57 protein-coding genes and 1 riboswitch (2 of these 58 cut by a window edge) are annotated in these 57,671 nt (G+C 29.4%); of the genes, 47 read left to right on the forward strand and 10 right to left on the reverse strand.

What is annotated here, in order from left to right; all coding sequences use genetic code 11:
* Nucleotides 1–647, forward strand: partial view of a metallophosphoesterase gene (locus tag CLFE_RS05930; protein WP_077893488.1) — the 3' portion only. Its footprint begins 211 nt before the window's first position; 647 of the gene's 858 nt are visible here — the last part of the coding sequence; its start codon lies beyond the left edge, outside the window; its stop codon occupies nt 645–647.
* A 40-nt stretch (nt 648–687) separates the two neighbouring features.
* Here CLFE_RS05930 and CLFE_RS05935 read toward each other — a convergent pair whose 3' ends face one another.
* A complete protein-coding gene (locus tag CLFE_RS05935) occupies nt 688–2,457 on the reverse strand; it encodes a methyl-accepting chemotaxis protein (RefSeq protein WP_077893487.1) in 1,770 nt (589 codons plus the stop codon).
* Nucleotides 2,458–2,625: 168 nt separating this feature from the next.
* Nucleotides 2,626–3,240 carry a TetR/AcrR family transcriptional regulator gene (locus CLFE_RS05940; RefSeq protein WP_077832254.1) on the reverse strand — a complete coding sequence of 205 codons (615 nt, stop codon included), beginning with the start codon at nt 3,238–3,240 and terminating at the stop codon, nt 2,626–2,628.
* Nucleotides 3,241–3,670: 430 nt separating this feature from the next.
* Nucleotides 3,671–3,772: riboswitch (purine riboswitch) on the forward strand.
* A gap of 343 nt (nt 3,773–4,115) precedes the next feature.
* Here CLFE_RS05940 and CLFE_RS05945 point away from each other — a divergent pair.
* The 7 genes from CLFE_RS05945 to CLFE_RS05975 all read left to right on the forward strand — a co-directional run bounded on the left by CLFE_RS05945 (nt 4,116) and on the right by CLFE_RS05975 (nt 11,791).
* A complete protein-coding gene (locus tag CLFE_RS05945) occupies nt 4,116–5,408 on the forward strand; it encodes an NCS2 family permease (RefSeq protein ID WP_077832256.1) in 1,293 nt (430 codons plus the stop codon).
* Nucleotides 5,409–5,777: 369 nt separating this feature from the next.
* On the forward strand, nt 5,778–7,169 hold the full coding sequence (locus CLFE_RS05950; protein ID WP_077832257.1) for an amino acid permease: 1,392 nt from the start codon (nt 5,778–5,780) through the stop codon (nt 7,167–7,169).
* Between the two features lie 71 nt (nt 7,170–7,240).
* On the forward strand, nt 7,241–7,765 hold the full coding sequence (locus CLFE_RS05955) for a peptidylprolyl isomerase (protein WP_077832258.1): 525 nt from the start codon (nt 7,241–7,243) through the stop codon (nt 7,763–7,765).
* 151 nt (nt 7,766–7,916) lie between these two features.
* Complete coding sequence (locus tag CLFE_RS05960) at nt 7,917–8,558, forward strand: TetR/AcrR family transcriptional regulator (protein WP_077893486.1); 642 nt, start codon at nt 7,917–7,919, stop codon at nt 8,556–8,558.
* A 6-nt stretch (nt 8,559–8,564) separates the two neighbouring features.
* Nucleotides 8,565–8,966 (forward strand): FMN-binding protein, encoded by a 402-nt coding sequence (locus tag CLFE_RS05965; RefSeq protein WP_077893485.1) that lies wholly within the window; start codon nt 8,565–8,567, stop codon nt 8,964–8,966.
* Nucleotides 8,963–9,922 carry an FAD:protein FMN transferase gene (locus tag CLFE_RS05970; protein WP_077893484.1) on the forward strand — a complete coding sequence of 320 codons (960 nt, stop codon included), beginning with the start codon at nt 8,963–8,965 and terminating at the stop codon, nt 9,920–9,922. The genes CLFE_RS05965 and CLFE_RS05970 overlap by 4 nt, the downstream gene beginning before the upstream one ends.
* A 153-nt stretch (nt 9,923–10,075) precedes the next feature.
* Nucleotides 10,076–11,791, forward strand: coding sequence for a methyl-accepting chemotaxis protein (locus CLFE_RS05975; RefSeq protein ID WP_077893483.1), 1,716 nt, complete (start codon nt 10,076–10,078; stop codon nt 11,789–11,791).
* A gap of 47 nt (nt 11,792–11,838) precedes the next feature.
* Here CLFE_RS05975 and CLFE_RS05980 read toward each other — a convergent pair whose 3' ends face one another.
* From CLFE_RS05980 to CLFE_RS06000, 5 genes are all read right to left on the reverse strand, one after another.
* Nucleotides 11,839–13,398, reverse strand: coding sequence for an FMN-binding protein (locus CLFE_RS05980; RefSeq protein ID WP_077893482.1), 1,560 nt, complete (start codon nt 13,396–13,398; stop codon nt 11,839–11,841).
* Nucleotides 13,399–14,385 carry an FAD:protein FMN transferase gene (locus tag CLFE_RS05985; RefSeq protein ID WP_077832264.1) on the reverse strand — a complete coding sequence of 329 codons (987 nt, stop codon included), beginning with the start codon at nt 14,383–14,385 and terminating at the stop codon, nt 13,399–13,401. It lies immediately after the preceding gene.
* Nucleotides 14,386–14,597: 212 nt separating this feature from the next.
* Nucleotides 14,598–15,317, reverse strand: coding sequence for a sulfite exporter TauE/SafE family protein (locus tag CLFE_RS05990; RefSeq protein ID WP_077893481.1), 720 nt, complete (start codon nt 15,315–15,317; stop codon nt 14,598–14,600).
* 151 nt (nt 15,318–15,468) lie between these two features.
* Nucleotides 15,469–16,950, reverse strand: a complete 1,482-nt coding sequence (locus CLFE_RS05995; RefSeq protein WP_077893480.1) for a sensor histidine kinase — start codon at nt 16,948–16,950, stop codon at nt 15,469–15,471.
* The gene (locus tag CLFE_RS06000) at nt 16,947–17,636 is read right to left on the reverse strand and encodes a response regulator transcription factor (RefSeq protein ID WP_077893479.1); all 690 of its coding nucleotides are present in this window, start codon (nt 17,634–17,636) and stop codon (nt 16,947–16,949) included. The genes CLFE_RS05995 and CLFE_RS06000 overlap by 4 nt, the downstream gene beginning before the upstream one ends.
* A 154-nt stretch (nt 17,637–17,790) precedes the next feature.
* On the opposite strand from CLFE_RS06000, the gene CLFE_RS06005 reads away from it, so the two are divergent.
* Both CLFE_RS06005 and CLFE_RS06010 read left to right on the forward strand, forming a co-directional pair.
* Nucleotides 17,791–18,657, forward strand: coding sequence for a DUF1002 domain-containing protein (locus CLFE_RS06005; RefSeq protein ID WP_077893478.1), 867 nt, complete (start codon nt 17,791–17,793; stop codon nt 18,655–18,657).
* 19 nt (nt 18,658–18,676) lie between these two features.
* The gene (locus tag CLFE_RS06010; protein WP_250944734.1) at nt 18,677–19,552 is read left to right on the forward strand and encodes a hypothetical protein; all 876 of its coding nucleotides are present in this window, start codon (nt 18,677–18,679) and stop codon (nt 19,550–19,552) included.
* A gap of 38 nt (nt 19,553–19,590) precedes the next feature.
* Here the strand turns inward: CLFE_RS06010 and CLFE_RS06015 are convergent, their stop codons facing one another.
* On the reverse strand, nt 19,591–21,357 hold the full coding sequence (locus CLFE_RS06015; RefSeq protein ID WP_077893477.1) for an ABC transporter ATP-binding protein: 1,767 nt from the start codon (nt 21,355–21,357) through the stop codon (nt 19,591–19,593).
* On the reverse strand, nt 21,320–23,050 hold the full coding sequence (locus tag CLFE_RS06020; RefSeq protein ID WP_077893476.1) for an ABC transporter ATP-binding protein: 1,731 nt from the start codon (nt 23,048–23,050) through the stop codon (nt 21,320–21,322). Before CLFE_RS06020 ends, CLFE_RS06015 begins: the two co-directional genes overlap by 38 nt.
* 259 nt (nt 23,051–23,309) lie before the next feature.
* On the opposite strand from CLFE_RS06020, the gene CLFE_RS06025 reads away from it, so the two are divergent.
* The 37 genes from CLFE_RS06025 to CLFE_RS06205 all read left to right on the forward strand — a co-directional run bounded on the left by CLFE_RS06025 (nt 23,310) and on the right by CLFE_RS06205 (nt 57,320).
* Nucleotides 23,310–24,644 (forward strand): jacalin-like lectin, encoded by a 1,335-nt coding sequence (locus CLFE_RS06025; protein WP_242951618.1) that lies wholly within the window; start codon nt 23,310–23,312, stop codon nt 24,642–24,644.
* 89 nt (nt 24,645–24,733) lie between these two features.
* Entirely contained in the window at nt 24,734–25,972 is a 1,239-nt protein-coding gene (locus CLFE_RS06030; RefSeq protein WP_077893475.1) for an MDR family MFS transporter, read from the forward strand.
* A gap of 54 nt (nt 25,973–26,026) precedes the next feature.
* On the forward strand, nt 26,027–26,608 hold the full coding sequence (locus CLFE_RS06035) for an ECF transporter S component (RefSeq protein ID WP_077832273.1): 582 nt from the start codon (nt 26,027–26,029) through the stop codon (nt 26,606–26,608).
* A gap of 160 nt (nt 26,609–26,768) precedes the next feature.
* Complete coding sequence (locus CLFE_RS06040) at nt 26,769–27,302, forward strand: sigma-70 family RNA polymerase sigma factor (protein WP_077832274.1); 534 nt, start codon at nt 26,769–26,771, stop codon at nt 27,300–27,302.
* A complete protein-coding gene (locus CLFE_RS06045) occupies nt 27,302–27,598 on the forward strand; it encodes a hypothetical protein (protein ID WP_077893474.1) in 297 nt (98 codons plus the stop codon). Before CLFE_RS06040 ends, CLFE_RS06045 begins: the two co-directional genes overlap by 1 nt.
* A complete protein-coding gene (locus CLFE_RS06050) occupies nt 27,595–27,888 on the forward strand; it encodes a zinc ribbon domain-containing protein (protein WP_077893473.1) in 294 nt (97 codons plus the stop codon). The genes CLFE_RS06045 and CLFE_RS06050 overlap by 4 nt, the downstream gene beginning before the upstream one ends.
* Nucleotides 27,875–28,309 (forward strand): hypothetical protein, encoded by a 435-nt coding sequence (locus CLFE_RS06055; RefSeq protein WP_077893472.1) that lies wholly within the window; start codon nt 27,875–27,877, stop codon nt 28,307–28,309. The genes CLFE_RS06050 and CLFE_RS06055 overlap by 14 nt, the downstream gene beginning before the upstream one ends.
* A 630-nt stretch (nt 28,310–28,939) precedes the next feature.
* Nucleotides 28,940–31,171, forward strand: a complete 2,232-nt coding sequence (locus tag CLFE_RS06060) for a glycoside hydrolase family 3 C-terminal domain-containing protein (protein ID WP_139356158.1) — start codon at nt 28,940–28,942, stop codon at nt 31,169–31,171.
* A gap of 98 nt (nt 31,172–31,269) precedes the next feature.
* Entirely contained in the window at nt 31,270–32,862 is a 1,593-nt protein-coding gene (gene hcp / locus CLFE_RS06065) for a hydroxylamine reductase (protein WP_077893469.1), read from the forward strand.
* A 259-nt stretch (nt 32,863–33,121) separates the two neighbouring features.
* Nucleotides 33,122–33,934, forward strand: a complete 813-nt coding sequence (locus CLFE_RS06070) for a PP2C family protein-serine/threonine phosphatase (RefSeq protein WP_077832280.1) — start codon at nt 33,122–33,124, stop codon at nt 33,932–33,934.
* Between the two features lie 27 nt (nt 33,935–33,961).
* Nucleotides 33,962–35,377 (forward strand): DUF6382 domain-containing protein, encoded by a 1,416-nt coding sequence (locus CLFE_RS06075; protein WP_077893468.1) that lies wholly within the window; start codon nt 33,962–33,964, stop codon nt 35,375–35,377.
* A 33-nt stretch (nt 35,378–35,410) separates the two neighbouring features.
* Nucleotides 35,411–36,493, forward strand: coding sequence for an AAA family ATPase (locus tag CLFE_RS06080; protein ID WP_077893467.1), 1,083 nt, complete (start codon nt 35,411–35,413; stop codon nt 36,491–36,493).
* Nucleotides 36,494–36,511: 18 nt separating this feature from the next.
* Entirely contained in the window at nt 36,512–36,757 is a 246-nt protein-coding gene (locus tag CLFE_RS06085; protein ID WP_077832283.1) for an EsaB/YukD family protein, read from the forward strand.
* 30 nt (nt 36,758–36,787) lie between these two features.
* Nucleotides 36,788–41,428 carry a type VII secretion protein EssC gene (essC, locus tag CLFE_RS06090; protein ID WP_077893466.1) on the forward strand — a complete coding sequence of 1,547 codons (4,641 nt, stop codon included), beginning with the start codon at nt 36,788–36,790 and terminating at the stop codon, nt 41,426–41,428.
* Between the two features lie 163 nt (nt 41,429–41,591).
* Nucleotides 41,592–42,941 carry a hypothetical protein gene (locus tag CLFE_RS06095; RefSeq protein WP_077893465.1) on the forward strand — a complete coding sequence of 450 codons (1,350 nt, stop codon included), beginning with the start codon at nt 41,592–41,594 and terminating at the stop codon, nt 42,939–42,941.
* Nucleotides 42,938–43,540 carry a hypothetical protein gene (locus CLFE_RS06100; protein WP_077893464.1) on the forward strand — a complete coding sequence of 201 codons (603 nt, stop codon included), beginning with the start codon at nt 42,938–42,940 and terminating at the stop codon, nt 43,538–43,540. Before CLFE_RS06095 ends, CLFE_RS06100 begins: the two co-directional genes overlap by 4 nt.
* A gap of 165 nt (nt 43,541–43,705) precedes the next feature.
* Complete coding sequence (locus tag CLFE_RS06105) at nt 43,706–43,996, forward strand: hypothetical protein (RefSeq protein ID WP_077893463.1); 291 nt, start codon at nt 43,706–43,708, stop codon at nt 43,994–43,996.
* A gap of 36 nt (nt 43,997–44,032) precedes the next feature.
* Nucleotides 44,033–44,395 (forward strand): hypothetical protein, encoded by a 363-nt coding sequence (locus CLFE_RS06110; protein WP_077893462.1) that lies wholly within the window; start codon nt 44,033–44,035, stop codon nt 44,393–44,395.
* A 138-nt stretch (nt 44,396–44,533) separates the two neighbouring features.
* Nucleotides 44,534–45,052: a hypothetical protein gene (locus CLFE_RS06115; RefSeq protein WP_077893461.1), complete on the forward strand. Its 519-nt coding sequence runs from the start codon at nt 44,534–44,536 to the stop codon at nt 45,050–45,052.
* 168 nt (nt 45,053–45,220) lie between these two features.
* A complete protein-coding gene (locus CLFE_RS06120; protein ID WP_077893460.1) occupies nt 45,221–45,817 on the forward strand; it encodes a hypothetical protein in 597 nt (198 codons plus the stop codon).
* Nucleotides 45,818–45,955: 138 nt separating this feature from the next.
* Entirely contained in the window at nt 45,956–46,474 is a 519-nt protein-coding gene (locus CLFE_RS06125; RefSeq protein ID WP_077893459.1) for a hypothetical protein, read from the forward strand.
* Nucleotides 46,475–46,583: 109 nt separating this feature from the next.
* Nucleotides 46,584–47,261, forward strand: a complete 678-nt coding sequence (locus tag CLFE_RS06130; RefSeq protein WP_077893458.1) for a hypothetical protein — start codon at nt 46,584–46,586, stop codon at nt 47,259–47,261.
* Between the two features lie 127 nt (nt 47,262–47,388).
* Nucleotides 47,389–47,904, forward strand: coding sequence for a hypothetical protein (locus tag CLFE_RS06135; protein ID WP_077893457.1), 516 nt, complete (start codon nt 47,389–47,391; stop codon nt 47,902–47,904).
* Between the two features lie 196 nt (nt 47,905–48,100).
* A complete protein-coding gene (locus CLFE_RS06140; protein ID WP_077893456.1) occupies nt 48,101–48,535 on the forward strand; it encodes a WXG100 family type VII secretion target in 435 nt (144 codons plus the stop codon).
* A gap of 130 nt (nt 48,536–48,665) precedes the next feature.
* Nucleotides 48,666–50,018, forward strand: coding sequence for a tetratricopeptide repeat protein (locus CLFE_RS06145; RefSeq protein ID WP_077893455.1), 1,353 nt, complete (start codon nt 48,666–48,668; stop codon nt 50,016–50,018).
* Nucleotides 50,019–50,045: 27 nt separating this feature from the next.
* Complete coding sequence (locus tag CLFE_RS06150; RefSeq protein ID WP_077832291.1) at nt 50,046–50,345, forward strand: hypothetical protein; 300 nt, start codon at nt 50,046–50,048, stop codon at nt 50,343–50,345.
* A gap of 117 nt (nt 50,346–50,462) precedes the next feature.
* Entirely contained in the window at nt 50,463–50,771 is a 309-nt protein-coding gene (locus tag CLFE_RS06155) for a WXG100 family type VII secretion target (RefSeq protein WP_077832292.1), read from the forward strand.
* Between the two features lie 163 nt (nt 50,772–50,934).
* Nucleotides 50,935–51,228, forward strand: coding sequence for a WXG100 family type VII secretion target (locus tag CLFE_RS06160; protein WP_077832293.1), 294 nt, complete (start codon nt 50,935–50,937; stop codon nt 51,226–51,228).
* Nucleotides 51,229–51,385: 157 nt separating this feature from the next.
* A complete protein-coding gene (locus tag CLFE_RS06165) occupies nt 51,386–51,823 on the forward strand; it encodes a WXG100 family type VII secretion target (protein ID WP_077832294.1) in 438 nt (145 codons plus the stop codon).
* A 28-nt stretch (nt 51,824–51,851) separates the two neighbouring features.
* Nucleotides 51,852–53,096 (forward strand): hypothetical protein, encoded by a 1,245-nt coding sequence (locus CLFE_RS06170; RefSeq protein WP_077893454.1) that lies wholly within the window; start codon nt 51,852–51,854, stop codon nt 53,094–53,096.
* 27 nt (nt 53,097–53,123) lie between these two features.
* Nucleotides 53,124–53,645, forward strand: a complete 522-nt coding sequence (locus CLFE_RS06175) for a hypothetical protein (RefSeq protein WP_077893453.1) — start codon at nt 53,124–53,126, stop codon at nt 53,643–53,645.
* Between the two features lie 9 nt (nt 53,646–53,654).
* Entirely contained in the window at nt 53,655–53,921 is a 267-nt protein-coding gene (locus tag CLFE_RS06180; protein ID WP_077893452.1) for a hypothetical protein, read from the forward strand.
* 146 nt (nt 53,922–54,067) lie between these two features.
* Nucleotides 54,068–55,399: a tetratricopeptide repeat protein gene (locus CLFE_RS06185; RefSeq protein WP_077893451.1), complete on the forward strand. Its 1,332-nt coding sequence runs from the start codon at nt 54,068–54,070 to the stop codon at nt 55,397–55,399.
* Between the two features lie 36 nt (nt 55,400–55,435).
* Nucleotides 55,436–55,759, forward strand: coding sequence for a hypothetical protein (locus CLFE_RS06190; RefSeq protein ID WP_077893450.1), 324 nt, complete (start codon nt 55,436–55,438; stop codon nt 55,757–55,759).
* A 23-nt stretch (nt 55,760–55,782) separates the two neighbouring features.
* Nucleotides 55,783–56,094, forward strand: a complete 312-nt coding sequence (locus CLFE_RS06195) for a WXG100 family type VII secretion target (protein WP_077832300.1) — start codon at nt 55,783–55,785, stop codon at nt 56,092–56,094.
* A gap of 29 nt (nt 56,095–56,123) precedes the next feature.
* Complete coding sequence (locus CLFE_RS06200) at nt 56,124–56,666, forward strand: hypothetical protein (RefSeq protein ID WP_242951617.1); 543 nt, start codon at nt 56,124–56,126, stop codon at nt 56,664–56,666.
* Nucleotides 56,667–56,798: 132 nt separating this feature from the next.
* Nucleotides 56,799–57,320 (forward strand): hypothetical protein, encoded by a 522-nt coding sequence (locus tag CLFE_RS06205; RefSeq protein WP_077893449.1) that lies wholly within the window; start codon nt 56,799–56,801, stop codon nt 57,318–57,320.
* Between the two features lie 237 nt (nt 57,321–57,557).
* Here the strand turns inward: CLFE_RS06205 and CLFE_RS06210 are convergent, their stop codons facing one another.
* Nucleotides 57,558–57,671, reverse strand: the 3' portion of a protein-coding gene (locus tag CLFE_RS06210) for a LysR family transcriptional regulator (protein ID WP_077893448.1). The gene runs 798 nt beyond the window's last position; only the last 114 of its 912 coding nucleotides appear in the window; the start codon falls outside the window, past its right edge; its stop codon occupies nt 57,558–57,560.

Here is a 57,671-nt window from a genome sequence, read left to right on the forward strand (position 1 = left end):
CTAATGTAATTATGGTTACAGGTGATATGATAAATGATGATGGAAATTACAGTGTTTGTATAAAGCTACTTGAAAATTTGAGCTCAAAATATAAGGTTTATTTTATAGTTGGAAATCATGAACAAAATTTAAGAATACTTAATCCACATAAATATAATAATATGATGGCAGAACTTATGAAGATAAAAGTGGACGTTTTATTAAATGAAAAAAGAGAGATTTTATTGAATGGGAAAATAATAAATTTATATGGTGCATTTATGGAGTCAAGATATTATAGAAATATGCTTGATAAAAAATCAAAAAGTATAGAGTTTACACTAGAGGATCTTGAAGAAAATATAGGTCAAGCAAATAGTGAATTGTATAATATTTTGATGATACATAATCCTATTTTTTTTGAAACATACAGTGACTGGGGAGCGGATCTTGTATTATGTGGACATATGCATGGGGGGATGGTAAGATTTCCACTTATAGGGGGAGTATTTTCACCAGAAAATAATTTGTTTCCCAAGTTTTGCAGTGGTATATTTCAACAGAATAATGCAAGTATGATAGTAAGTAGAGGTATTGGAATAGGAAGTTTTGGTTTTAGATTCTTTAATAGGCCGGAATTAACTGTTATTACTTTGAAAAATAAATAGAAGGTAGTATGCTATCTTCTATTTATTTTTTATAGTTAAACTAAATTTCAAAATTGTTTACTGTATTTAAAAGATTACTTGCTATAACATTAAGATTTTGTGCATTAATGGCAACTTCTTGAGAAGCACTAGCAAGATTATTTGAAGAAACAGCAACGGAATCAGAGGTTTTAGAGTTCTTTATTGCAACAGAATTTAAAGTATCTAGTTTTGAAAGTAATGTGTTTTTTGAGGAGGATATTTCACTCATTGAAGTATACGAATTTTCAATAAGAGGAAATATATTATTAATAGATTCAAATATATTTTTAAATTGTATAGCAGTATTTTTTATAGAAGAAGATTGAGCCTCAAAGTATGTTTCCATATTTTTGGTGGTAGATATTACTTCACTGGTGTTATCATTTAAGGAAGCCGTTAAGGAAGTAATTTTATTTGTTAAACTCTGAGTTTGTTCGGCTAATTCTCTGATTTTTTCTGAAACAACTGAAAATCCACGTCCAGCCTCACCAGCTCTAGCAGCTTCAATTGCAGCGTTTAAAGCTAAAAGATTTGTATCTTCAGATATTTCATTTATAAATTTTGTTGTATCTACTATTTCTGTTATGGATGCATTAAGGGTTCTTATTTTGGTAACAACCGCTTGAAAGGAAGTTTTTATAGTATCCATAGAAGTAAGTAAATTTGTAATTTCACTCTCACCTAAGTCAATTTTTGAATTGGCAGTGTCACCTTCAGTTTTTACAGCCCCTAATTTTGTGGATATTAACTGCATATTATGGTTTAAACTATTTAGAAGTTCAGAGACTTTGGCTAAATCTGAAACTTGTAAATTAGCACCAGTTGAAACAGTTGATATTATTTTTTCAACTTCTTCGGTGGAAGATGATAGTTCTTCAGAGGTTGAGGTTAAGTTTTGCGATTTATCTTGAATTTCATTTGAAGAATCTTTGATTTTAACTACTATTTCTTGAATTTTATCCATCATAGTATTAAAAGCAGAAGATATGTTACCTATTTCGTCATTATATTTTATATCAGCTCGTACAGTAAGTTTTCCAGAAGCAGCTTTTGTCATAGCATACTTTATATTTTTAAGCGGATCTATTTTTTTTGATATAATTATATAAATTAGTAATGAACCGATAAGTAAGTTAAGTATAGCTACAAGTAGTGTGAAATAGAGTATGGTATTGGCTGGTTTGTAAAAATCGCTGTCGTATGCACCAACATTAATATACCAATCCCAAGGTTTAAAGTATCCAACTGCATTTGTTTTAGGTTTCATAGAAGTTTCGCCTGGGTTTTTCCAATAAAAATGGATAATACCTTTGTTTTTAGGTGAATTTCCTTCATTAATTATAAGATTTGTTACATTGTTGCCTTTTGGATCAACCATATTGGAAATGTTTTCACCCTCTTTTTTAGGATGCATTTTTTCAATTCCCTTACTATCAATTGCATACATATACGCACTAATATTAAGTTCTAAATTTTTATTAAAAGGACGTGTTTTATTATTTGAATTTTTAGGACCAAGCATTTTTTGACGGAAAATTTCTTGAGCATTTTTTAAAGTTAATTTTTTATTATCCACTTGGTTTTGAAGTATTTCCATTTCTGTAATTGCCATATTAATTCTATTTCTTAATGCATCTTCACCTAAATTGGTAAGTGCCTTTTTTGATTTTGTGTAAACTACAAAGCTTAATATGGACATAGTAATAAAAATAATAATTGAAAAAGATAGAATTAGACAAGATTTTATACCTAATGATTTTTTTGACTTTAGTTTTTTTCCCCTTAACATAAGTTATCACCCTCTCAAATGTATAAAATATTATGTACAAAAGTTTTGTTATTAGAAAAATTTGTAATATAATAATTATACAATTTAAGAAAGGAATTTTCAATAATAGATATAAAAGGTATATATGGTTAAAATATACCTTTTACTTTTATTAGGTTAGTATAAAAATTATAATAAATTCAGTACAATACTTAAGTTTTTACTAATAATACTATCGGCTAACTCAAGATAGTCACCTGAATATATTATTGCTTTATTTGTTAAAAGAGCAGCTAGTCCATGAATAGTACTCCAAATTAATAAAATACTTAAATTTAAATCTTTATCGCTATAGTTTAAGTTTAAAGAATTTAAATAATTTGAAGCAGTTTCTTTAAATGGAACAAAAGCATCTCCCCTAACAAAAGCTAGGCTTTCATCTTGAATTACCAATTTAGTGTTTAAATCATTTATAAAAAGTACTTTGAAATAGTCGGGGTTTTCAACCATGAATTTTATGTAACGTTTGCCAACTTCGACTATTTGTTTTTGAAAATCATTTTGGTATCTAAGTGATGTTTCTTCAAGAGATCTTTTGAATTTTTGTGTTGCCTCAAAAATTATTGCTGAAATCAGTTCATCTTTATTTCTAAAATGCTTGTATGGAGCAGTGTGACTAACTCCACACATCTTTGCCACTTTTCTTAGAGAAAATTCCTCATAGCCTTCAGTAGTTAAAAGTTGTAGTCCGTTTTTTATCATATCTTCTTTTAAATTACCATGATGATACTTGCTTTTTTCCATATTATCAACCTTTCTTAAAATATAGCTAAGATTAAATGTTTCTATTTTTGTTTAGGATAACTGAGTATAGCGGCAACAATAAAAAATCCAGTAGAAATAATATATAGTTTAGTACCTATGAAATGATTTTTTTTAGAAACCATTGATGCAAGTAAAAAGGTTAAACCAGCTAAGCATAAGCATGCTGAAATATAGTAGGTTTTATTTTTTTTCAAAGCTAATCACTTCCGATAATGTTAAATGTGATTTAGTAAAGTTAACTAATCTAACTTAGGGTCTTACTAAATTTAGTTTTACTTTATTAACGTATAAAAAAATAAAAAATTTATATAAAAATTAAAAAAAATAAATAAAATTTTATAAAAAGATTAAAGAAATGTTGCATTTGCTAGAAAAATGGTGTAATATAAGGTTATAATAATTAAATAGTGAAAATGAATAGCATATTACCCGTATATACTTAGAAATAAGGTCTAAGCGTTTCTACCAGACTACCGTAAATTGTCTGACTATGGGTGTTTATAAGTATTTTAGATATTTATAAGCTCCATAATTTTTTATGGAGCTTTTTATATTTTTTAATACTTTAAGTCGGTTTTTTATATAAAACATGTATGATTTATATAATGGATAATTAAGTAATATATTCAATATAATGCTTAATTAAGTATATTTATTATTAAATTAGATATCATATGTTTTATATAATATTTTAGTTAGTCAATGAATCATTACTTAATTAAAGAAAAACACAGTTGAAATATTAATTTACATATTCACTAAAATCTACTATTACTGGTGATCTTGTTTGTGTGTAGATTAGTTTTGACTTGGAATTTTCTGTATTTTTTAAAGTTAAATTTTAGGAGGTAATCATGTTAGATAAGATTTTTCACTTATCCGAAAACAAAACTAATGTTAAGACAGAAATTTTAGCAGGTATTACAACTTTTTTGACAATGGCTTACATACTTGTGGTTAATCCGGATATACTAGGCAAAACTGGAATGCCAGTTAAGGCAATATTTGTAGCAACAGCATTATCATCTTTTGTAGGAACCTTGATAATGGCATTTGTAGCTAATTATCCTTTTGGAATGGCTCCTGGTATGGGACTTAACGCATTATTTACGTATACTATATGTATTAAATTACATTTTTCATGGAAAACAGCTCTTGCAGCATCATTAATTGAAGGTATTATATTTTTAGTATTAAATGTATTTAAAATTAGACAAATTATTTTAAATAGTGTACCTCAGACTTTAAAGTATGCTATAAGTATAGGAATAGGATTCTTTATAACCTTTATAGGACTTCAAGATGCAGGTATTATAGTTGGAAGTAGCGGAACCTTAGTTACACTTGCAAGTCTTAAATCGCCTACAGTATTATTAGCGGTTATAGGAGTGCTACTAATAGCTGTTCTTTACAATAAGAATATAAAAGGCTCATTTGTAATAGGAATGTTAATTATATATGTACTTGGTATAATTTTTGGAGTTGCAAAAGCACCTTCTGGAATAGTATCATTACCACCATCAGTTGAACCAGTATTTTTAAAATTTGACTTTAAAAGTGCAGCAGTTATTGGAATTGTTCCAGTAATACTTACAATGTTATTTATTGATATATTTGATAGTATAGGTACTCTTATAGGGTTAGCTTCAAAGGCAAATTTGCTTGATAAAGAAGGAAACATTAAAAATGCAGATAAAGTTTTAACTGCAGATGCTATCGGGTCAACTTTAGGAGCATGTCTTGGTACTTCAACACCAGTTGCATTTGTTGAGTCAGCTTCAGGTATAGCAGAAGGCGGAAGAACAGGCCTTACAGGACTTACAGTTGCATTACTATTTTTGTTGTCATTATTCTTCTCACCAATACTTACAGTAATACCTTCTTTTGCAACAGGACCAGTACTTATTGTATTAGGAGCTGTAATGATGGAACCTATATCAAAAGTTGATTTTTCAGATTTTACAGAGTGCTTCCCTGTATTTATAACACTAATATTGATACTTTTAACGTATTCAATTACAGATGGACTTGCATTCGGATTTTTATCATATGTTGTAATAAAGGTATTTGGTGGAAAAGCAAAGGAAATTCCAATCCCACTATATGTTATATCAATACTATTTGTTGGAATGTTTGCTTTGTATTAGGAAATAAACTTATTTCATATAGACTGTACCAAAAAATGGTGCAGTCCTTTTTTATTATAAAACTTAAAAAGTTGGTAATACTAACCTTAAAAAAGTATATAATAAATAGTTAAAAAAAAAGCCTATAATTTAATGAAAACGCGTATAAATTAGTTAAAATAATTAAATTCAAAATAAAAGATGATAAAAAATGTGAAATTGAGAATTTGCAAACATAGATTAAAGAATTAACAAAAAAGCAAAGATAGACGACTTTTTTCAACATAATGCAATAATTTAGATAAAAATAAAGCAAAAATTGAAGTTTCATATACATTTAATTAATTATATAATAAAATGACGTTTGTAATACATATTAGGAGGACTTTTATGAAAATCTTCAGAAAAAAATCATTAGATAAGATGATGTTAAGTGCACAAAAAACACATCTTAAGAAAACACTTAAGACAAAAGACATAGCAGCATTAGGAATAGGTGCAGTTGTAGGAGTTGGAATATTTGTAGCAACAGGTGCAGGAGCTCATAAGGCTGGTCCCGGTATTATTATTTCATTTTTATTAGCTGGTTTGGTAGCTTGTCTTTGCGGACTATGTTATTCAGAACTAGCAACAATGTTTCCTGTATCAGGAAGTACTTATTCATATGCGTACATAACCTTTGGAGAGATTGTGGCTATGATAGTAGGTTGGTGTTTAACCTCTGAGTATCTTGTAGCATGTAGTGCCGTTGCATCAGGATGGTCAGGAACTTTTATTGGAATACTAAAAAATGCTGGTATAGTGCTCCCTAAAATTATTACAGCCTCGCCTAGTAAAGGTGGAATTGTAGATTTACCAGCGATTCTTATTACATTGATATTGACGTACATATTATATTATGGAATGAAAGAAAGCTCACGAGTAAATAACTTAATAGTTATTATAAAAATAGCAATTATATTACTTTTTTTAATACTTGGTGCAACTCATATACATGTTTCAAACTATAAACCATTTGCACCTTTTGGGTTTAAAGGAATTTTTGCTGGTGCATCTGTAATATTCTTCTCATATATAGGATTTGATGCTATCGCTACTACAGCTGAAGAAGCTGAAGATCCAGGAAGAGATGTTTCAAGAGGCCTTATAATTTGCCTTGCAGTAGTAAGTTTGCTTTACATTTCAGTGGCTTTTGTTTTAACAGGAATGGTTCCCTATAATAAAATAGTCACAGAGGATGCTGTTCCAGCGGCTCTTGCAAGTGTAGGAATAAACTGGGGTTCTGCGTTAGTTGGAGTTGGTGCAATTTTAGGAATGATATCAACTATGATAGCAGTTCTTTATGGACAAATAAGAGTATTCATGGTTATGTCTAGAGATGGACTTCTTCCAAAAGCACTTTCTAAAGTACACCCTAAACATAATACACCATATATAGCTACTGTTTTAACTGGAGCTACAGCAGCAATAATAGCAGGATTTTTACCACTAGACATTATAACTAACTTTTTAAGTATAGGAACATTGCTAAGCTTTTCAGTAGTCGCATTAGCAGTTTTAGTACTTAGATATAAAATGCCAAATGCAGAAAGAAAATTCAGATGTCCGGCAGTTCCTGTTACGCCTATAGTAACAATAATATGTTGTATAATTTTAATGACTACACTTAAGCCAATAACATGGGTAGCGTTTTTAGTTTGGCTTGCTATAGGAATATTAATGTACATTTTCTATGGTTCAAAACATAGCTCTCTTGAAAATGAAGAAGATAAAGCTAGTTAAAATTGTGGATATAATATCCTCCTTTTGGTATAATAATCTAATGTAAAATATATTGTATGGAGGAATAAAATATGAAAAATCCAATAGCAACAATTGAAATGGAAAATGGAAGTAAGATAAAAATAGAATTATATCCACATATAGCACCAAATACTGTGAATAATTTCATTTCTCTTATAAACCACAATTTTTATGATGGAGTAATATTCCATAGAGTAATACCAGGATTTATGATTCAAGGAGGAGATCCTGATGGAAACGGAATGGGTGGTCCTGGTTATTCTATAAAAGGAGAATTTTCATCAAATGGTTTTCCTAATAATTTAAAACATGAAAAGGGAGTAATTTCTATGGCTAGAACTGGTTTCCCTGATTCAGCAGGTTCTCAGTTCTTTATAATGACAGAAACTTCACCTCATCTTGATGGAGATTATGCTGCATTTGGAAAGGTTATAGAAGGAATTGAGGAAGTTGATAGAATAGTTTCAGTTAAAAGAGATTATTCAGATAAGCCTTTAGAAGATCAAAGAATGAAGACAGTATCAATAGAAACTTTTGGAGAAGAGTATCCAGAAGCGGAAATAATTGAAGAATAGAAAAGCTTAAGTTTAAAGCGGTGAGTTTAAGGAATTTAGTACATAATATCCTTAACTTACCGCTTTTTATTTAGTGTTGACTTTTTTATATAATAAAGTATACTTATAGTATAGAAAGTAAACTTATAGTATACAAGAAAGGAAGAAATAAATGCTAAATCGTAAAGCAATGGAAAAGTTAAATAGAAAAATGAGTATAATAGATGCAGCTGAAAGAGTTTTCTTTGATAAGGGTTTTTATAATGCTACAATGGATGATGTTTCAAAAGAAGCAGAGTTCACTAAAAAAACTATATATTCTTATTTTAAAAGTAAGGAAGAAATATATTATGAAATAATGCTTAGGGGATATAAGATACTAAATGCAATGAATGATAAATTACTAAAGGAAAATAGCAATGATAATGAGATTGAGAATATAAGAAAGATGGGAGAGGTGTATTTAGAGTTTAGCATTAAGTATGAGGGATATTTTAAAGCAATTTTAGAATACAAAAATGATGAGATTTCAAAAAATGAAAGTGTGAATTTAGAACTTTTCAATGAATGCTATAAACAAGGAGAGTATTCCATTAGTTTATTAAAGCAAATTGTTGAAAGAGGAATAAGTAAAAAACAGATCATTAATGATTATGAGCCTGTAGATATAAGTCTTACTTTATGGTCATGTATTTTGGGATTTTCAAGTATGGCTATAAATAAAAATGAGTATACAAAGAAATTTTATAATAGAAATTCAGAGGAAATACTTAGAAATGCACTTGATATTATCCTAAGGTCTATAAGGAGGTAGTTAAGATTGGTAAGAAAAATTGTATTATCTGTAATTGGAGTTGTAATTTCAATAGGAATAATAGTTTTAGCTAGATACTTTATGTCAGTAAATAATTATCAAAGTAAGGTAAAGGATACTAAGATAGAAAATGTTAATTTGCAGAAGGTTGCAGATGGTGATTATATTGGGAGTTATGATGTGAATTTTATAGAGGCAAAAGTAAGTGTTAAGGTTAGAAGTCATAGGATTATTTCTATAAAATTATTAAAGCACAAAACTGAAAGAGGAAAAAAAGCAGAGGTTATAACAGATGAAGTAGTTAAAGCTCAAAGTCTTAAGGTTGATACCATAACAGGGGCTACAAATAGCAGTAAGGTTATACTGAAAGCTATAGAAACGGCACTTAAAAGTGGTGAAAAAGTATGAATGAAGAATATATTCAAAGTGAAATGTTTTGTATGGGAACAATAATAACACAAAGAATATATGGTGAAAATGGAAAGGAAGTAATGCTTGAAGTTGAAAGGGAGATGAGGGCTTTAGAGAAGGCTATGAATTTTTATGATACTTCAAGTGAAATAGGAGTTCTAAATGAATGTGGCTTTGAAAAGGAAATTGAGCTTAGCAAGGAGGTTTATGATGTAATTAGAAGTGCAAAATATTTTTCTGAAATTTCAAGCGGAGCTTTTGATATATGCTTAGCTCCCATTATAAAGTTATGGGGAGTTTTTTCAGATAAAGAAAAGATACCTAGTAGACGGGAAATTGATACTGCACTTAGGTTGGTTAATTGTAGAGACTTAATACTAGATGATAAAAGTCGTACTGTTAGATTATCTAAAAAAAATATGATGGTAGATTTAGGTGGAATAGCTAAAGGATTTGCAGCAGATAAGGCAATTGAAATTTACAAAACTAGAGACATTAAAGCAGCATTTATAAATCTTGGAGGTAATGTAGCTGTGTTTGGTAAAAGGCCAGAAGGTGATGCTTGGTGTATAGGAATACAGAATCCACTAAAGGAAAGAGGGGAAATAATAGCTGCACTTAATATTAATAATAAATCTGTGGTCACTTCAGGAAATTATGTAAGATACTTTCAAAAAAATAATATTAAATATCATCATATAATGGATGGAAGAACAGGCTATCCAGCAAGGTCAAGCCTTTTAAGTGTAACAGTAATTGCAGAAAATTCAATGTTGTGTGATGCTCTTTCTACAGCTGCTTTTGTGCTAGGGATTAATAGGGGAATTGAATTAATTAAAAGGTTTATAGATGTAGATGCAATATTTGTTACAGAAGACAAGAAAATAAAAGTTACACAAAATATAACTGAAAACTTTTATTTAATAGATCGAAATAAATTTAGCTACATATAATTTTGAATTATTAAGTGTTGAGTGCTTTATTTGAGCACTTATTCTTTTATTGAAATTAAGTGATTGCTTTTTCGACAAAATATTTAAGAAAAGAACATATATAACGATAATATCTTTAATAAGAATATAAAAATATTTATGATGGAGGGGAAAATGAAAAAAATAGCGGATTTAAATATTTTTCTTAAGTTAATTTTGTCATTTATTATTATAGCAATTTTATCAGCTATTTCTGGAGCAGTTGCCATTTGGAAAATTTCAAGTGTTAATAGCAGCTTGGAAAGCATATATAATGTTGATATGAAGGGCACTAACATTCTATATGAGTTAAAGGGCAATGTTACAGAAATAAGGGCAGATATTCTTTTGATAATGGATCCAATAAATAAAGGAAGGGTAGATAGTATAGTTAGTGATATTGATAAAATTGCAAATCAAAACGCAACATTGATGAAAGCTTATGAATCTACAATAGTTACTGAAGAAGATAGAAAATTATTCTCTTCTTATCAGGAGAATTTAGAAAAGTGGAAGGATTCAAGAAGTAAGGTTATCAGTTATATTAAAGCTGGTGATTATCCTAGTGCAAATACGGAATTTAATTCAAATACTAAAAAATACAGAACGCTTATGTTTAAGTATTTAAATGCTGATATAGATTTAAATGGAAAGCTAGCGAAAGCTGACTACAATCAAAGTAAAGTACAATATAGAAGCTCAATAATGCTTTCAATTATTTTTGTAGTATCTTCTGTAGTGCTTTCATTGCTGCTAGGATTAGTTTTAGCAAAGCATATAAATACACCATTAATTAAAATAAAAAAATTATCAGAGAGACTTGCTGAATTTGATTTTTCAACATCGCTTGAAAATAATAGAAAGGATGAATTTGGTCAATCTGCTGAAGCACTTAATAAAGCTCAAGAAAATATAAGAGAACTTATAAAGACTATAATGGTAAACTCAGAAGAATTAAGTGCATCTAGTGAGGAACTTTCAGCTACAAGTGAAGAACTATCTTCAAAAACCTCAACTATAGATAATGAAATTAATAAAATAGCTACAAGTATAGAAGATAATGTAGCTGCTTCAGAGGAAATAACTGCTTCAGTTCAAGAGGTTGATTCAAGCATTAATAGTCTTTCATCTAAGGCACTTGAAGGAAGTAATAATGCAAGTCAATCAAAAGCTAGGTCATCAAAGGCAAGTAATGAAGGTAAAATGGCATCTAAACATATGATAGAGTTATATAGTGAAAAAGAAAAGAGTATACTTGCAGCTATAGAAGAAGGAAAGGTACTTGAAGATATAAGAATAATGGCTGAGTCTATTGCTGAAATAGCCAACCAGACTAATTTGTTATCACTTAATGCATCCATAGAAGCAGCAAGAGCAGGGGAAATGGGAAAAGGTTTTGCTGTGGTTGCAAATGAAGTTAAAGGTTTAGCAGAGCAGTCTTCAGAAGCAGTAGAAGGAATTAATATGACTATTGAAAAGGTTAATAAAGCCTTTGAACACTTATCTAAAACTAGTAGTGAGATATTAAAGTTTATGGATGGTAATATTAAAGCTCAATTTTCCAAGTTTGTTGATATGGGAGATCAATATGAAAAAGATTCAGAGTTTGTAAGTGATATGTCTAGTGAAATAGCATCTATGTCAGAAGAACTAGAAGCCACTATTGGTCAAGTAAATGAAGCAATGCAAAATATGAGTAAAAATCATCAGAATGAAGCAGAGAGCTCAGAAGATGTAAAGAATACGATAGGTGATTTAGTTGGAGCTGCTAATCAAGTTGCAGAAATGGCACAAAGTCAAGCAGAAATATCAATGAAATTAAATGATCTGATTACCAGGTTTAAAATATAAGGGTATAAGGTGGAGTGAATATGGTTATAAATATTCACTCCACCTTATTATTTGGCTTTATTTAAAGCATTTTGAACAGCTTCCATAATTCCATTACTACTTCTAGTAGCGCCAGATACAGCATCTACATTTGTAGCTTGAGCTTTAATAATTTCGTCAGGTACGGTGTTAGAGGCCCTATCAAAAAATCTAGGAGTTTCATCATTAGATAGAAGTTCTATATTAGATATTTTACCACTTTTAATAGTTACAGAAACATTCAAATTAGGGTTGAAACCAGTACCAGTTCCAGTATATGTACCATCTTTGTATGAAGCTAAAGAAGCAGTGTTTGATGAAGTATTGTCTTGAGCAGAAGGAGCTTCTGTGGTACTATTTTGAGTTTCTGAGTTGGTTTTATTATTATCATTTGTTGCAGTGTTAGTTGTGCTTGAAGCACTTGCTTTATCTAAAGCATTTTGAACAGCTTCCATAATACCATTACTACTTCTAGTAGCACCAGATACAGTATCTACATTTGTAGCTTGAACTTTAATAATTTCGTTAGGTACGGTGCTAGAGGCTCTATCAAAAAATCTAGGAGTTTCATCATTAGACAAAAGTTCTATGTTAGATATTTTACCGTTTTTAATAGTTACAGAAACATTTAAATTAGGATTAAAACCAGTACCGGTACCCGTATATGTACCATCCTTATATTTAACGCTAGGAGTAGCGGTAGTACCACTAGTTGAACTTAGAGTACTATTAGAATTGCTATTAGGTAAAGCAGAAGAAACAACATTTGACATAGCATATACTCCTGCAAAAGTAGCAATTGCAATAGAACTAGCTAATGTTGGATTTATGTTTTCTCCAGCTATATTTAAATTGGTATTTTTTCTTGGGCATACATCAAGACATTTTAAACAATCAATGCACTCTCCACTTTTAACCTTAGGATACTTATAAAGATCAATACCCATAGCACATTTATTAGTGCATAGTCTACACTTACCACATTTATCGTTTGGCTTATTTATCTTAAATAGTCTAAATTTAGATGTAAGAGTAAAAATTGCTCCAAGAGGACAAAGGTATCTACAAAAAAATCTTTCTACAAAAGCAGCACCGACAATAATTATCCCAAGTATTAAAAATCCTAGAGAATATTGAAAAATAGAAGTTTTGAAATTTGGTATTTGGGCAAAGGCATTCCAAGGGCTTAAATTGTCTAAACTTTTATTAGCAGTTGTCCAAATAAAGAGTAATATAAAAATTAATAGTATATATTTTAGTGTTTTTAAAAATTTATCCGTTTTTTCACTTACTTTAAACTTTGTTTTAAATATCTTACTTGATAACATATATATAACATCATTCATAAAGCCAAAGGAACACATCCAGCCGCAAAAAAACCTTCCTAGTAATATTGTTGTTATTAAAGTTACTAGTGTAGTTGATATAGAAGGAAATAAGGCTATGAAATTAAAATTGCCTTTTATGATATTGGAATATAATATTCCTATTTGACTAAAGCTTAAGACAAATAAGCCTGGAAGTAAAAAAAGAAATATAGTTTGTGAAATAAAACGTGCTATTTGGAGTATAGAAATTTTTTTATTCATTTATATCACCTCTTGAAAATTAAATTCTTCATTTGTTAGTTTGAAATTATTCTTTATCCCATTTGTTGAATACACATTTTTGTTTCTTGTTATGAAAATACAATCTATGCCTTTAAGTGAATTTATTAAATTTATACTATTAAGGACACCCATAATATAAAGACCTGTAGATAAGCCATCTCCATCTATTGATTTATCCGAAATTACAGTTACACTAACAACATCAGTGTCTTCTGGGTATCCAGTTTTTGGATTTATTATATGATGATAGTGTTTTCCATTAACTACTGAATATCTTTCGTAATTTCCAGAAGTTACTACTGATTTATCTTTTAGATTTAGTATTCCAATATATTCACCTCTTGTAGAGAAAGGATTCTGAACACCTATATTCCAGTTTTGTTTAGGAGCTTTTTGCCCAATTACAACAATATTTCCACCCAAATCTATAATTCCCCGTTTTATCTTATGTTTATAGAAAACTTCCTTTATTTTGTCAGCAGCATATCCCTTTGCTATACCTCCTAAATCTATGCTTTGTCCATTATTTTTTAACATTATGGAAGAGTTTTTTTTATCAAGTATGAGGTCATTATAGTTTACAAGTTTTAGTACATTAGAGATTTCAGTTTTATTTGGAATTTTAAAATTTTCTTTTCCAATACTCCATAAGTTTACAAGTGGTTTTATGGTAGGATCAAAGTTTCCATTTGTTAATTTGCTATAGTATATTGAACTTTCAATTAGAAAAAAGGTTTCAGCACTTAATTTTACAAAATTACTGTGGGCGTTTTTATTTATGTTTGAAACTTCACTAAAATCTTTAAAAGCTGAAAAAGTGTTATCTATTTTCTCTAAGGCTTCAATAGCTTCACTTATGGCAACTTCGCAGTTTTTGCCAAATGCAGTTAAATTTATTACAGTACCAAGACAATAGAAAATTTTATTATAAGAAATATTAGGGGAAAATATATTTGTTAAAAACATATTAGAACCTCCTGTAGAAATATATTAAATTACTGTAATTAGAATAATATTAAAGTCTCCTTAGAATTAACTGAGAAAAGTATGAAAATATTATAAAAAGAAAGGGAATAAAAAATAAAAAAATATAAATAATCAAATTGAAGTAAGCTAATAAGGATAGATGCTGCTAGGTGATAGAAGGTATATTAGCAGCATTATAATATGGTAAGATATTATTTAAATATACTTGATATGGAGGTGTACAAGCCTAATAAGATTATTAAATAAATAGTAATATTTCTAAATAGACGTTCATTAATTTTTGTTGATACTACTATGCCGATTAATACTCCAATTATGAGTGCTGGAAAATACAGTAATGTAAAGTGTATAACTGGAGTATTAATAATACCCTCTAAATAAAAGAGTATAATAGCAAAAATATTAGTAGCTAATCCAAAAAAAGTGAGATTTGCTCTAAACACATTTTTGTCTACATTTTGATTTGTTAAGAATAAAACTATAGGTGGTCCGCTAAGTCCAGCACTTCCATTTAAAATACCACTTAAAATGCCAACTATTCCGTAAGATATTTTTTCATTTTTAAGTTTAATTTTGAAGTTTTTTAGCATAGCAAAGGCGGTAATAGCAATAACTAGACCTATAATAATTTTTAAAACTGTAACATTCACATAGATAAGCATATATGTTCCTATAGGTGTTGCTATTATTGCAAAAATAACTAGATATATAACCTTTTTTAAGTCGATATATCTTCTTGATTTGTACAGAATAATAATATTTGTTAAAAGACTATAGATAACGATAATAGGGGTAATATTTCTAAGCTCAGGTATAAAAAAGGAAAGTAGAGGAACTGCGATTAATGCAAAACCAAAACCTGTAATACCTTGTGTAAATGAAGCAAGTAAAATTGAGAAAAAACTTAACATATAGAACACCATCCTAAACAATATACAGAAAACGTTTTCTATATATAGAATATAACTTACAAAATGATGTGTCAATATATAATGGTTCAATGATAGAAAGCCTTTTCTAATTTAATAAAAACTATACATTTAAAATGTATAGTTTTTATTATTAGAGCATTTTTAATTTTATATAGAAGGAAGTTCCATGACGAAGGGTACTTTTTGCAGAGATTTCACCGCTATGACCTTCGATAATTGATTTTGCAATGGATAGTCCAAGTCCACAGCCTCCAGATGCCCTTGAGCGATGAACTTCACTTCTAAAAAATCTATCAAATATGTGAGCTAAATCTTCCTCTGATATGCCAACACCATTGTCTGATAACTTAAGGACAAGAAAATTATTTTCTGTATACAATGATATGGTTATAATTCCGTTTTCTGGATCAGTGTAATTTATTGAATTTTGGACTATATTAAATATTACTTGTTTAATTTGATTTTTATTGCCCAAGAAATAAGTATTATTATCATGTATATTAAGAATTAATTGTCTATTTGAAGCAAGAATTTTAAGTTGAGGATATATTTCTTCAATTATATTTTTCATATTTTGTTTAACCATTTCAGTGTATATACCTTTGTCTAATCTAGTCAGTGTTAAAAGATTATTAACTAATTCTGTTAACCTATTATTTTCTGTTAATATGGTGTTTAGAGCAAATTTTAATTTCTCTTCATCCTTATAAGAACCCATAAGGAGAACTTCAACAAAACCACGTATAGATGTAAGAGGCGTTCTAAGTTCATGAGAAGCATCTGAAACGAATTGTTGCATTTGCTTTTTTAATTGCTTCTCGCGATTGAAGGAACTTTCTATACCTGAAAACATAGTATTAAAAGCATTTGATAGCTGATTTATCTCAATTTGATTATTGTTTTCAGGAAGTCTTTTATTTAAATCGCCAATGGTAATATCTTTTAAAGTATCAGTTATATTAAATAGTGGTGTTAAAGTATGCTTAATTAGGCTGCCTCCGATTATGATACTTAAAATTAATATAAGAGTACAGGCTAATATATATATATAAAGCTGTTTGTACAATAAGGGTGATACAGAAGAAAAAGGTGTACTTAGTTGAATTAAGCCAGAGGGTGAATTAAGTTTTCCTATTTTACGCCATATAGTTATTTGTAAATCACCGTGTTTATTTTTTATTAAAGAATATCCATCCAAGTTTCCTTGCCTTTTTAAAATAAGCTTATATTCATGAGATGAAAGTTTGGGACCGTCAGGAGAAATTTTAGATGGAGGAGTGTCTGGAATGGAGTTTTTGTTATTAGTAAAGGCTAAGAGGGTATTTCCATCCTTATCGATAACTGATGCAGAGGTATTAAAATATATTGAATTCTTTAAAATAAAAAATAAGTTCTTTTTTAGGGTGCTTTCAGAATTTGTAGTATCTACTATATGGCATACATTACTTATTCGAGATTCTAAAAGCTGTTCTCTTGTTCTTATTAGGTATTGCTTTAGGAAAAAATATTGAAATATTTCCAAAATCACAAGAAAGCATACAAGAAGTAAAAACATTCTTCTTAAAAGCTGCCATTTTAAGCTTTTTTCTTTAAATATATGTGGTTTGTTCATTTTACTACCACCTTATAGCCTATACCTCTTATAGTACGAATTATTTTGTGGTCCTTATCTGAAATTTTATCCCTTAAGTACCTTATATAGACTTCTATTATGTTTTTTTCTCCTGAAAAGTCGTAGCCCCATATTTTTTCTAATATTTGATCTTTACTTAAAGCTATATTGTTATTTAGAAGAAGATATTTCAGTAAATTATATTCTGTTGGAGATAAGGATAAAAGATTATTTAAATATTTAATTTCATGAGCCTTGTCATCTACAGAAAAAGGGCCAATAATTGTCTTACTTGAAGTATTAGATAAGCTGCTTCTAAGCCTTGCGTTTATTCTAGCTAAAAGTTCTTTGAAGCTGAAAGGTTTTACCATATAATCATCAGCACCAAGATCAAGTCCTAAAACTCTATCGTCAATTTCATCTTTAGCAGTAAGCATAATAATTGGAATATCTAAATCTTTTTTAATGAGAGAGCATACTTCATAGCCGTTCATTAAAGGTAGCATTACATCTAAAATTATTAAGCTTGGATTTAAATTTTTTGTATTTTTTACAGCATCAAGTCCATTATAGGCAGTATATACTTTAAAACCTTCTGCTTCTAGTCCCATTTTTAAAAATTCAACTATATGTTCCTCATCGTCTACCACCATTATAGAAAAGTTATGGTTATCAATTAAAGGCATAATTAAGCCTCCTTATATACAAATCAAAATTTTAATTATATATTATAATATATCATAAAAAACATAGAATCAAATAACATTTATAGTTTGTAATTTTGTATTTTATTATGTAATATATATAATAAGTCAAAAAATATATAAGGAGAGTTAGGAAATGAAACTTAAGAGTATTAAGAATCTAATGATTATGTTTATGGTTGCATCATTAATGATTGCTCTTCCTCTCAAAGCTAAGGCTGATGCTTTTACTAGTGTTACCTTAGGCGGAGATTTAACAGAAGAACAAAAACAAAGTATGTTAAAATATTTTGGAGTTACAAAGGATCAAGTTAATTTGGTACAAGTAAACATAGATGATGAGAAAAAATATTTAGGTAAAGTAGCTACAAAGGAACAGATAGGTACAAAATCTATATCTTGTTCTTATGTTGAGCCAACAGAAAGTGGCGGTATAAATGTAACTACATATAATTTGTATTGGGTTACTTCAGATATGATAAAAAATTCACTTATTACAGCAGGAATAACAAATGCAAAGGTTAAGGCAGCTGCACCATTTAATGTATCTGGAACAGCAGCACTTACAGGAATTATGGAAGGTTTTGAAGCTAGTAAAGGTGGAAATCAAATAAGTGAAGCAAATAAAGAAGCTGCAAACCAAGAATTAGTTACAACAGGAAATCTAGGACAAAAGATTGGTAAAGATAAAGCAGCAGGACTTATGAATGAGGTGAAAAAAGAGGTAGTAGAACAAAAACCTGAAAGTAAAGATGCAACTGAAAAAATAGTAAAGAATGTAGTAAATAATTATAATTATAATTTAAATGATAATGATGTGAAGAATATAACAAATGTAATGTATAAAATAAGTAATCTTAATTTGGATTATAGCAAAATAAAGGGACAACTTAACCAAGTAACTAATAAGTTAAAAAGTACATTAGAGAGTGATGAAACTAAAGGATTTTTGGCTAAAACATGGACTTCAATAAAAAATTTCTTTGGAGGACTTTTCAAATAAAACTATTATAAAATAACAAATGAAAAAGGATTGGAAGAAAAAAATGGAAAAAGAATATTTGTACAGAAAGCATTTAAGAAAACCAGGTTTATTTTTTGGAACTATAATTGGATTTTTTGCAGTAGTGTATATTGGAATGTTAGTAACAGCAGTATTAGTAGCAGGAGATGAGATGAATGCTACAGCTATGGGAGCGCTTATTGGAATAGGTGTATTTATAATAGTGCTTTTGGGACTTGAATTTTTGTTACTTTATTTTATATTGTTTAGAAGATTTAAAAATATAAATATTAAAGTAAAAGATGATGAGATTATATATAAAAACCTTAAAGGTACAGCTACAATAAAATATGATGAAATAACAAAAATCAAGTTTCCTTCATTACCGTACATTGGTGGATGGGTTAAAATTATTTATGGAAATAAACAAAATATAAGGTTAACTGTAGTTGTAGAGAATATTGGTCATTTTATCTTAGATTTAAAAAATAAAATGGATTCAATAGGAAAACAAGACGTGTATATAAGAAGAAGGATGTTTAGTTTCTATAAGACAGCAAAATATAGTGATTACAGTTGGGAAAGATTGTATAAATACACTAAAAGAATAGGTCTTTTTATTCTTTTAAATCTTTTAGTATCAGTATTAATAGGAAAGCTTACAAGTAATACGTCAGCTACGATTGCCACTAGTTTTTTGGCAGTATTTTGTCCTATTATTGTATACTTAATATGCGAAATAATTTTGGCAATAAAAGCAGCAGGAAAGTCAAAGGGAGAAGAGTTCTATGTTCCAGACAGAGATGAAGTCCTTGAAGGAAAGATATACAAATATGCTTTTGCCATATATTCAGTTTTATATATTATAATAGCCTTTTTAATTGGAAGAATGTAATGTAAAATACTGGCGTACTAAAATTGTACGCCAGTATTTTAATTTTTACCCTCTTCAACTAGAGTTTTATAGTAACCTCCTTTCTTCATTAATTCATCGTGAGTACCAATTTCTGAAAGTTCGCCATTTTTTATAAATAGTATTTTGTCTGCGTTTCTTATAGTTGAAAGTCTGTGAGCAATTATAAAAGTTGTCTTATCTCTTGTAATATTTTCGATTGCTTTTTGAATAAGCTTTTCAGTATGGGTATCAATATTTGCTGTGGCTTCATCTAATACAAATATTGAGGGATCATGGGCAATAGCTCTTGCAAAGGATAAAAGCTGTTTTTGACCAGCTGAGAAAGTTTTACCTCGTTCCATAACAGGCTCCTCAAGCTTTCTAGGCATCTTTTCTATAAAATTCTTAGCCATAGAAGATTCTATAGCTGAATTTATAAGGGTATCACTAATTTTATCATTAAGGGTTATATTATCTTTTATATTTCCAGAAAATAAAAATACATCTTGAAGTACTACAGCTACATTTTTTCTAAGATCAGAAGGTCTTATGGAATTTATGTTAATGCCATCTATTAAAATTTCACCTTTTTGAACCTTATAGAAACCACTTATAAGACTTATTATAGTAGTTTTACCAGCTCCAGTTTCTCCAACAAAAGCAGCAGTTTCGCCCTTATCAATTTTAAAGTTTAAATCCTTTAGTATAAAATTTTTATTATCGTATGAAAACCAAACATTTTTAAATTCAACAGTTCCGTTAAGTTTTTTTATTGGGATTCCAGCATCTAAATTTTCAAGTATATTTTTTTTATCTAAAAGTTCAAATATTCTATCTGCCGAAACAAGAGCAGATTGAATAGTAGTATAGTTATCAGCCAGGTCTGAAATAGGATCGAAAAATTGCCTTATATAACTTGTAAAGGCATATAAAACTCCTATTTGAAGTGTATGGTTTGCAATTTTATCTACTGAATACCAAAGGAGTAGAGCAATAGATAGATTTTGAAATATGTTTGAAGCAGGACGAAGTATGCTGTTTAAACGTACTTGAAATAAGGTAGCATTAAAGTATTCGTTGTTCAAAGCTTTAAATTCTATTCTCTTTTCTTTTTCAGCAGTAAAAATTTGAATAAGCTTCATTCCAGATAGGCTTTCAGCCATAAAGCCATTAATTTTTCCAATAAGACTTTTCATTCTTTTAAAATTTCTCTTGATCTTTGTTTTTAGAGAAAAAATTAAAATAAACATAACAGGTATTACAGAAAAGGATACAAGTGATAACTTTATATTTAGTGAAAGCATGGCGTATATAATCCCAATTAGTAAAAATATATCTTGAAATAGACTTATAATTACATCTGTATACATTTCGCTTAAAGCTTCTACATCATTTGTTGCTCTAGTTATGAGACTTCCAGAAGAGGTCTTATCTAGGTAAGATAGTGGTAGAAGTTGTATAGTTTTAAATACAGAACCCCTAAGATTTTTCATAATACTTTGTGCTGCAGAATTTATTAAATTAGCTTCACTTATTGAAAAAAATCCACCAAGGGCAACTACAATAAAGTATAGAATTCCCATAGAAGTTATAGAGTGAAAGCCAATTTGAACTTTTCTACCCACTAAAAAATCATCTATTGAAACCTTTAATATGTAAGGTTTTAATAGCTCGGCAGAATTAACTAGAAGCACGCATATAATTGAAAGAAAGATTTTCTTCTTATAAGGTAAAGTTAGGAGAAGGAGTCTTTTAAGACTTTTTAACTTATTCTCTGTTTTCATATTGTTCTTTGTAGATGTCATAGTAAAGTCCTCCTTGTTCTAAAAGTTCCTTATGTGTGCCCATTTCGGATATCTCACCTTTGTCTAACACAATTATTTTATCAGCATTCTTAACAGCTGAAAGTCTATGAGCAATTATAATTAAAGTTTTTTTGTGCCTAAACTGTTGTAGATTCTCTATTATTTTAGTTTCAGTTACGGTATCCACAGCAGATAAAGCATCATCGAGTATTAATATTTTTGGATTTTTTACTAAAGCTCGAGCGAGAGAAAGTCTCTGTTTTTGACCACCAGAAAGGTTTATACCTCTCTCTCCTAGAATAGTATCAAAACCATTTTCAAAGCTTAAAATTGTGTTATATATTAAACTCATCTTTGCAGCATTTATAATTTCTTCATCTGTGTATATATTTTTGAAAAAGGTTATATTGTTTTTAATTGTGGATGAAAAAAGAAAATTGTCTTGCAAAACACATCCAATATTATCTCTTATAGAGCTTAAATTGTAGTCATTTATATCTGTATTATCAAAATAAATTGTGCTATTTTCTACATTATAAAGCTTTAAGAGTAAGTTGGCTAAGGTGGTTTTACCAGAACCAGTTTTTCCTACTATACCAATTACTTCTCCTTTTCTTATGGATAAATTGATATTTTTTAGAGCCAATTTATTAGTACCCTTATAAGTAAAGTTTAGGCCTTTTATATTTATATTTCCACAAAAGGATTTTGTTATATTTTTTTCACCATCAAGTAAAATACGCTTTGTGGAAAAGATTTTGTTAAGACGTTTTAGGGATGCCATACCTCTTTGAAATACAATAAGAACACGTCCAATAGACAACACAGGAGCCATTATCATTGCAAGGTAAGTATTAAAGGCAACAAAATCGCCAAGTGATACAGAATTTTTAAGTACCATATTTCCACCTATTATTAAATTAAGAGAAAAGCTTATGGAAAAGCAAAGTTCAATTATTGGAGATAAGGCTGAAGATACTCTAACCATTTTTAGATTAGCATTTGACATAGCATCATTTAATTTTTCAAAGTTTCCAACCTCTTTTGTTTCTTCAACATAAGCTTTTATAACTCTAATACCGCTTATATTCTCATTTACTTTGTCAGATATATTTCCAAAGCTTTCTTGGACAGTTGTAAAACGTGTACGAATTAGTTTACTTATCTTAAACATAATTACAATGATAAATGGAATTGGTGCAAGGCAAAGTAAAGTTAGCCTTAAGTTTATAGAAAATATCATGGAATAGATGGATGAAATACAAACGGTTAGTCCATTTATACTCATAGCAATAGAAGGTCCAAAAGTCATTCTAACTGCTGAAATATCGTTTATAGCATAGGCTATTAGGTTTCCTGTTTTTTCATTGTTGTAAAACTCAGGTGAAAGCTCTAAAAATTTATCAAAAAGCTGTTCTCTAAGATGACATTCAAGTGTTCTTCCTGTACCAATTATTAAATTTCTCCATATATATGTAAATGCAAATGTAAAAATAGCTATTAGAATTATGTATAAGATATTCTTTTTTACGTAGAGTATACTAAAATTATTTTGCTTAAGTATGTCAATTGTGTTGCCTAGAACCTTTGGAAATAAGGTCTGAATGTATGAAGATAAAATAACAAATATAAACCCCAAGATATACTTGAATTTATTCTTTTTAAAAAAACTTAATAGAATACTATTGCCCATAGTGCCTCCTAACGTTAATTAAATTTATATAACATCTGTATTTGATTTTTATAAAATTCCTAGAAATATGGATAGTTTACAAAGTCAAATAGCGATTTACTAATTAAAATTATGTTAAACACTTACTATTATAACATTATAATGATTTATTAATATAAGATTTATTTTGTTAGATTTTTGTAAAAAATACGATTTACTATTTGCAAAACAATAGAACGGATGGTAACATATAGTATAAATTACATTAGGAGGTATTAGTATGTTTTCTAAAAAACTAATTTTACTATTAACTATTTCAATTGGAGCTTTAATAGGCTTTAATTCTAGTATGGTAAAGGCAGCTCAAAGTAAAACTTTTTCAGTACTTGACTATAATGTTGCAGGACTACCAGAGGGGTTGTCTAGTAGTAACCCTGCTGATAATACACTTCAAATGAGCCCACTATTTAATGATTATGATGTAGCTTCAGTAGAAGAGGATTTTGCATATAATGATCAGTTATTAAAGTATATAACTGCCCCTTATATTACAAAAACTTCTGGAAATGTTCCCTTTGGAGATGGACTTAATTTTATTTCCAAATATCCTTTTTTTGATACCGACAGAGTAACCTGGAATAAAAGACATGGTGTTATAGTTGACGGAAGTGATGAACTTACACCTAAGGGTTTCATGTATTCCCAATATGAATTTGAACCAGGAGTTTATGTAGATATATATACTCTTCATGCTGATGCAGGAGATGATGAAGGAAGCTACGAAGCTAGACGCGATAACATGAGTCAATTAGCTGCGTACATAAATCAAAATTCTAAAGGAAATGCTGTAATAGTTATGGGAGACACAAATACAAGATATACAAGGCAACAGGACAATATTAGACAGGCTTTAGTTGATACATGCAATTTACAGGATGCTTGGGTTAAACTTGATAGGAATGGAGTATATCCAAGTACTGGAAACCCACTTATGGATGAAACAAATAGAAACAGTGCGGACTTTGAAGTAGTTGATAAAATACTTTTCAGAGGAAGTAAATCAGTATCTTTAGATGCACTTTCCTATAGATTAGAGGATACAAAATTTGTAGATAAAAAAGGTAATCAATTATCAGATCATTATCCAATAACAGCACAGTTCAGTTATACAAAGGCTGATAATGTTTCTTTGAGTGAAAGCTTTGGAGGAAAAGGCGGCTTTGGCTTTAACAATATTGATAATATAAAAAACAAGCCTTCTAAATTAATCATGAGAGCAGATAGAAGAGTGGATGCAGTTGGAATGGATTATTTAGATGGATCAGAGATATTGAATGGCGGAAATGGTGGGAATCAAAATTCAATTACGCTCCAAAATAATGAGTATGTAACCAAAGCTACTTTATGCAAGGGACAAAAAAGTGGAACAAGTACTGATAGAATATTCTATGCTAAATTTGAAACAAATAAGGGACAAACTTTAGAAGGTGGTACTAAAACTGACGATTCGGAGGTGGTTACAGCACCAAATGGATGGTATATAGCTGGATTCTTTGGAAGGGCTGATGATGAGGTAGATAAGCTAGGAGTTATTTATAATAAAATTCCTCAATAATAATTTATTAGGTAAACTCCTATTTATGTTATAATATTCATATTTAGCAAGAAACTTAGTTAGAGATATTAAAAAAGTAGGGGGTTAGGATGAAAATAATAAATAATTATAGGGGCTTACCTAAAAGTATATACTTTTTATTTGTAGTACAAGTAATCAACTGTTTAGGAAACTTTGTTTTTCCGTTTTTATCACTGCTTTTAACGCAAAAGCTTAAATTTTCCACATCCTTAACAGGAACTATTGTAATGGTGGCTTCTGTTGTAGGAGTCCCTGCTTCTTTTTTAGGAGGAAGAATAGCAGATAAGATAAGTCGTAAGCTAACTTATATATTGGGTCAAAGTTTAGCAGCAGTAGCTATTATGGTTTGTGGTTTTATTCGTGTTCCAGAACTTATAGTTACACTTTTAATAGCATCAGCATTTTTTAATGGCTTTGTAAGACCTAGTATATCTGCAATAGTTGCAGATTTGCTGCCACCATCTAAACGGCAAATGGGATCGTCTCTGTTATATTTAGGAATAAATTTTGGGGTTGCTATTGGACCAGTAGTAGCAGGATTTTTATTTAATAATTATATCTCTCTTTTATTTATATTGGATGCAGTAACATCATTTATAGCGGTATTTATTGTTATAGTATTTGTCAAAGATACTAAACCAATAAAGCATAAAGGAGAAGACAATATAGAAGAGAAGGAGGAGGAAGGAAACCTTATCCAAATACTTTTAAAGAGACCCTTTGTAGTAGCTTTTTTTGGTATAGATATGATATATAGTTTAGTTTATAGACAATGTTCATTTTCTATGCCTATTACCATGAGCAGTATATTTGGCAATAGTGGGTCATCAAAATATGGTTTTCTTATGAGTGTAAATGCCATAACAGTAGTAGTTTTAACTGTGTTTGTAATGCACTTAACTAAAAAATTTAAAACACTTAGCAATATGGCTCTATCTGGTGCTTTTTATGCATTGGGCTTAGGAATGATAAGTGTGATAGGAAATAATTATTTTCTATTTATACTTTCAACAGTAATATGGAGCATTGGTGAAATATTAGGTGCAACCAATACTGGAGTTTATATTTCAAACAATAGCCCAAGAAATTGTAGAGCAAGATTTGGAGCTGTTGGGGAACTTATAGCTTCACTAGGAGGAGCTATAGGAATATTTATTTCTGGCAAGGTAATAGACAGCTTTGGAGTAAATACAACTTGGATAATTGTTTTTGTACTAGCGCTTTTAGGAGCTGCGTTTATGCTTATACTTCAAAGTGTTCAAAAACGATATATTAACTTTAAAATAGGTCAAAATAAAGAAGTTTAGTAAATTTATATTCGACTTATATCCATAAAAGGAATGAGAGCGAGGTACTTTAAAATGATAAAAAAAATTTATGGACAAAAACTTAAAACTAGACAAATAACAATGATAGGATTGTTATTTGCAGTAACTATAGTATTAGGGGTAACAGGAATTGGATTTTTGCCGATACCACCCTTTAAAACTACTATAATGCATATACCAGTTATAATAGGTGCAATAGTAGGAGGACCAATAGTAGGAGCAATTACAGGACTTTTATTTGGAATTTTTAGTATTATACAGGCGATAAATACACCACTGCCTACTTCATTCATATTTATGAATCCTTTGGTTTCTGTGCTTCCAAGAATTTTAATTGGAATTATATCATATTATGTTTATAAAATAATAAAAAGGAAATCTGAAAAATCAGGTATAATATTAGGAATTATTGCTGGATCATTTACTAATACACTTGGAGTTTTAGGAATGATTTATATATTGTACATAAATGCTTATGCAAATGCACTACATATAAGCTATAGTACAGCAGTAAAATCATTATTAATACTGGTGGCAAACGGAATTATATCTGCTGCTATGGCGCTTATTGTTTCATTTCCTATTATAATTATAGTTAAGAGAATAAGAAAATAGTTTAAAGAAGAATAGAAACTGTATGTAATATGTTAAAAAATATATTACATACAGTTTTTTTTATAAATAATGAACTTTTTTTTTAGTTTGATTGTCTTATTAGAGAGGTTTTAAGTTATTATATTATTTATAGTTTTAACACTAAATTGGAGGAATGCATTTGGAGGAAAAAGAACTTGTAAAAAAAGCTCAATTGGGAAGCTCTGGTGCACTTAATACACTATTTCAAATGAATTACAAATTACTTTTTGGATTTTTAATTAAAACAACAGGAGATATTAGCTTTGCTGAGGATTTAGTTCAAGAAACCTTTATGAAGGCTGTAATAAATATAAATAAATTTAGAGGTGAAAGTAAATTTCTAAGTTGGCTCATAGCTATAGCACTAAATTTATATAAAAATGAGGTAAAAAGACAAAGTAAATTTGAAACAAAAGCTATTAATGAGATTATAAATTTAAAAAGCAAGATTGGGTTTGAAGAAAGAATAGGCGATAAGTTAGAAGTTATGAAAGCACTTAAGGAGCTTCAGAAAATGTCCTATGAAAAAAGAGTTACCTTTATATTAAAATATTATTATGGATACAGCATAGACGAAATAAGTAAAATAATTGATTGTAAAGAAGGCACCGTAAAGTCAAGGCTTCATAATACAGTAAAGGTTCTTAGAAGCATTTTAGGAGGTGATAGGTAATGAATAAAAATAAATATATTGAAGATGATTATCTGGAAAAGATAGGAGTTATAAAAGATATAGATACTTTAAGTATAATAAAGGCTGCAAGACAGGAAGAAGAAAATAAAGAATTAAGAATTCAAGATTTTATATATGGATTTTCTTTAGTTTTTGCAGTCATAGTTGAAATTTCTATTTTATATAAATTTGGTGTAAAAGTATGTTTAGTTTTGAATTTTATAATGACATTTGTACTACCTCTTTTAGTACTTATAAAACCTAAAAACTATATGGGAGGCGGAATTGTAAAATGACAATACTAGAATCCTTGGTTGTAGCTTTAATTATATTTCTATGGATAGGACAATCTCTTTGGATATACCTTGATGCTAGAGAAAGAAAAAATAGATTTTCGGTAATTTGGGCGATAGTAGCTCTTTTCAGTATTCCTGTTCCACTTATAATTTATATTATTGTAAGTAGAAGTGAAGGACAAAACAAAAAATGCTCAAATTGTGGAAAAAATGTGAAAGAACAGTGGATATATTGCCCTTATTGTGGACAAAAATTTGATAGAGGATGGAATGAAAATGAACGTATTTAGAAAGTATAAATTTGTGTGGATAGGACTCTTTATAATAGTATTTATAGGAGTGTTTCTTGTAGGAAGATTAGCTATGTCGAATAAAAAAACAATATTTGGAGATACCAATTTAGCAATAGGAGTAATGGAATATTCTGATGTTAATAGCTATAGTTGCAAGTATAGTTATTTAAACGGAAGTAAAACTAAACGCATTTATGTAAAAGATAATGAAGAAATAAGTATAAAATATTCATCAGTAGTGAAAGAAGGAGATTTAAAGCTTTTACTTATATCACCTTCGGGTAAAGAGATAAAGAATTTATTAGAAGGTAAAAGTGGAAATTTTAAATACAAGGCAAAGGGAGTGGGAACTTATTCAATTAAAGCTGTAGGAGTCAAGACTAAAGGGCAGTTTAATTTAGAGTGGCATACAAATTAATAAAAAAAAGCTTGCATGTTAATTTTAGTGCAAGCTTTTTTTTCTAATAATGTACCTTATAATATTATAACCATCGCTTTTGATATATAAATTGCCGCAAAGCATTTTAGGAAATTTAAAAGGAATAAGGTTAATAAGAGATGCTATTAATAAAAATATTTGAAAATAATGTAGCACTTTAATATTAAAAAGACTATAAAAACACATAAGTATTATGAAGGCAATAAATGTAAATAAGGGCCCGCTAAAGTAAAATAATATTTTAGCTTTTGTATTAAGTTTTTGTGGATTATAAGATACATAGCCAAAGGAAAATAAATAATCATAAAAAATAATATTAAATCTTTTCATTTTTATAATTTTAAGAGGGTTTTTATTATAAGAACCTAGGTTAATTACGACCTTATCTTTCGTAAGGAGTAAGGCAGTTAAAGCATGACCTATTTCATGTAATATAACACAGGTTTCAATAATAAGAATCCATATTATAAAATCAATAACCGTACTAAGCATAAAAATTACCTCCTAATATACCCTTAATAATTATATCATGCTATTACACGTGCTAAAAAGAGGTAAAAACATAAAAATGTGGAATATAGTAAACAACATGTTAGAAAGGGTGATACTATGAGAAAAAGAGCTTATAAAATACTAGGATTAATAACAATAATGTCATTAGTTCTTCCAGTTAAGTTTAGCTATGCTAAGATGAAAGCTTCTAATGTAGTAACCTTAACAGATGAGGCTTCAATTCCTACAGTTATTTCAGAAATGACACTTGATGAAAAATGTCAAATGGTTTGTGGAATAGGGTTAATGACACCATACGGAGGAGCAGGTTCTACTTTCGGTATTGATAGGCTTGGCATACCGGCAGTAGAGCTTACAGATGGTCCCCAAGGAATAAGAATGGGCGGACTTACAATTACTCCTAATTATGCCCCTAAAAAGTATGCCACTTGTTTTCCAAATCCACTTTTAAATGGTTCTACTTGGTCTACAGAATTGATGGGGCAAGTTGGAGATGTAATGGCTAAAGAAGGAAGAGATTATGGTGCAGATGTAATTTTATCACCAGCTATGAACATAGTAAGGGATCCACTGGGCGGAAGAACCTTTGAATATTATTCAGAAGATCCCTATTTAATAGGCAAGCTTAGCACAGAAGAAGTAAAAGGAATTCAAGGTGAGGGAGTTGGAGCATGTATAAAGCATTTTGCTGGTAATAATCAAGAGAATAATAGAATTGATGGTGATGAAATAATATCTGAAAGGGCTTTAAGAGAAATTTATCTTCCTCAGTATGAAACTACGGTGAAAAATGCAACTCCATGGACGGCAATGGCTGCATATAACAAAGTCAACGGCACAAGAATGACAGAAAATAGTTATCTTTTAAATAATGTATTAAGAGATCAGTTTGGATTTAATGGAATGATTATGTCTGATTGGGGTGCGTACAATAGAGCAGAGGCTTTCAAAAATGGACTTGATCTTAATGAGCCCGGTGGATTTTATAACATGGCAGGAATAGTAATGCCAGCTTGGTTACTACAGATTAAGCCGGCTGTTACATCCTGGGGAGCAATTAAAGAAAGTGATCTTGATAGGGCAATTAAAAATATTTTAAAACTGGTTATAAAGACACCAACCTTTAAAGGTGAGTATGGTGATAAAAAGCAATTTTTAAAGAAGACTAAACTTACACAAAATCTTCAAGTAGAGGGGGATGTGGTGGCAAGAAATTTAGCAGAGGAAGGAATAGTTCTTCTTAAAAATGATAATAATACGCTTCCACTAAAATCAGGGAATAAAGTACTTGTAGCAGGAAAAAATGCGTTTTCAGACAGTGGTATTATATATGAAGGAAACGGTAGTGCAACTGTAAATGCTGATTCTAATGATGTTACCTCACTTGTGGATGGAATTAAAAATGCAGGCTTTAATGTAACTACTAAAGTTAATGGTAATAACATTGAAGAGGGAGTATCAAATGAAGTTGCAATTGCATCAGCTACAAATTTGGATGCTGTTATTATTTCAATAGGACTTCCAGGTCATGAAGGTTCAGATTACAGTTCAATGAATTTAAGTGATGAGCAAGAGAAGCTTATAAAAACTTTAGGACAGGCATATCATGCAGTAAATAAGAAAGTTATTGTAGTGTTAAATACGGGAGCACCAGTTGAGACTGCAAGCTGGTCACAATATGCTGATTCTATTCTTTGGGTAGGACTTCCAGGCAATAAGGGAGCAGAGGCAATAGGAAATATAATTAACGGAAGTGTGAATCCATCAGGAAAGCTTACAGTTACTTGGCCAGTTAAGTATTCAGATGTGCCAGATTCAAGCTATTTTCCTAAGGATACAAAAACACCAGTCAATTATAAAGAAGGAATTTATGTTGGATACCGTTATTATGATTCTAAAAATGTAATACCACAATATAGATTTGGATATGGACTTTCATACACAAACTTTAAGTATAGCAATATAAAATTAAGTTCAGATAAATTTGATTTGAAGGATGACAATTCAGTAATTAATGTGACAGCAGATATTACTAATACAGGAAGTGTGAAAGGTAAAGAGGTAGCTCAACTTTACATTAAAGCTTCTTCAAATGTAGTAGATAGACCGGATAAAGAATTAAAAGGCTTTGCAAAAACAAAATTATTAAATCCAGGGGAAACAGAAACTCTACAATTTAGCATAGATAAAAGAGCACTTTCGTATTTCAATGAAACTACAAGTTCATGGACAGCAGAGCTAGGACATTTTACTGTAGTTGTAGGAGGTACTTCTGATGATAATGTACTTCAAACCAGTGGTTTACAGGATACCTTTAATGCAAATTAAATTTATTTTGTTGATGTAACAATTGTTACCGAATGAAACACTATACCGTAATATAATTTAACCATAACAAGGAAAAATAATTTTACGGAGGTAGAGTAATGAGTATGTTTTGTTATCAATGTCAAGAAGCAGCAGGCTGCAAGGGATGTACAGTAAGAGGTGTCTGCGGAAAAACAGAAGACTTAGCTAAAAAGCAAGATTTATTAATATATACATTAAAAGTAGTTTCATTATATAACGTAGAGGCAAGAAAATTAGGATCAGTAAACAAAGAGGTAGATAATTTTGTAATTGATAGCCTTTTTGCAACAATAACAAATGCAAACTTTGATGAAGATATATTTACTGAGAGAATTGAAAAAGGAATAGAGTACAAAGAAGAATTAAAGAAACAGTTAAAAGAAAAAGGCTTTGATAAGGAGCTTAACGAAAAGAATGATGCAGTTGGAGTACTTTCAACTGAAAATGAAGATATAAGATCTTTAAGAGAGTTATTGACTTATGGAATTAAAGGTATCGCAGCATATTTAAAGCATGCGCGTAATTTAAGCTATGAAGACAGCAATATACAAGGATTTGTAGCAAAGGCTTTAGCTGCAACTTTAGATGATACCTTAGGCGCAGATGAGTTAGTTAAATTAGCTTTAGAGTGTGGTAAATTTGGAGTAGATGCAATGGCACTTTTAGATAAAGCCAATACAGAAACTTACGGAAATCCTGAAATAACAAAAGTTAATATAGGAACTAGAAACAATCCTGCAATATTAATAAGTGGACATGATTTAAAGGATATAGAAGAGCTTTTAAAACAAACAGAGGGAACTGGAGTAGATGTTTATACTCACAGCGAAATGCTTCCAGCAAATTACTATCCAGCATTTAAAAAGTATTCTCACTTTGTAGGGAACTATGGAAATGCATGGTGGAAACAAACAGAAGAGTTTGAAAGCTTTAATGGACCAATATTAATGACTACAAACTGTATAGTTCCTCCAAAAGCATCATACATTGATAGAATGTACACAACAGGTGTAACAGGTTATCCAGGAGTTAAACACATTGAAAATGGAGAGCCAAAAGATTTCTCTCAAATAATAGAACATGCTAAAAAATGTGCAGCACCAACAGAAATAGAAAAAGGAGAAATAATTGGAGGCTTTGCACATAATCAAGTTATAGCATTAGCTGACAAGGTTGTAGATGCAGTAGAATCAGGAGCAATCAAGAGATTTTATGTAATGGCAGGCTGTGACGGTAGAGCAAAAACAAGAAATTACTACACTGATTTTGCAAAAGCACTTCCAAAGGATGCGGTTATACTTACAGCAGGTTGTGCTAAGTATAAATATAATAAGCTTGACCTTGGAGACATAGGTGGTATTCCAAGAGTACTTGATGCTGGACAATGTAATGATTCATATTCATTAGTAGTAATAGCACTTAAGCTTAAAGAAGTATTTGGACTTGAAGATGTAAATGAACTTCCTATATCATACAATATAGCTTGGTATGAGCAAAAAGCTGTAATAGTACTTCTTGCACTATTATATGTTGGAGTTAAAAACATTCATCTCGGACCAACACTTCCAGCATTCTTATCAGCAAATGTAGCAAAGGTTTTAGTTGATAACTTTGGAATAGGTGGAATAACTAACGTAGAAGATGATATAAAAATGTTTGAAAACATGTAATAAAACAGGTAAAAAAAAAGCTGCAAACTAAGAAATTAGGATGCAGCTTTTTTTTTGCATTTTAATTGGCTAAATACGCCTAATAATTGAGTTTAATTTATTTTTCAATTCTACTAAAAAACGAAATGCAAATTTGAGAAAAAAAGGGTGTAGAGGGTGGAAAATTTGAAAAAATAATGTTATTATGATATATGGTTTACTTAGGAAACCTATAGTTTAGAATTTACATAAATATGGTGATGAGATCAAAGGAGCATATATGGAAATTGTAGTAGGTGCTGTAAGCGATAAAGGAAATGTAAAGCCAACTAATCAAGATAATTTCTTAGTTAAGATTTATGAGAATAATAATCAGGATATTGGTTTATTTGTTATGTGTGATGGAATGGGAGGGCTTTCTTTTGGAGAAGTAGCTAGTTCTATTTCAGTTAAATCTTTCAAAGAATGGTTTGATAAAAATTATGAAAGAGTAATAAATGAAAAAGATGAAAATCAAATAATAAATTTTATGGTAAAAGTTATAGAGGTTGTTAATAAAAAAATCAGGGAATATGGTGAAAAAGAATTAGCCAAAGTTGGTACAACCATATCGGCATTATTACTTTGTAAGGATAAATATTATATTGTTCATGTTGGAGACAGTAGAATATACAAAATAAATAAAGAAATAAAGCAGCTAACGGAGGATCATACCTTAGTAGCTATGAACGTAAAAAATAATATTATGACAGAAGATGAAGCTAAAAGCAGTGCCAGGAAAAATATACTTACACAATGTGTTGGGGTTAAAGAAAATATCGAAGTTTTTAAGCAGTATGGAAGGATAAATAAAAATGATGTTTTCATTCTTTGCTGTGATGGTCTTTATAATAAGTTTGAAGAAAAAGAGTTGTATGATGAAATAAAAAAAATTAAAAATGCTATAGATAATGACGTACTTCAAAATACTGCACAGGAGTTTGTAAATAGGGTTAAAGAAAGAGGAGAAAAGGACAACATATCAGTAATAATAGTTGGATTTGTATCTGATGAAGGTTTTATAGAAAAATTAAAAAAACATGTTGGATTTTAGAACACAAAGAAAAGAGGAGTATGAGTAATGGATAAAAATAATTTAAAGTTGGAGTTTGAAAATAATCCTTCAAAAAATTATATAGTAACTTATTTGAATGATATAGATTGTATTATTGATTATGAAGTTGAAATGATAAATAATAATCCAACTTCAGGTGCTTTGAATATTGAAATAAGACAATTTAACGATAGAATAAAAATTTTGTATGATGCTACAGGAAGAATACCTGTAAAAGAATATTTAAAGGGCAGAACTATAAGAAAAAGCGAGTTTATAACTATATTAAAAAATATGGCTGTATGTCTTTTAGAATGTAAAAACTACTTTTTAGATGAGAAAAAATTCTTTATGGATTTAGGAACAATATTTATAAATGAAAAAGATTTAAGCATTAATTTATTGTATCTACCTTTTAATATAAGTAATGAAGAAGATATAAATAGTACATATAGAAATCTTATAAAAAGTTTAATTATAGATTTTGTTACGGTTGAAGAAAAAAATTCAGAAAATATAATTCAAGAAACTTTAAAATATCTTAGAAAAGAAGATTTCACATTAGTAGGTTTTAAAAATTATCTTGAAGAAGCTGAAAGAAGTTCTGTAAATGACTCTAGTGGGGAAGTAAATAAAGTTGAAGATAAGATAGAACTCCCAGAGGTTACAGTAGAAAAAGAAGAAATTTCAGATATTAATATGAACAGAGTTAGTATAGTAGAGAATATAAATGCTGACCATGAAAAAGAAGTTAATAATGAAGTTGAAGTTAGTAAGGTAAATGACACACCAAAGGTTGAAGAAATAAAGCCGGAAAGAAAAAGTAAAGCCCGAAGTAGCAAAATCCTTAAAATAATATTTACAGCTATATTTCAATTAGTATCAATAGGGATAATTGCAGTTGAAGCTATATTTATACCTAATATTTTGATTAAGATTTTATCCATAGTACTAGTTGTCATTTTAGATGGAGCTCTTACAACTTTTATTTGGTTAAGGGGAAGAAATAAAGTAGAAACAGTAGCCGATAAAAGAAAAGCCAATACCAGTTATATTGTTAAGGGAAAAGAGGACCAAAAAAGCAAACCTTCAAAACGAGAAATAGTAACAGAGATGTCCTATGAAACGGAGCTTTTAGATGTAAAAACAGCTTTCTTAATGAGCAAAAAAGCTGGTACGGTGGAGAGGATATTTATAAATAAGGATTGCTTTAAAATAGGAAGAGTATCTGGACAAGTAGATTATATTTCAGATAATAAAGCGGTTGGTAAAATTCATGCGGAAATAAGAAAACAAGGTGAAAAATATTATCTTATAGATTTAAATTCTAAAAACGGAACTTTTGTAAATGGACGTAAAATAAATAGTGATGAATTATATGAAATTAGAAACGGAGATACAATTATATTTGCTAATAGTGAGTTCACATTTGCTATTGAATAGAAAAGCTGTTTTTTTAAAATGGGGGTGTAATTTATGGCAAAGATAAATTTAATTATAGCAGAAACAGATGCGGCATACCTAAAGGGTTTAGTTAATTATGTAAGTAGTAACTTTGAAGATACCTTTAGAATCACATGCTTTACTAGTAGAGAATATCTAGAGAAGTATGTAAGTTCAGATAGAATTTTAGATGTACTTCTTATTGCACCAGATATGTTTTATGATGGGCTTGTTAGAAATTCAATAAAAACTATTGCTGTTTTGTCAGAAGCCAACAACATAAAGGAATTTAATGGATTTGCTGTACTTAAAAAATATCAACCAGGTGAAAGACTTTGCAAGGAAATATTGAGTGTATATTACAATAATAATCCAGAAGATACTAAAGAAGAGGCAAAAAGGCAAGAGGGCAATATAATAACACTGTATTCACCAGTTGGTGGAATAGGTAAATCAACTATTGCGGTAGAGGTAGCTAAAAAGCTGACGGATTTAAATAAAGAAGTGTTATATTTGAACCTGGAAGATTTACAATCAACTTTAGTTTTCTTTGATTGTAATACAAGTAAAAATATGTCCGACTTTCTTTACTTTATAAAAGAGCGAGATGAAAATTTTAAAGAAGTTATTAAGGATATAGTATTAAAGGATGAAGAAAGTGGAATAAATTATTTTGCACCAGTGGATAGTGTACTTGATATAGAAGAGTTAAAAGTAGATGATGTAAAATTTATGCTTAAAAAGTTATTAGAAACAGATATGTACAACTACATAATAGTTGACTTAAGTTCTACTTTTAATATAAATTATAAAACCATCTTTGAAATATCTTCTAAAGTTATAGTACCAATTGGACAGGATAAACTTTCAAATGTAAAGCTGCAAAATTTTTTAAAACAGCTGGATAACCTACATAACTTTTGCTTTATACAAAATAAATATAAGGATAGTTCAGAAAACACCATACCAGATGTTTTGTTAAGAGAGAAAAAGCCAATTATTCAAAAGATATATTACGATGAGGCACTAGAGAGCGTTACTAGCTTAACATATTTAAAGAATAGAGGAAGTATTTTTTTAAGAGGTATAGATGAACTGATGATGAAATTGCTGTAAATATGGAGGAGAAAAGTTTTGGAGAAAGCAGTAGTAATAGTAAAAATCGAAGGAACTAAAGAAGAATATGAACTTGAAATACCTATAGATAGCACAGTAAAAGAGATATGTGCTGCTTTAAATAAAGCATTACAATTTGAAGAAAGAAATATAAAGATATCTGGATATTATATAAAAACAGAAAATCCAACAGGCTTCTTAAAGGGAAACGACGTGTTAAAAAAATATGGTATAGCCAATGGAAGCACAATAATATTGATATAGCTATTATAGTGAAATTTAAGAGGTGAAAGAATGGAAGAAAAAAGAAATTATAGTAATGTCCTTATACTTTATAATTCAGACTTTTATAAAGAAATAGACTTAGACGATTATGGAAAAGGAACCATACTAGTTGGTAACGGGGGAAATTGTGATATTAAATTAAAGCTAGATACAGAAGAACTAGTTTATATTTACTTCAATAAAATAAATACCTCTTGGCAAATTAAGGATGGAGAGAATGCATACTGTATAGTAAATGATATTAAAACTCCTAGAAAGGTGCTAATTAATGGTGATCAAATAACCATTAAGAATTTAAAAGATAGAGAAGAATTATTTAAAATCAACTTTTTCATAGACTTCATAGTGGAAAAAGAAAACTATGATAAAGTAATTTCTTTAAAGGATACTACTTCTTTAAGTATTGGAAAAAATGAAGATAATAATATATGTGTGCAGGATGATTTAATAGATAATAGGCATTGTGAAATAAAGCTTGATTCAAATAATGAGTTTTATGTAACAGATCTTAAATCTAAATATGGCGTATATGTAGATGGAAAAAAGGTAGAAGATAAAGTTTATTTAAAAGATAATAATTTTATTACAATTTGTGGACATAAGATTTTGTTTAAGGATAATTCTTTAGCACTTTCAAACTTAAATGAAAACATAATTATAAAAGGACTTACAGTATACAATAATGGTAGGTTTGATAAGCATATGAGTTATCCCGATTTCTATAGATCACCAAGATTTTTAGTTGAGCTTCCACAAGGTGAGATAGAAATAGATGCTCCACCAGACAAAGCAAACAAGGTGTCCATGCAGTATTTGCTTTCTGTAATACCTGTTATTGGTACGGTAGTTATGATGTCTGCTATGTCATCTAAATTAGGCGGCAACAGCTCTTACATGATGTATTCTGTGGGAATGGTTGGACTTTCCGCAATTGTGAGTGTAGTAACTTTTGCGTCAGAATTTATTAGCTCTAGAAAGTATAAAAAGAAAAGAAACAAATTTTATAGAGAGTATATTAGTGAAAAGGAAAAGGAAATAGCAGCTACAGTAGAAGTACAAAAGAAAAACTTGAAAATTATGAATCCAGAAATCAAGGAATGTTTTGACTTTGTAAGTGAATTTGATAGAAGACTATGGGAAAGAAAAATTGACCATCCTGACTTTTTAAATATAATGCTTGGACACGGAGACACTTCAATATCCTTTTCAATAAAAATTCCAGATAATAAAAACAAAATGGAGATAGACGAGCTTGAAAAACTTGCACCGGAGCTTAGAAAGAAATATCAGAGGGTAAAAGATGTACCTTTAAGCTTAAATTTATTAAATTCTACTCCAATAGGTGTAGTTGGCAGAAAGGACTATACATATAAGTTTATATCTAATTTGCTTGTAAAAATAACTGCAAGCCATTTTTATAAAGATGTAAAGGTAGCTGTTATAGCACCAAATATGGATAAAGAATTTTTAAAGTGGGTAAGATGGGTACCTCATATATGGAGTGATAAAAAAGACATAAGATTTATGGGCTTTGATAAGGAGTCTTCACATAATGTACTTAGTTATCTTTATGAGGTTGCAAGAGAGCGTACTGATTTAAATACTGACAGTAGAGAAGTAAAGCCAAGTTTACCTCATTACATAGTTTTTGTTGCAGACAATAAGGTGACAGATAATGAGCCTATAATGCCTTATTTGGAAAATAAAAACAATATAAGTATGACTGCAATATTTATAAATGAAAGTATAGAAATGCTTCCAAGTGAATGTACAAATGTCATAGAGGTTTTAGAGGGTTACACAGGAAATTGTACTGCCACAATAAATCGTGAACATCAATTACAATTTGCTTTTGATGATGTAAATCTAGAAAAGTGTTATGAATATTCTAAAAGGATGGCACCAATTAATGTAAGGAGTTCTTTCTCAGAAAGCTCTTTAAAAAGTATGATTACGTTATTCGATTTATATGGTATAAAGAGGACAAAAGATTTTAACGTACTTTCAAATTGGGAGAAAAATAAGGTATATGAAACTATGGAGGTTCCAATAGGTGTTAAAGCTGGAGATGAAATAGAATACTTAAACCTTCATGAAAAATATCATGGACCACATGGTCTTGTTGCGGGAACTACCGGATCTGGTAAGAGTGAAATACTACAAACCTATATTATTTCACTGGCAATAAATTATCACCCATACGATGTAGCATTAATAATAATTGACTACAAGGGTGGAGGTATGGCAAACTTATTTAAAAATTTACCTCACTTAGTTGGAACAATTACAAACCTTGACGGAAATCAAATAAACAGATCCCTTGTATCTATAAAAAGTGAGCTTAAGAGAAGACAAAGAATTTTTGGTAGATATAATGTTAATCATATTGACGCATATATAAAGCTTTATAAAGAAAAGAAGGTAACAGAACCAATACCACATTTACTTATAGTAGCGGACGAATTTGCAGAGCTTAAAAGTGATCAGCCAGAGTTTATGGCAGAGCTAGTGAGTACAGCCAGAATAGGAAGAAGTTTGGGAGTTCACCTTATACTTGCAACACAAAAGCCAGCTGGTGTTGTAGACAATCAGATTTGGAGTAACTCAAAGTTCAAGCTATGTCTTAAGGTTCAAGATGCTGAAGATAGTAAGGAAGTTTTAAAGTCATCCTTGGCAGCAGATATAGTTGAACCTGGTAGAGCATATTTTCAAGTTGGTAATAATGAAATATTTGAATTGTTTCAATCTGCTTGGAGTGGTGCTAAAAAGTACGATGAAGATGATGTTAACAAAAAGGAAATTGAAATATTTAATGTGGGAATAGATGGAACTAGAAGTCTTTTATATTCCACTAAAGATAAAGAAAAAGATAAAAAGAAAATGACTCAGCTAGATGCAGCTATAGAAGAGATAGATAAGGTATGCAGTGAAAATAATATTGAAAGACTTGATGGACCATGGTTACCTCCGTTAGAAGCTGAAATATATTTAGAAGATTTACTTAGAGATAATAAGACAGGCTTTAATGGCAAGGAGTGGATTGAGTCTAGCAAGTGGATATGCCCTGTAATTGGAATGCTAGATGATCCAGAAAGACAAGATCAAAGACCTCTTGAAATTGATTTAGGAGAGCTAGGACATCTTCTATTAATAGGTGCACCTGGTTACGGTAAAACAACCTTCCTTCAAACCTTAATGATATCTTTAATGCTTAACTATACACCAGAAGAAGTTAATATGTATATACTAGATTTTGGTGCAAGAACTTTAAAAATGTACGAAGAGTCAGCTTATGTTGGTGGTGTAGTAACTTCTGATGATGAAGAAAAGCTTATGAATTTATTAAAGTATATTCGTAAGGAAATTGATAGAAGAAAGAAAATTTTCTCTCAAAATGGAGTTGGTTCACTAAAAGCTTATAGGGAAGTTGGTGGGGCTGTAATACCTCAAATAGTTATGGTTTTAGATAACTATGCAGCTTTAATAGAGTTTTATCCGGATCTTGAGGATGAATTTATATTCCTATCAAGAGAAGGTGGAACACTTGGAATAAGCTTAGTTATAACCGCAGCAAGTTATTCTAATGTTAGATATAAGGTGACAACAAACTTTAAATTAGCAGTATCACTTACTTGTGTTGACAAGTCAGAGTACTCAAATATTACAGGAAGAGTTAGAATGGAGCCTGAAAATAAAAAGGGAAGAATTTTAATTAATACTGATAGCGTTTATGAGGCACAAATCGCATTGCCTTCCTATGGAGAAAGTGAAGCAGAAAGAGCTTTAAATACGAAAAAAATCATTAACAAATTCAATTCCCTCTGGACTGGTAAAAAGGCAAAACCAATACCTATTGTACCAGAAGTACTTAACATAGAAACTTCACTGGAAGAGTTGAAAAGTATAGACGAACCTAAAAAATACACATATCCAATAGGTATAGATTATGACGAAGTTGAACATTTATATGGAAACTTAATAGATAATCCAATAGTAACTGTAGTTGGAAAATCTAAAACAGGTAAATCTAATGTTTTAAAGAGTATTGCACATATTTTAGATGTAACAGTAACATTAGATGAGTCAGAAATTTACCTAATAGACTCTGGAAATTATGGATTATTAGATATGAAAGAAGCGATTTCAGTTAAAGCATATTGTTATAGAACGGATGAAACTAGAAATGCAATGCTTCAAATAAAAAATAAAATAGAAGAAAGAAGAAATGTAATAAATGAATTGAAAGTCAATAGTGCAGCATCAGCGCTTAGTGAAAAAGAATATTTAGATAGTATTCCTTTAATAACAGTGTTTATTGATGATATAAATGATTTTATACAACAGTTTAATCAAGAAATAGAAGTGTTAAATGTATTAGGGGACATAATAGAAAAGGATAAAAATTTGAAGGTTTCTGTTGTGGCAGCAGGAACAGAAGAAAGCTTTATGAACTATATGTATACCTATGGATTTGTCAAAGAGATGAGAAATGAAAGCTTTGGCTTTATGTTTGACAGCTTAAATAGCCAAAAGTTCCATGAAATTATGTTGCCATATAATTTTAAGGAGAAGAACTTTACTAAAGGCGATAGTTACTTTATTAGAAAAGATGAATTCGTAAAAATAAAAGTTCCATTATACTCTAAGTAATACAATATTGGAGGCTGATAACAATGGCACATACAGATAAAGGTAGGTAAATCAATTAATATCTCTACAGGTGCCGTTTAAATTTAGCCTCCGATTTTGTATATACAAAACTAAAGATAAATAAAAATTTGAAGTTAAAAATAGCTAAAGAGGGTGACTACATATGGGTAAAATAGGAATATCCACAGGAGAAATGGAAAGTTTAGCAATGGAAATATCACAGTCCCGTTCAAAACTGGAAGAAGTAAAACGAAATTTGAATTCAGCTATAAACAGCTTTTCATTAAAAAATAAATCAAAATCAACAGAAATAGAACTAACCAATTTACATAATAAATTAAAAGAAATAAATTCACTTGAAGATAAAATGGAAAAAATGAATTCAAATGTAATCTATGTGATAACGAAATTTACTGAGATGGATAAAAATTGTGCAAGCAGAATAAAATCAAGTGGTTATGACTATAGAAAAAAGATAGGACTATTAACACTTGGAGAGAAGATTGGAGATAATCCAGTTGGAAATGCTATTGATTCCGCAGAATCTTGGTATGATAGGAATAAAGATACTGTAGATAAAGTATCTATTATGGCACTTGAAGGAATAGGAGGTATCGTTACAGGAATATTCTTGCCAGAAGTTGGTGCTTTAGTAGGTTTTGCAAGGGCTGTTCAAGTAGTATGGAAGTGCTTAAGTATAGCTAGTATATGTATTAGTGTAGATACAATATGGTCAAATGCAAATCAATTATATGATAGAAATGTAAAGAAAAAAAGTTCGGTAGATATTCAGAAAGATGCACAAAATGGAGAGTTTAGATATGGATTAATTAAAGGGGCTTCTGGGTTGGGTGTATATAACTTTGCAAAATTTATGGGAGAAAGTGATAAGTATGCTGATTATGCAAGAAACTGTTGGATGACAGGAGTTGATATGGGAATGGCTACCATATCTTTATTGAATCTTATTCATAATCCGTCTAATTTAGGTAAAGATGGATTGATTATATCCAATGAGAGTGCAAAATCAGCAGATGCAATTGATGCTATAAAAAAGATAGAGAAGTCAAGCAATATGACAACTGCTAAATTAGTGGAAACTCAGAAGAAAATTGATTATATAAATAACGCACAAAAAAAGATAGACTATATTAAAAGTTTAAAAGGAAATGTTAGTAAGACTGAACTTGGTCAATATAAAAAGAATTTTAATTACTATAATGATAGTAAATATTTAGATAATCATAGTAAATTATTACCTAAGTTAAGCGTAAATGCACAAAACTATAATAATAATTTAAATAATTTACAAAGGCAAATTGTATCAAATAAAGGTGATATTAAGCAAGCTGTAAACAAAATAAATGAAGCGAGATTTGATATAAAGTTAAATATGTATAATATACCAACATCTATATATTTGTATAATAAAGAAGATGTATATAGTGGATTTCATATGGAGTATTTTAAAGGTGAATTAAATCCAATAAACTTAGGAGTTGATAATCGATGAAAGTTTATAAGGTATTAACAATAATATTTTATTTAATAGCAGGAAGTATGAGCTTTGCAGAAATATATGGAACAATAATGGGAAATTATATTACAATTAATGGATATTTAAGCTATAATGTAATGAATTTGATATTGTATTTGATTGCAATAGTAAATCATAGAAAATATAGAGCGTTAAGAAGAGTGTGTAAAGAATTGTTAGATGGAAAGAATGTAGAAAAAATAGATTATATGATTAAGGATCACAAATTCTACAAAGGAGGAGACTATTATATATTGGAATATTACATAGAAGAAAAGCCATTTACAATGAAAGCTACGAAGATGGACTGTAGAAACAATAAAAATAATGAATATTATATAAGACCAGTATATGATAGAAAAGGTAGAGTTAAAGAACTGGTACCATATATGGACAAGAAAAATGTTTTTGATAAAGAAATTAGTTATGAGCGTGATCTGGAAAATTATAAGGAAATGCAAAGATTGAAGGAAGAAAAGGAAGAAGAAAAACCTAAACATATAGAGTCTAAGGAGTTAGCATTACCAAAAACAAAAAGTAAGAGGATGAAAAAGAAATATAATAAACAAAGATAATATATATTAATGTCCATAAGTATTAAATTTAATTGCATTAGAAACTGAAGTAATTTGAGTCTGTATTTAGACATTATTGTATAACAAAGAAGGTATAAGTAATGGATTTCATAGTGAATATTTTCCAGACGAGTTAAAAGCAATGGGATTAGGAGATGGTAAGTAATGAGATTATATAAAGTGGTAGCAATAATATTTTATCTTATAGCTGGATTTTTCGGATATATGGAAATTGCTGGAGTAATAACTGGAATAATACGAGGGAATCATGTAGCTATTAAATACTATATACTTATTATAGCACTGAGTACTGTATTTTTTCTTATAGGACTAAGATATCATAAGAAGTATAGAAGATTAAGAAAAGCATATGGAGAACTACTGGATGGAAAGAATGTAAAGAGAATAGATTATATGGTCAAAACACAGAAGTTTTATAGGGGAGGATCATATTAAATAATTGAATTTTATATAGAAGGAAAAAACTTCTGTATGAGTGTTAGTACTATGGATTGTAGAAACAATAAAAATAATGAATATTACTTAAGACCGGTATACGACAGAAAGGGCAGAGTAAGAGAATTTGTAGTATATATGGACAAAAAAAATCTTCGTGATAAAGCTCATAGTTATAGTCAGGATGTTGAAAGATATAAGGAAATGGAGAGATTAAAGGAAGAAAATATAGAGGAAAAAGAAGAAAAGAATGAAAAAGCAATAAGACCAAAACCAAAGTTAAAGCATGTGAAAAATAATACTGCAGCTAGTAAAACACAAGAAATTTCTATCAACAATATAAGAAAGAAAACTAGCAGAAAAATGAGAAAAGAGTTTGAATTGGAGAAAAAGAAGTAAAGTGTATTGAGTCAAATTACCTACAATAGTGATTTTGTATAACACAGAAGGTACAAAGGATAGTTTCCATTTTAGCTATGTACCAGAAGAGGTAAAGTCAATAGAGGGTGGAATAAAATCAATATTTGGAGGTAAAAAATGATAAGATTTCAGAAGAGAGTAGCTATATTTTTTTATACAATAAGTATTGCAGCCATAGGCTTTGATATTTTATATACTATAAGATGTGGTATTGATTTTAGTTTGATTATGGGTAGTATGCTTTTTATCGTATTGTATATACCAGCAGCACACATAAATAAATGGCACAAAAATCAAATAGAAAGATATACAAAATTATTAAAAGCAGATAAGGCAGATAGAATAGATTATATAATAGACCATATTGATACAGTAAGGGGAAGAGCTTATAATATTCTATTCTATATTAATGGTGAGATGTGTGAATTGAGGATTCCAGCATATAAGTGTAAAAATAATAATAATTATGAATATTATTTAGAACCGATATATAAAAAGAATGGAAAGTTTAAAGATTTTATAGTGTATGCAGATAAAAATGAGTCTGATGAAAAATGCATAAATTCAGGAATTGAACTCAGAGAGTATGAGAAAAAACTATCAGAAGCACGTAGACAGAAGGCTAAGTATAGGTAAATATACCATTCCTATATATTTACAAAACAAAGAGGACATATATAGTGGATTTCATATGGAGTATTTTAAAGGTGAATTAAAGCCAATAAACTTAGGAGTTGATAATCGCTGAGAGTTTATAAGGGATTAACAATAATATTTTATTTAATAGCAGGATTTTTTGCTTATATGGAGATAGCCGGAATATTAAGAGGAATTCCTTTTAATTTAAAAGAAGATATGTTTATAATAGCATTTAGTGTTGTTTTTTTTCTTATTGGTCTGATAAATCATAGAAAATATAGAGCGTTAAGAAGAGTGTGTAAAGAATTGTTAGATGGAAAGAATGTAGAAAAAATAGATTATATGATTAAGGATCACAAATTCTACAAAGGAGGAGACTATTATATATTGGAATATTACATAGAAGGAAAGCCATTTACAATGAAAGCTACGAAGATGGACTGTAGAAACAACAAAAATAACGAATATTATTTAAGACCGGTATACGACAGAAAGGGCAGAGTGAGAGAATTTGTAGTATACATGGATAAAAAAAATCTTCAAAATAAGGTTTTTAATTATCTGGATGATCTTGAACAATATAAAGAAATGCAAAGATTAAAAGAAGAAAAGAATGAAAAAGCAATAAGACCAAAACCAAAGTTAAAGCATGTGAAAGATAATACTGCAACAACTAAAGCACAAGAGGTTGCTATCAACAAGATAAGAAAGAAAACCAGCAGAAAAATGAGAAAACAATCTGAATTAGAGCAAAAAAAGTAAAGTGTATTGAGTCAAATTACCTACAATAGTGATTTTGTACAACACAGAAGGTACACAGGATAGTTTTCATTTTAGTTATGTACCAGAAGAGGTAAAGTCAATAGAGGGTGGAATAAAATCCGTATTTGGAGGTAAGAGATGATAAGATTACAGAAGAGATTCGCCATATTTTTTTATACAATAAGTATTGCAGCAATAGGCTTTGATATTTTATATACTATAAAATGTGGTATCGATTTTAGTTTGATTATGAGTAGCATGTTTCTCATTGTATTTTATATACCAGCAGCACATATAAACAAATGGCACAAAAATCAAATAGAAAGATATACAAAATTATTAAAAGCAGACAAGGTAGACAGAATAGATTATATGATAGATCATATTGATACAGTAAGAGGAAGAGCATATAATATTCTATTTTATATTAATGGTGAAATGTGTGAATTGAGGATTCCAGCATATAAATGTAAAAATAATAATAATTATGATTATTATTTAGAACCAATATATAAAAAGAATGGAAAGTTTAAAGATTTTATAGCATATGCGGATAAAAAGGAGTCTGATGAAAAATGCATAAATTCAGGAGTTGAACTCAGGGAGTATGAGAAAAAATTATCGCAAGCACGTAGACAGAGGAATAAAGATAAGTAAAATAACGAAGGTAAGTATACCACCATATATATTAAGGTGTAAGTAGTGGATTTTATAGCAAATATTTTCTAGGGGAGTTAAAGGTGATGGGACTAGGAGATAGTAAGTAATGAGATTATATAAAGTGGTAGCAATAATATTTTATCTTATATCGGGATTTTTTGCATGTATGGAGATAGCTGGAATATTAAGAGGGATTCCTTTTAGTTTTAAAAATGATATGTTTATAATAGCATTTACTATGATATTTTTTCTTATAGGACTAAGATATCATAAGAAGTATAGAAGATTAAGAAAAGCATATGGAGAACTACTGGATGGAAAGAACATAAAGAGAATAGATTATATGGTCAAGACACAGAAGTTTTATAGGGGAGGATCATATTACATAATTGAATTTTATATAGAAGGAAAAAACTTCTGTATGAGTGTTAGTACTACGGATTGTAGAAACAATAAAAATAATGAATATTACTTAAGACCAGTATACGACAGAAAGGGCAGAGTAAGAGAATTTGTAGTATATATGGACAAAAAAAATCTTCGTGATAAAGCTCATAGTTATAGTCAGGATGTTAAAAGATATAAGGAAATGGAGAGATTGAAGGAAGAAAATATAGAGGAAAAAGAAGGAAAGAATGAAAAAGCAATAAGACCAAAACCAAAGTTAAAGCATGTAAAAGATAATGTTGTAGATAGCAAAACACAAGAAATTTCTATCAACAATATAAGAAAGAAAACTAGCAGAAAAATGAGAAAAGAGTTTGAATTGGAGAAAAAGAAATAAAGTGTATTGAGTCAAATTACCTACAATAGTGATTTTGTACAACACAGAATAGTTTCCATTTTAGCTATGTACCAGAAGAGGTAAAGTCAATAGAAGGTGGAATAAAATCCGTATTTGGAGGTAAGAGATGATAAGATTTCAGAAGAGAGTAGCTATATTTTTTTATACAATAAGTATTGCAGCCATATGCTTTGATATTTTATATACTATAAGATGTGGTATTGATTTTAGTTTGATTATGGGTAGTATGCTTTTTATAGTATTTTATATACCAGCAGCACATATAAACAAATGGCACAAAAATCAAATAGAAAGATATACAAAATTATTAAAAGCAGATAAGGTAGACAGAATAGATTATATGATAGAACAGATTGATACAGTAAGAGGAAGAGCCTATAATATTATATTCTATATTAATGGTGAAATATGTGAATTAAGGATTCCAGCATATAAATGTAAAAATAATAATAATTATGAGTATTATTTAGAACCAATATATAAAAAAAGTGGAAAGTTTAAAGATTTTATAGTGTATGCGGATAAAAAAAATGTTTATGAAAAGTGTGGAAACCATACTAATGAAATTAGAGAGTATGAGAAAAAACTATCACAAACACGTAGACAGAAAGCTAATAAGTAAGAATATCTCGAAAGAAAGTAAGCAGTGGCTAGTAGATGGTGAACAGTATTTTGGAGGTAAAAGATGATAAGATTTAAGAAGCGAGTAGCTATATTTTTTTATACAAAGCTTGAAGAAAGAAAATATATGAGAATATGGGAAAATTGATAATGTTTATATGGATAAATGACTAAAATTTTCAGCAGGAGGCAAAACAATGGCAGATAAAATTAAAGTTGGATTAAATGAACTAATGCATGCTTCAGATATGTTTGATAAAGCAGCTAAAGATTGTGCTGAAATAAAACAAAATATAGAATCGGCAACGGAAAAATTGACGGATAATTGGAATGGAGAGAGTTATAAGGCTTTTGTAAAAACATATTTTATTTTGGATAGAAATATGGATACATATACTGAAATATTAGAAGAATACTCTAAAGCTTTAATTGATATAGCACAGGTGTACAAAAATCGAGATGAGGCCACAGCAAAAGCTATGTCAAAGGCCATAAAAGAAACAAGTGAGGCAAAACAACAAGAACAATTGGAAGAAGAAAAAAGAAAGATGGGAATGGGAAATTACAGTGATAGCCCAAGTTATTCTGGTTATCCAGCTGCATCACAGTATTATGAAAATCAAACCAAATAAAACTAATATTAAAAACTTAATCTTTATAAGTCTTCTTTCTTATAGCGCTAAGATATTATATGAAGTATATAAGATTAGGAAAAGCATATGGAGAATTATTTGATGAAAGGAATATAAAAAGGAGAAGATTATGGAGTACCAAGAAGTTTCGAGAGCACAAGAATATAATAACAGAGGACTAATATTTATTGAAAGAAATCAGGGAGACGAAGCTTTAAAATATTTTAATAAGGCAATAGCAGAAGATGGAAATTTTAAAGAGGCATATCTAAATAAGGCTGATTTATGCTTAGCAATAAACAAGCTAGATGAAGCAATGGATTGTTATAACAGGGTTATAGTGAAGTATCCCAATGAAAGCATGGCTTATTTTGGAAAAGCTAATATATTGTTTTTTTATAAAGATAACATAAAAGGAGCTATAGAACTATACAATAAGGCAATTTATTTGGGAGAAAAAAGTGAAGGTGTATATTGTAATTTAGGACTTTGCATGGAAGCCCTTGGAGAATTAGAAGAAGCTATAAAGTGGTTTGATAGAGCAATAATAGCAAATATTCAAAACACAAGAATAATGAACAAAAGGGCAGCATTGTTAGTTAAGCTTAGAAGATTTGATGAAGCGATAGAATGTTATGATAAAGTACTTAAAATTGAAGTGGATAATGAAGAAGCCTATCATTTTAAGGCGGTACTATTGGGTGAGTTAGGCAAAATAGAAGAAGCACTAGAAACAATAGCTGCAGCAGAAGCATTATTAGGTGAACAGATGACTTTAGATTATGACAAAGCCATATTATTCGAAAAACAGAAAAACTTCGAAAAAGCTTTAGAGTGTGTAGATAAGTCCTTAGTGTTTGATGAAGCTAATGTTTTATTAATATTAAAAAAAGGACAATTGCTCACTTATCTAAAGAAAACGGATGAAGCCAAATTAGTATATGATCAAATTTCAGAGTTTCACCCAAATAATATGGAAGGAAAGTTTGCAAAAGCAAATCTATGTATGTTACTTGGAGAATATGAAGATACGGAAAATTTATTTAAAGAAATAATATATAAACTAGAGGATGAAGACCCTATTCTAATTAATTCATACTATTACAGAGCTTTAAATTTAAAAAGGCTAGGTAGGTTAGAAGAAGCAGAAACAGCCTACAGGGAAGCAATAAAGAAATATAATTTTCTAATTATTAAATATCCATATGATGATAAATTAAACTTTTTAAAGGCTAATTGCTTGAGAGATACAGGAGACTATGAAAAGGCAGAAGAGCTTTATGAATACATAATTGATTTAGATGGAAATTTTGTAGATGCATATTTAATGAGAGCAAGAAATAGAATCAGTTTAAATAGATATAAAGAGGCTAGAGAAGACTTAAACGAAGTAATAAAAATAAACCCAGCATATAGGGATTTAATAGAATTAGATGAACAATTTAAAGAAATTCTAAATACTAAGGATGAAAACTATAGATAAAGATTAAGTTGCAGGAGGAAAAACAATATGAATTCAGGTGAAATAAAAGTAGATGAGGAAGCTTGTGCAGAGACTATAAGTAGTTTGAAGGCAGCTAGTGACAGTGCAGATGAGGCATACAGCTTAGTGTCTAGATCTAATTTACATATAGAAGATGGCTTAAGAGGAAATGTAGTAATACCTATTACTGATGAGTACAACAAAATAGTTAAAGAAATAAAAAAAATTGAGGATGATATAGACCAAGATACATCAGCAGTAAATAAGATAGTATCAAGTTTTGAAATTGAGGATAAAAAATTAGCTCAAAGTAGTATTAGAAGATAGGAACTTTTAGTCATTGCACAGTGGATAGTGATAACACTAACTAAATTACATTTGCAAGGATAAACTAAAAGTTTGAAGTAGATAAATGATAACATATATATAAGGAGACGAAGTTTAATGGCAGATATGTGTGATATAGAAATTGATGCAGCTATTTTTGAAGAGACTATAAAAGTTTATAAAGATAGTAAAGATAAGCTGAACAATATTTTATGTAATTTAGAAAATGAACTGAGTAAATTGGAAAATACATGGGAGGGTGATGCAAGAAAGGAATTTGATAATACTTTCCCTGGATTTTATAGTGCAATGAAAAAAGATTGTACTATGTTAGAAGAATTAACAAAAGAACTAACTATGGCTAAGACAAGTTTTGAAGGATTAGATGCTAAAATGAAAAGTTTAGACGAAGGTCATCATAGATAACATATAAAATTCAAAATGATAAAGATACCAAATTACCAAATTATAATGAAAAATTAAAAAAAATTAAAAAATACAAATAAAAAATTACATGTATTGACATGATGTGCACAAAGTGATATATTAATTCTTGTAAAAAGACATAACAATATTGGAGGAATAAGAAATGGCAGATAAAATTAGGTTATCCGTGACAGAAATGACAGCTTCAGCAGGTGTATTTACAAAGAATGGTAATGAAATAGAAAGCATGTTAAGAACATTAACAAGCGAAAAAAATAAATTAGTTGCAAGTTGGGAAGGAGATTCTTCAAAAGCTTTCTCAGCAGAATTTGAGCAATTTGCACCACAAGTTACTCAATTTGCAAAATTAATAGAACAAATAGGACAACAACTTAAACAAGCTGCACAAACTATGCAAGAAACTGATGCTAGAGTTGCTAGTTCATTACATAGATAATAAATTATCTTACATCATTTAAAATTAAAAAATTAAAAAGGTTCCCTCTGCAAATTTGCAGGGGGAATGTCTTAATAATCGATAAAAATTTTACTTGTATCTTAAAAGGTAGATAATTTAAGATACAATTAAGATTTTTAAAGAGGTGGAAAATAGAATGGCAGATAATGCGGATCAAATTCAAGTTGGAACCAGAATGATGCTGGATTTGGCAAAAAAGTTTAAGGATGCATCAAATACAGCGAAAAATTCAAAGGGAAACATGCAGAAGGTAACTGATAGACTCATAAATGGGTGGAATGGAAAAGCAGTTAAAGAGTTTGAAAATACATATAAAATATTATATCAAAATATGAATACATATTCAGATGCGTTAGATACATTATCAAAAAATTTAGAACAGATAGCTAAGGCATTTAATGATTCTGATACAGCAATAGCAAATGGAATTAAAGGTCAAGGCGGTAATGGAAAAACTAGCGGAAGTGCAGATACAGTTAAAGCTTCAGCAGCTGAGGCAGGAAAAGCTGCAGGTGGTGTGGTAGGAAAAGTAGCAGGAGAGGCTGCAGCAAATGCAATTAAAGCTGAAGTATAAAAAATAAGACGCAGATGGAGATGAGATAGTGAGCGAATTAGTAATTGGAATATCAACCATAGATATGGGAAGTGCAAGAAGAGGAGTAAATTCAACTTTAGATTTAATAGGAACAGCAAAGAGAAATTTAACTTCAGCACTTCATAAACTTGAAACTGACAGCAATTCATCAAGATTAAGAACAAAGATAGATGAAATAGGAAAAGAATATAAGGCTATGCAGCAGCTTGAAACTAGAATTGATAAGGTAGGAAAAAATATAGATTATGCTGTAAATAAGTTTCAAGAAGTAGATAATAATTGTGCTAGTAAATTAAAATCAAGTAGTTATACATATAGAAAGTCTGTAGGTCTTTTAACTAATAAGGAAAAGTACGGAAGCTTTGTTGGAGGTTGCTTAGATTGGGGACAAGCAGCTAAGAAGAAGATTGATAATACTTTTGAAGGCATTAAAGATTATGTTGTAGATAAATGGGACAAGGCAATGTCTGCTATGAAAAATTTTTGGGATAAGTATGGAAATCTCATTAAAAATATAGCGATTATAGTTGCAGAGGTTGCGGCAATAGCCCTTACAATTGCTAGTGGTGTTGGAGTTATTGGAGCTATTGGGATTATTTATAGTTTGGCTACCATTGTTGATTCAGGAGAACAAATTATGGGAGTGAATCATAGCAATTTTGTTGAAGAAGGCGAAAAATATTTATTTGGAGATAAGTGGGGAGATCGTATCTATTATGGTTCATCTCTTCTTCTGGGTTTAAAAGGAGGATATGATAGCTTTAAAAGTATCGGACAAGCTGAAAAAGCTATAACTGTAGCCAAGACGGGTGTTAATGAGGCAAACACAGCCTTGAAGGAAAGTAGAGAAGTTTATGATGCGAAAAAATTAGCTATGGGAATTAAGAGTGAAGAAAAATTGTCATCAGCTCAAAGTGCAGCAAGTGAAGCTGCTAGTAACTATAATAATATAAAAAATGATGCAAATGCTACAGTTAAACAAGTTAAAAACGCAAAAAATGAATTAGAAAAAGCTAAAGATATAGTATCTTCAGCACAAAAACAGGTAAGTAGAGAAGAAAAAATTCTTAATAAGGGTAAATCTATTGTTAATCAAAAGAGTATAGACCTTAATAATGCTAAAGGAGTACTTTCCCAGGCAATTAATGCAAAGCGTAAGTCAATATATAGTACAGTATCACCATTCCCAATGATGTATAGTGAAGACACATATAAAGGAGTGTATGATAATTTTATTAAGGATAGTAAATAACCAATATTTAAAAGGAGAAAAATAAAATTGAAAAAAGAAGTAAGATATGTAGAAGAAAGACCTATTTTTCTTATTAGATTTATTTTAATTACAATTTTTGCACTTGTTTTTATTATAGGTTTTACATTTATGAGTGTAGAAGGAATTATTAAACCTAGACCAAATGGACATCCGATTATATTAGAATTAGTAGTAATAATATCAATGTTTATAATTTGGCCAGCTTTAAATATATTCTCAAGTTGTAAGTATGACATAATTCTACGTAAAGACGAGCTTGAATACACAGGATGGATAAATAAAAGAATAATAAAATATGAAGAAATAAAATTAATAAAAAGTACAGATTTAGGTATATGGTCTCCGTATGGAAAAGGCTATGATGAAAAAAGACAGTTTGTGCAAATAAAATTAAAAAGAGGAAGACAAATAAAAATTTTGTTGAATCCTAATAAAGAAACAATTGATAAATTTCATATGGATTTGATGAATTTTACAGATAAGGATATAAAGTTTCAGAATAAATTTATTTTGTTTGTAAGAGGATAGTGGTTAAAAATGATTAGAACTATTATGGGCATCATAGTTTTTTCATTAATAGTAATAGCTTATATGGTTATGCTTATAAGGATGGAAAAAATGGCACTTCATTTAGTTAAAGATAGCAAGGGAAAAAAGAAAATAGTTAGTATAAGCTTGTTGATTTTGCCAATATCACCATTTTTGATTTTTATTTATACTAGGGACGGAAGAACTATTTTGCCAACATCATTTTTGATGATTATAGCTATTAGGATAATAGGGAATTACGTTGCAAGGGATTAAAATATGTAGGTATTATTAAGTGAGAAGCTTACATAAAAAATTAAATTTTATGAAGTTGTAAGTTGTTTTTTCTGGATAACGAAAAGAATTAGATGTAGAAATAGAAAAAATAAAGGATAAAATAGGTTTCAATACAGGAGGACAAAATGAGCGAAGATAAAGCAATGTCAAAAGCAGAGGAACTAAATAAAAGAGGAATAATATTCATACAAAAAAAACAAGGTGATGAAGCTTTAAAATATTTTAATAGAGCAATAGAAGCGGATTCGAATTTTAAAGATGCATATTACAATAAGGCTTTAGTATTTCTTGCGTTAGAGAAGGTTGATGATGCCATTAAGACTATAGACAGCGTACTTATAAAAAATCCTAATGAAGGAGAAGCATACTTTGAAAAAGGAAATATTCTTTTCTACTACAAAAGTGATGTTAAAGGTGCTGTGGAACTATATAACAAGGCAATGTATTTTGGAATAAAAAATGAAGTCATATACTATAACATGGCACAATGTATGGAAGCTACAGGAGAAAGAGAAGATGCAATAAAGTGGCTAGACAGAGTAATAATAATAGATAATAAAAGCATAGAAGCCATGACAAAAAAAGCAGAAATATTAATTGATATGAGAAGATATGAAGATGCTATAAGTTGTTATGATGGAATTTTAAAGCTTCAAGCGGATAATGAAGGTGCATATCACTTTAAAGCAGTATTACTTGGAGAAACTAATAAAGTAGAACAAGCCTTTGAAACCTTAAAAGCAGGAGAAGAAATATTAGGCAAAAGAGAGCTACTTGAGTTTGATAAATGCCTTTTATATGAAAAAGAAAAGGATTTAGAAAAAGCTTTAAACGCTATAAATGCGGGACTTGAAATAAATGATAAAAGCACACTATATCTATCTAAAAAAGCTTCATTATTAATATTACTAGAAAAAATAGAAGAAGCTAAGGAAGTATATGATAGCATAATTGAAATAGAACCTAATGAAATGGAAGCATATTTTTCAAAAGCAAGTTTACTTATGATGAATAAGGAAAATGAAGCAGCCTTTGAACTTTATGAAACTATAATAGGAAAATCTGACGAAGAAAATCCATATAGAATAAATTCTTACTATTATAAAGCCTTGTGTTTAAAAAATGAAAATAGATTAGAAGAAGCTAAGGAAGCATATGAAGATGCTATAGGAAAATACAACCTTTTAATAGTTAAATATCCTTATGATCATCAATTACATTTATTAAAGGCAAATTCTTTAAGGGATATACAAAAATACACTGAAGCAGAAGAACTTTATGAATATATTTTAGATTTAAATAATAATTTAAGTGAAGTTTACTTAATGAGAGCAAAAAATAGATTGGGTCTGGAAAAAGAAGATGAGGCTAGACAAGATGTTAGACTTGCATTAAAAATGACTCCAGGCTTTAAAGCGGTTGTTGAGTTGGATGAAGAGTTGAAGAAACTGATTTAATGAAGAAATATTTTATAAAAAGTAGGAGAGAGAAAGATGGCACTAAATAGAGATGATATATCAATAGACGTTTCCAATATTAATAGTACAATTACATTATTAAATAGAATAGTGACTGATGAAAGCAATGGAAACAGCAAATTAAAAGCAGCAGCCAAAAGTGTTAGTGAGGATTTAAAATGCAGTTCATCAGCTACCTTGGTTGATAAAATGAATAAATGCACAACAGATGTAAACAGCCAAATTGAAAGTTTAAAGAATAGTATTGCTGGAATAAAACAAATAGTAGGCGATTTTGAAGAAGCAGATAGAAAAATTGCACAAAGCGAAAAATTAAATACTACTGTGATTTATAGATAATAAAGTTAGTGGGTGAATAAACTATGAGTGCAAATTATGATATTAAAATAAATATGGAGGCTTTACAAAGCGCCATAAATGAATATAAGAATTGTAAAACTACTCTAGAAAATCTACTTAAAGAATTAGAAAGTGGACTTAAAGCTTTAGAGTCAACAGAATGGAAAGGAAAAGCTAAAGAGGCTTTTGTAAATGCACAGTTTCCAGATTTTAAAGATGGTATGCAAAAACACTGTGAGATGATTGGTGAGCTTATAAAAGAACTTCAGGCAACATCTTCCGAATTTCAAAAATTGGATAACGATTTAAAAAGTGATTTTTCAAAAGATAGTTAGAATACATAAAAATAAGGGAGTTAATACAAATGAAAATGAAAAAGAATAAAGTAAAAATGTTAGCAGCAGCATTAGGAGTAGCAATTATAGTAGGACTAACAGGATGCAGTGGGAAGTCTATAAAAGACATCACTTCAGGTAAAGAATATACTTATGAAAAATTCTCAAAAGTTAAAACAGGAATGACCTATGAGCAAACAGAGAATATACTCGGAAAAGGAAAGTTAAGTTCATCAGATTATGGAATTAAAATATATAAGTGGACAAACAAAGATTCATCAGAAATACAAGTAAGCTACGGAACAGACAAGAAAGCAACTACAAAAAGTGAAACAAATCTTGAAGATAATTCAGTAAAGGTTACAAAAGCTGATTATGATAAAATAGACGGAAAGCAAAAGTATGAAGATATAAAATCGTTATTAGGTGGAGAAGGAACAATCACAGAGGTAACAGATTCAGGTAATGGAAATAATAATACGTATATATGGGGAAATAAAAAGAACGGATACATAAAAGTTTCTTTTGTACAAGGCTATGCATCATTTAAATCAGGACAAGGACTTAAATAAAAAAATAAATTAAACCTTGATAAAAGTAAATAAAAAATAGAATTAATCCTTCTGTAGTTTACAGGAGGGTTAATTTCATTTTGTTAACGAAATGAGCATATGAAAAAATAATGTTTAATGGAGAAAAATAAAATGAAAAGAGAAGTAAGATATATAGAAGAAAAACCCGTTTTCCTTGTTAGATTTATTTTGCTTACAATTTTTATAACTGCTTTTATTATAAGCTGCACATATATGAGTATAGAAGGAATTATTACACCTAGACCCAATGGACATCCTATTATTTTAGAATTAACATTAGTTATATCATTATTTATAATTTGGCCAATCTTAAATATATTCTCAAGTTGTAAGTATGAAGTTATTTTACGTAAAGATGAGCTTGAGTACACAGGATGGATAAATAGAAGAATAGTAAAGTATGAAGATATAAAATTAATAAAAAGTACAGACGTAGTTTTACAGTCTCCATACGGAAAAGGCTATGATGAAAAAAGACAGTTTGTGCAAATAAAATTAAAGAGAGGACGGCAAATAAAAATTTTGTTAAATCCCAATAAAGAAAAAATTGATAAATTTCATGTGGATTTGATGAACTTTATACATAAGGATATAAAGTTTGAATGTAAATTTATTTTGTTTGTAAGAGGGTAGGAGTTAGAGAAATGAATAAGGAAATAAAATATTTTACTGAAAGAAATGGATTTATGATTAAATTCTACATAATTACAATTTTTACGTCTATTATTGGTATGGAATATAGACCTTAGCATGAAGTGGATTTTCTTTATAAAATAGGCGGCAAAATTATTTATTTAATAAGAGTGGTATATAAATAAAAGATAGAATTAATCTCACTGTGATTTACAACAAGACTAATTCTATAATAAATCATACCTTTATATCCTTATTTAAATAATTCTCTTTTCCGTAGTTAAGAGCAAAGGAAAAGAAAGAAAGCATAGCAGGGCTGTGATATAAATTTTTACATCTAGCTGCATATAT

It is taken from the genome of Clostridium felsineum DSM 794, from assembly GCF_002006355.2.
GTDB lineage: Bacteria > Bacillota > Clostridia > Clostridiales > Clostridiaceae > Clostridium_S > Clostridium_S felsineum.

What these genes read in the sequence shown, in the direction of transcription:
- CLFE_RS05935 (WP_077893487.1), bottom strand. Translation starts at nt 2,457, where the DNA reads ATGTTAAGGGGAAAAAAACTAAAGTCAAAAAAATCATTAGGTATAAAA.
- CLFE_RS05940 (WP_077832254.1), bottom strand. Translation starts at nt 3,240, where the DNA reads ATGGAAAAAAGCAAGTATCATCATGGTAATTTAAAAGAAGATATGATA.
- CLFE_RS05945 (WP_077832256.1), top strand. Translation starts at nt 4,116, where the DNA reads ATGTTAGATAAGATTTTTCACTTATCCGAAAACAAAACTAATGTTAAG.
- CLFE_RS05950 (WP_077832257.1), top strand. Translation starts at nt 5,778, where the DNA reads ATGAAAATCTTCAGAAAAAAATCATTAGATAAGATGATGTTAAGTGCA.
- CLFE_RS05955 (WP_077832258.1), top strand. Translation starts at nt 7,241, where the DNA reads ATGAAAAATCCAATAGCAACAATTGAAATGGAAAATGGAAGTAAGATA.
- CLFE_RS05960 (WP_077893486.1), top strand. Translation starts at nt 7,917, where the DNA reads ATGCTAAATCGTAAAGCAATGGAAAAGTTAAATAGAAAAATGAGTATA.
- CLFE_RS05970 (WP_077893484.1), top strand. Translation starts at nt 8,963, where the DNA reads ATGAATGAAGAATATATTCAAAGTGAAATGTTTTGTATGGGAACAATA.
- CLFE_RS05975 (WP_077893483.1), top strand. Translation starts at nt 10,076, where the DNA reads ATGAAAAAAATAGCGGATTTAAATATTTTTCTTAAGTTAATTTTGTCA.
- CLFE_RS05980 (WP_077893482.1), bottom strand. Translation starts at nt 13,398, where the DNA reads ATGAATAAAAAAATTTCTATACTCCAAATAGCACGTTTTATTTCACAA.
- CLFE_RS05985 (WP_077832264.1), bottom strand. Translation starts at nt 14,385, where the DNA reads ATGTTTTTAACAAATATATTTTCCCCTAATATTTCTTATAATAAAATT.
- CLFE_RS05990 (WP_077893481.1), bottom strand. Translation starts at nt 15,317, where the DNA reads ATGTTAAGTTTTTTCTCAATTTTACTTGCTTCATTTACACAAGGTATT.
- CLFE_RS05995 (WP_077893480.1), bottom strand. Translation starts at nt 16,950, where the DNA reads ATGAACAAACCACATATATTTAAAGAAAAAAGCTTAAAATGGCAGCTT.
- CLFE_RS06000 (WP_077893479.1), bottom strand. Translation starts at nt 17,636, where the DNA reads ATGCCTTTAATTGATAACCATAACTTTTCTATAATGGTGGTAGACGAT.
- CLFE_RS06005 (WP_077893478.1), top strand. Translation starts at nt 17,791, where the DNA reads ATGAAACTTAAGAGTATTAAGAATCTAATGATTATGTTTATGGTTGCA.
- CLFE_RS06010 (WP_250944734.1), top strand. Translation starts at nt 18,677, where the DNA reads ATGAAAAAGGATTGGAAGAAAAAAATGGAAAAAGAATATTTGTACAGA.
- CLFE_RS06015 (WP_077893477.1), bottom strand. Translation starts at nt 21,357, where the DNA reads ATGACATCTACAAAGAACAATATGAAAACAGAGAATAAGTTAAAAAGT.
- CLFE_RS06020 (WP_077893476.1), bottom strand. Translation starts at nt 23,050, where the DNA reads ATGGGCAATAGTATTCTATTAAGTTTTTTTAAAAAGAATAAATTCAAG.
- CLFE_RS06025 (WP_242951618.1), top strand. Translation starts at nt 23,310, where the DNA reads ATGTTTTCTAAAAAACTAATTTTACTATTAACTATTTCAATTGGAGCT.
- CLFE_RS06030 (WP_077893475.1), top strand. Translation starts at nt 24,734, where the DNA reads ATGAAAATAATAAATAATTATAGGGGCTTACCTAAAAGTATATACTTT.
- CLFE_RS06035 (WP_077832273.1), top strand. Translation starts at nt 26,027, where the DNA reads ATGATAAAAAAAATTTATGGACAAAAACTTAAAACTAGACAAATAACA.
- CLFE_RS06045 (WP_077893474.1), top strand. Translation starts at nt 27,302, where the DNA reads ATGAATAAAAATAAATATATTGAAGATGATTATCTGGAAAAGATAGGA.
- CLFE_RS06050 (WP_077893473.1), top strand. Translation starts at nt 27,595, where the DNA reads ATGACAATACTAGAATCCTTGGTTGTAGCTTTAATTATATTTCTATGG.
- CLFE_RS06055 (WP_077893472.1), top strand. Translation starts at nt 27,875, where the DNA reads ATGAACGTATTTAGAAAGTATAAATTTGTGTGGATAGGACTCTTTATA.
- CLFE_RS06060 (WP_139356158.1), top strand. Translation starts at nt 28,940, where the DNA reads ATGAGAAAAAGAGCTTATAAAATACTAGGATTAATAACAATAATGTCA.
- hcp (WP_077893469.1), top strand. Translation starts at nt 31,270, where the DNA reads ATGAGTATGTTTTGTTATCAATGTCAAGAAGCAGCAGGCTGCAAGGGA.
- CLFE_RS06070 (WP_077832280.1), top strand. Translation starts at nt 33,122, where the DNA reads ATGGAAATTGTAGTAGGTGCTGTAAGCGATAAAGGAAATGTAAAGCCA.
- CLFE_RS06075 (WP_077893468.1), top strand. Translation starts at nt 33,962, where the DNA reads ATGGATAAAAATAATTTAAAGTTGGAGTTTGAAAATAATCCTTCAAAA.
- CLFE_RS06080 (WP_077893467.1), top strand. Translation starts at nt 35,411, where the DNA reads ATGGCAAAGATAAATTTAATTATAGCAGAAACAGATGCGGCATACCTA.
- essC (WP_077893466.1), top strand. Translation starts at nt 36,788, where the DNA reads ATGGAAGAAAAAAGAAATTATAGTAATGTCCTTATACTTTATAATTCA.
- CLFE_RS06095 (WP_077893465.1), top strand. Translation starts at nt 41,592, where the DNA reads ATGGGTAAAATAGGAATATCCACAGGAGAAATGGAAAGTTTAGCAATG.
- CLFE_RS06100 (WP_077893464.1), top strand. Translation starts at nt 42,938, where the DNA reads ATGAAAGTTTATAAGGTATTAACAATAATATTTTATTTAATAGCAGGA.
- CLFE_RS06105 (WP_077893463.1), top strand. Translation starts at nt 43,706, where the DNA reads ATGAGATTATATAAAGTGGTAGCAATAATATTTTATCTTATAGCTGGA.
- CLFE_RS06110 (WP_077893462.1), top strand. Translation starts at nt 44,033, where the DNA reads ATGAGTGTTAGTACTATGGATTGTAGAAACAATAAAAATAATGAATAT.
- CLFE_RS06115 (WP_077893461.1), top strand. Translation starts at nt 44,534, where the DNA reads ATGATAAGATTTCAGAAGAGAGTAGCTATATTTTTTTATACAATAAGT.
- CLFE_RS06120 (WP_077893460.1), top strand. Translation starts at nt 45,221, where the DNA reads ATGGAGATAGCCGGAATATTAAGAGGAATTCCTTTTAATTTAAAAGAA.
- CLFE_RS06125 (WP_077893459.1), top strand. Translation starts at nt 45,956, where the DNA reads ATGATAAGATTACAGAAGAGATTCGCCATATTTTTTTATACAATAAGT.
- CLFE_RS06130 (WP_077893458.1), top strand. Translation starts at nt 46,584, where the DNA reads ATGAGATTATATAAAGTGGTAGCAATAATATTTTATCTTATATCGGGA.
- CLFE_RS06135 (WP_077893457.1), top strand. Translation starts at nt 47,389, where the DNA reads ATGATAAGATTTCAGAAGAGAGTAGCTATATTTTTTTATACAATAAGT.
- CLFE_RS06140 (WP_077893456.1), top strand. Translation starts at nt 48,101, where the DNA reads ATGGCAGATAAAATTAAAGTTGGATTAAATGAACTAATGCATGCTTCA.
- CLFE_RS06145 (WP_077893455.1), top strand. Translation starts at nt 48,666, where the DNA reads ATGGAGTACCAAGAAGTTTCGAGAGCACAAGAATATAATAACAGAGGA.
- CLFE_RS06150 (WP_077832291.1), top strand. Translation starts at nt 50,046, where the DNA reads ATGAATTCAGGTGAAATAAAAGTAGATGAGGAAGCTTGTGCAGAGACT.
- CLFE_RS06155 (WP_077832292.1), top strand. Translation starts at nt 50,463, where the DNA reads ATGGCAGATATGTGTGATATAGAAATTGATGCAGCTATTTTTGAAGAG.
- CLFE_RS06160 (WP_077832293.1), top strand. Translation starts at nt 50,935, where the DNA reads ATGGCAGATAAAATTAGGTTATCCGTGACAGAAATGACAGCTTCAGCA.
- CLFE_RS06165 (WP_077832294.1), top strand. Translation starts at nt 51,386, where the DNA reads ATGGCAGATAATGCGGATCAAATTCAAGTTGGAACCAGAATGATGCTG.
- CLFE_RS06180 (WP_077893452.1), top strand. Translation starts at nt 53,655, where the DNA reads ATGATTAGAACTATTATGGGCATCATAGTTTTTTCATTAATAGTAATA.
- CLFE_RS06185 (WP_077893451.1), top strand. Translation starts at nt 54,068, where the DNA reads ATGAGCGAAGATAAAGCAATGTCAAAAGCAGAGGAACTAAATAAAAGA.
- CLFE_RS06190 (WP_077893450.1), top strand. Translation starts at nt 55,436, where the DNA reads ATGGCACTAAATAGAGATGATATATCAATAGACGTTTCCAATATTAAT.
- CLFE_RS06195 (WP_077832300.1), top strand. Translation starts at nt 55,783, where the DNA reads ATGAGTGCAAATTATGATATTAAAATAAATATGGAGGCTTTACAAAGC.
- CLFE_RS06200 (WP_242951617.1), top strand. Translation starts at nt 56,124, where the DNA reads ATGAAAATGAAAAAGAATAAAGTAAAAATGTTAGCAGCAGCATTAGGA.
- CLFE_RS06205 (WP_077893449.1), top strand. Translation starts at nt 56,799, where the DNA reads ATGAAAAGAGAAGTAAGATATATAGAAGAAAAACCCGTTTTCCTTGTT.